Raw genomic sequence first — 46,030 nt, forward strand, 5'->3', positions numbered from 1 at the left:
CGCCAGCGCAGGCGCGGCCTGGCGGCCCATCGGGCCATGGTTTTTTCTTTCTGGCACAGCATTTGCTTCAGTGGAATCGGGCTGCCAATGAAGGTGGCCCGACGCAACGCGCCGCGATCAGCGGTCAGGGACAACGACGTTCCGCAGCGCCACCGGATAGGAATCCATGGCGCGCGGGACGTTTTTTTTTGCCAGGAGCCATGCATGACGCCATCGACCCGTAGCCCCTCCACCGACGCCGCCGCCGGCGGGGACCTCAGCGCCAACGCCGGACGCCGCAAATGGCTCTGCGGCACGGCGCGCGCGGTGGCCGGCGCCAGCCTGCTGTCGCTGGTCGACCCGCTGGTGCGCGCCGGCGCCTGGGCCGCCGGCACCGACGCGCCGGAGAAGACCGAGGTCAAGATCGGCTTCATTCCGCTGACCGATTGCGCTTCGGTCGTGATGGCTTCGGTGCTGGGCCTGGACAAGAAGCACGGCGTGACGATCACGCCTTCCAAGGAAGCCTCTTGGGCAGCCGTGCGCGACAAGCTCATGAACGGCGAACTGGACATGGCGCACGTGCTGTACGGCATGGTCTACGGCGTGCATATGGGCATAGGCGGGCCGAAGAAGGACATGGCCGTGCTGATGAGCCTGAACCAGAACGGCCAGGCCATCACGCTGTCGAACAAGCTGCTGGAAGCGGGCGTGCGCGACGGCGAATCGCTGGCCAAATTGATGGCGTCCGACAAGCGCGAATACACCTTTGCGCAGACCTTTCCCACCGGCACGCACGCGATGTGGCTGTATTACTGGCTGGCTTCCTATGGCATCCATCCCATGAAGGACGCCAAGGTCATCACCGTGCCGCCGCCGCAGATGGTGGCCAACATGCGGGTGGGCAACATGGATGGCTATTGCGTGGGCGAGCCCTGGGGCGCGCGCGCCATCCTCGACAAGATCGGCTACACGGCCGTTACCTCGCAGGGCATCTGGACCGATCACCCCGAGAAGGTGCTGGGCACGAGCGCGGACTTCGTGTCGCGCCATCCGAACACCGCGCGCGCGGTCACGGCCGCGATACTCGAGGCCGGTAAATGGATCGACGCCTCGCCCGCCAACCGCCAGAAAACCGCCGAGACCATCGCCGCCAAGTCCTACGTCAACACGGACGCCAGCGGCATCGTCGACCGCATGCTGGGCCGCTACGAGGACGGGCTGGGCAAGCGCTGGACCGACGAGCATGCCATGCGCTTTTACGCCGATGGTTCCGCCAACTTCCCGTACCTGAGCGATGGCATGTGGTTCCTCACCCAGCACAAGCGTTGGGGGCTGCTCAAAGATCATCCCGATTACCTGGCGGTGGCGAAACAGATCAACCGCATCGACCTCTACAAGCAGGCGGCGCAGGCCGCCGGCGCGCCGCTACCGGCCAGCGAGATGCGCAGCTCGAAACTCATAGACGGTGTGGTCTGGGACGGCAGCAACCCTGCGTCCTACGCCGACGGATTCAAGGTCAAGGTCTGAAAGGGAGCATGCAATGTCTAGCGTAACGACGATGAGCCGCGGCGATGAATTCATTGCCCTTTGGCGTGAACGCCTGGAGCTCGCGCTGCGGGCCGTGGTGGGGCCCGTGGCGGGCTTCGCATTGTTTGTGCTGGTGTGGCAGGTGGTGGCGCTGCGGATACCGGAAATTCCCACGCCCGGCGTCACTTGGCGTGCGGCCGTCGAACTCTTTTCCGATCCGTTCTACGACAACGGCCCGAATGACAAAGGCATAGGCTGGAACCTGCTGGCATCGCTGGAACGCGTGGCGATCGGCTTCGGCCTGGCCGCGCTGATCGGGATTCCGGCGGGTTTCGCCATCGGCCGCTATGCGGCGGTGCGGGCCATGTTCTCGCCCATCGTCAGCCTGCTGCGGCCGGTGTCGCCGCTGGCGTGGCTGCCGCTGGGGCTGTTGCTGTTCAAGGCGGCCAACCCGGCCGCCATCTGGGCCATTTTCATCTGTTCGATCTGGCCCATGATCATCAACACCGCGGTCGGCGTGTCGCGCGTGCCGCAGGACTACCTGAACGTGGCGCGGGTGCTGAACCTGTCCGAATGGAAAGTAACCACCAAGGTGCTGCTGCCCGCCGTGCTGCCCTACGTGCTGACCGGCGTGCGGCTGTCCATCGGCACCGCCTGGCTGGTGATCGTGGCGGCGGAAATGCTGACCGGCGGCACCGGCATTGGCTTCTGGCTCTGGGACGAATGGAACAACCTGAAAGTGGAGCACATCGTCATCGCGATTTTTGTGATCGGCATCGTGGGGCTGCTGCTGGAAACCCTGCTGGTCGCCCTGGCCCGCCGTTTCACCTATACCGAGGAATAGCGCCATGAAGAAATACGTACGCATCGAGCGCGTGGGTCAGACGTTCAGCACCCGCAAGGGCGCATTCGTGGCGCTGCGCGATATCGACCTGACCGTGGAACAGGGCGAGTTCATCACCTTGATCGGCCATTCCGGCTGCGGCAAGTCGACCTTGCTCAATCTCATCGCGGGCCTGACCCGCCCCACCAGCGGCGTGCTGCTGTGCGCCGAGCGCGAGATCACCGGCCCCGGCCCGGACCGCGCCGTGGTGTTCCAGAACCATTCGCTGCTGCCGTGGCTGAGCTGCTTCCAGAACGTGTACCTGGCGGTGGAACGGGTGTTCGGCGCGACGGAAAAGCGCGCGCAGCTGAACGAGCGCACACGCGCCGCGCTGGAACTGGTGGGCCTGTTGCCGGCGCAGAACAAGCTGCCGCGCGAAATATCCGGTGGCATGAAGCAGCGCGTGGGCATTGCGCGAGCGCTGGCGATCGAGCCGGGCGTGCTGCTGATGGACGAGCCCTTCGGCGCGCTCGATGCGCTGACTCGCGCGCATCTGCAGGACGAGTTGCTGAAGATCGTCGCCAAGACGCGCACCACCACTGTCATGGTCACGCACGACGTGGATGAAGCCGTGCTGCTGTCCGATCGCATCGTGATGCTGACCAATGGCCCGGCTGCGACCATCGGCGAGATCCTGCCGGTGCCTTTGTCCCGGCCGCGCGACCGCGTGCGGCTGGCCAATGACGCGGACTATCTGGCGTGCCGCGCCGCGGTGGTGGATTTTCTGCATCGCCGCCATGGCAACCCGGAGCGTTCGCAGGCGGCGCACCAGGCCAATGCGGCCCTGACGGTCGACCCGCAGCCGCTGGCCGAGGCCGGCGCATCGCGCGCAGCCGCCTAGAGGCAGCCATGGATGCGAAGCAGAAGCTGGTGGTGGTCGGCAACGGCATGGCGGGCATGCGCACGCTGGAAGAACTGCTGAAGCTGGCGCCCGATCTGTACGAGATCACGGTGTTCGGCGCCGAGCCGTATCCCAACTACAACCGCATCCTGCTGTCGCCGGTGCTGACGGGCGAGCAGAGCTTGCGGGACATCGTGCTTAATGACGAGGACTGGTACGCCCGCCACGGCATTCGTCTGCTGCTCGAGCGCAAGGTGGTCGCCGTGAATCGCGCACGCCGGGTGGTACAGGCGGATGATGGCACCGAGGCGCCCTATGACCGGCTGCTGCTGGCCACGGGCTCGAATCCGTTCATTCTGCCGGTGCCCGGTAGCGATCTGGACGGCGTCATCGCCTTTCGCGATATCGGCGACGTGAACCGGATGATAGAGGCGTCATCGCGCTACCGGCACGCGGTGGTGATAGGCGGCGGCCTGCTGGGCCTGGAGGCAGCCAACGGCCTGGCCGCGCGCGGCATGGACGTGTCCGTGGTGCATCTGGGGGAATCGCTGCTGGACCGGCAGCTGGACGAAGGCGCCGCAACCATGCTGCGCCGTGGCCTGGAGGCGCGTGGCCTGAAGTTCCTGCTGGGACGCCAGACCCGCGAGATCCTGGGCGGGACCGACGGACGAGTGCGCGCGCTGCGCTTCGCGGACGGCGAAGAGATTCCGGCGGACCTGGTGGTGATGGCTGTGGGCGTCAGGCCCAACACCGAACTGGCCGAGCGTTGCGGCCTGCACGTGAACCGCGGCGTGGTGGTCAGCGATACCTTGCAGACCTACGACCCGCGCATCTACGCCGTGGGCGAATGCGTGAGCCATCGCGGCACCGCCTACGGGCTGGTCGCGCCCCTGTACGAACAGGCAAAGGTGGCGGCCAATCACCTGGCGCTGCATGGCATCGGGCGCTACCAAGGCAGCGTGACTTCGACCCGTCTCAAGGTCACCGGCATCGACCTGTTTTCCGCCGGCGATTTCGCGGGAGGCGAGCAGACCGAAGCGATCACGCTGGCCGATACCCCGGGCGGCGTCTACAAGAAACTGGTGATCCGCGACGACAAGCTGGTGGGCGCCTGCCTGTACGGCGACACGGCGGACAGCGCCTGGTATGTGCGGCTGATCCGCGAGGGCCGACGCATCGGCGCCCTGCGCGAGCGGCTCATGCAGGGCGAAGGCGCGGCGGGGGAATAGGAAATGGATGCGCCCATGGCTCGCCGGATCGATATCGTGGACGCGGCGCCGCAAGGCGTGCGCGAAGTGGCGTCGGTATGCTGCTATTGCGGCACCGGCTGCGGCGTGCGGGTAGAGACGCGCGATGGCGCCATGCTGCGCGTGCGCGGCGACGAGCAGCATCCCGCCAACCGCGGCAGGCTGTGCAGCAAAGGCCTGGCGTTGGCGGACACGGTGCGGCGCGACGGCGCGCGGGTGCTGTCGGCGCAATGGCGCGAGACGCGCGGCCAGGCCATGCGCAGCATCGCGCTGGAGCAGGCGCTGGATATCGCGGCGGCCAAGCTGGGCGACACGATTGCGCGGCATGGGCCGGACGCCGTGGGCTTCTATCTGTCGGGGCAGTTGCTGACCGAGGACTACGCCGTTTTCAACAAGCTGGCGCGCGCGCTGGCCGGCACCAACAACATCGACACCAATTCGCGCCTGTGCATGTCCAGCGCGGTGTCGGGCTACAAGCGCACCCTGGGCGCGGATGCGCCGCCCGCCTGCTACGAAGACCTGGACCTGGCGGACACGGTGCTGATCGCCGGCTCCAATATGGCGTATGCGCATCCCGTGCTGTTCCGGCGGCTGGAGGCCGCGCGGGCGCTGCGCCCGGGCATGAAGGTGATCGTCGCGGACCCGCGGCGCACCGATACCGCGGCGTTCGCCGACCTCCACCTGCAGTTGGCGCCAGGCACCGACGTGGCTCTGTTCCACGCCATGCTCAATGTCATGGAGCAGGAGGGCTTGCTGGACCACGGCTACATCCAGCGCCATACCGAGGGCTTCGAGGCGCTGATGCAGCGTGCGCGGCAGTACACGCCGCAAGCGGCGCAGGCGATCTGCGGCGTGCCGGCAGCGGACATCGTCCAGGCGGCGCGTTGGTTCGGCGCGGCGGGCGCGGCGCTGTCGCTCTACACCATGGGCTTGAACCAGTCGACCAGCGGCACCGACAAGAACGCCGCGCTGATACACCTGCATCTGGCGACCGGGCAGATCGGCAAGCCGGGCGCGGGGCCATTCTCGCTGACGGGGCAACCCAATGCGATGGGCGGCCGGGAGGCCGGCGGCATGGCCACGCTGCTGCCGGGCCACCGCGATCCCGCATCGCCCTCGGATCGCGCGGAAACCGCCGCGTTGTGGGGCGTGGACGCCTTGCCGCAGGCGCCGGGCGCCACCGCGCTGGAGATGTTCGACGCGGTGCTGGAAGGGCGCATCAAGGTGCTGTGGATCGCGGCCACTAACCCGGCGCAGTCCTTGCCGGATCAGGCCCGGGTTCGCGCGGCGCTGGAGCGCGCCGAGTTCGTCATCGTGCAGGAGGCGTACGCAGGCACCGAAACGCTGGCTTACGCCGACCTGGTGCTGCCGGCTGCGACCTGGCCCGAGAAATCCGGCACGGTCACCAATTCGGAACGGCGCATCAGCCGCGTGCGCGCGGCGATCGATCCGCCAGGCGATGCGCAGCCGGACTGGCGCTTGGCGCAGGCGGTCGCGCTGCGCCTGGCTGCCCGCATGGCCCCGCACAAGGCGGCGCTGTTCGCCTACCGGGATGAAAGCGAAGTCTTTGCCGAGCATGCCCGTACGACGGCGGGCCGGGACCTGGACTACAGCGCGCTGGATTACGCGACACTGCACGCGCACGGGCCGCAGCAATGGCCCTACCGGCAAGGGCAAGGCACGGCGCGCCTGTATGCCAATGGGGTGTTTCCCACCGCCAGCGGACGCGCGCGGTTCTGCGACGTGGAGTACCGGCCGGCCGCTGAAGCCATTACGCCGCAGTATCCGCTGCGGCTCACTACCGGCCGCCTGCGCGACCACTGGCACACCATGGCGCGCACGTCCCTGGCCCGGGCGCTGACGCAGCATGTCGAGGAACCCTGGGTGTCCATGCATCCCGAGGATATGCGCCGGTTGGCGCTGGCGCCCGGCGCGCTGGCCAGGCTGGCCTCGCGCCGGGGTAGTGTGGTGCTACCCGTGCAGGCGGATGATGCGCTGGCGCCTGGGCAGGTGTTCCTGCCCATGCATTGGGGCAGCGCCTATATGGCCGGGCTGGGGGTGAATGCGCTGACCAATCCGGCCGCCGATCCCATTTCGCGCCAGCCCGAACTCAAGCACTGCGCCGTGTCCGCGGAACCGGCCGGCCTGGCGTGGCAGGCGGCCGGCTGGCTGCAGGGCGACGGCGCCACGCTGCGCGCGCGGCTGGCGCCGTGGCTGCGGCGCTTCGACTACGCGGTGGTCCTGCCGGTGGGCGCGGGCGGCGTGCGCATGCGCCTGGCGGCCTGCGCCGCGCCGCCGGCGCAGGAGCTGGCAGCGATGGCGGATGCGCTGGGCCTGCTCGAGCCCGATGTGGCTTTCGACGACCCCGCGCGCGGCCAGATGCGCAGGGTCAGGGTGGCGCATGGCGCCTTGCATGGCTTCCTGCTGGCCGGCGACCTGCGGGCGCAGGATGCGCTGCTGTCCTGGGCCGGCGGCGGCGATGCGCCGGCCAGCGTGGCGGCGCTGCTGACGGGGCGGATCGCGGGGGCCGTCCGCTCGCGCGCGGTCTGCGTCTGCAACGGCGTGAGCGAGGCCGCGATCCTGGCCGGCATCGCTCAAGGCTGCGATCTGGCGGCCTTGAAATCCACCCTGGGCTGCGGCACCGGCTGCGGTTCCTGCGTGCCGGAGATCCAGGCGCTGATCAGCCGCGCCGCACTTGCTGGCACCCCTGCGTAGCCGCCGCTGGCACGGCCGCGCCGACACGTTCCGACACGCGCCGGGCTTTGCAACCGGTGTAGTATCAAGCCAACCCTGCGCCAGGCGCGGGCGGTTTTTTCCGGATTCATGGAGTGGCTTGTGACGATGCGAAAAATGGCATCCCTGGTTTTTACGGTGGGCGCGCTGGGCGCGGCCGCTGCGGCGCAGGCCGGCGTGTGCGATGCGCAGTTCATGCATGACGGCGGCGCGGTGCAACTGACCGGCACCGGCAACCTGGCGCTGGGCGCCGACTTGACCTTCGCCGAAGTTACAAAAAGCAATGGCGACAACTGCCGCGCGCGCGTGCAAGGCGTGGCCACGTTCAGTTATGCCGGCCTGCCGCCAGGCAAGTCCAAGCTGGACTACCTGATGACGGTCAAGGGCGGCCAGGCCACCTTTCTGCGCTATGCCAGCGCGGGCGAAGCGCCCAAGCCTTCCGAAGGTCAGTTCGACCTGCGCATGCTGGGTCTCTTCGCCTATGACGGCCAGCTTAGCGCCGGCCAGAAGCTGCCCGGCTCGTCCTTCCGTCTGAAGATCGGCAAGGAAGCGCCGGTGGGCGGCCAGCCCAGCACCACCGTGCGCATCGGCGAGAAAACCGTGGGTCAGAAGACGTCGGTGAAGACGGCCCTGGGCTCGCAGTCCTGCCATCCGATCACCTACACCCGCAACTCCGATCCCACCATGGCCACGTTCCAGGGGTTGACCATTCCCATCCCGGGCATGAACACCACCGTGACGGACTGGTACTGTCCGGCGATCAATCTGGTGATGAAGCAGGACATCGATCAGGGCGGCGTCAAGTCCGCCGTTGAGATTACGCAAATCAAGTAGCACCCCGTAGCAAGCGCGCCGTGTGTCCCGCATGGCGGCTGGTATGATGGTTCCGTCATTGACACACAACAGGAGCTCAAATAATGGCCACGAGAAAATCCGAAGAAGTCGCAAAAGAAAAACTCATCGACAGTGTCAAGTCCAGCCTGAATGACGCCGAAAGCCTGCTGCGCGAAGCCGCCAGCAGCACGGGCGACAAGGCCAACGAATTGCGCGACCGCGCGCTGACGTCCCTGAAGCGCACGCGCGAAGCCCTGTACGAAGCACAGGACGCCGTGCTGGAACGCGGCCGCAAGGCTGCCCGCGCGACCGATGACTACGTGCACGACAATCCCTGGCAAGCCATTGGCATCGCAGGCGTGACCGGCCTGCTGCTTGGCTTGCTGATCAGCCGCCGCTGATAGGGCAGGACATCCGGGCGGGCGGCGCGGGCGCAAGGCCGCGCTTCCCGCCCGGCGTCCTTTTCAGCCATGGGTCTACGAAAATCTGTTTTCGGCGTTGCCTCCAGCGTGGTCGGGCTGTTGCGCACGCGCCTGGAATTGCTGGCGCTGGAAGCGGCGGACGAAAAAGCGCGCCTGCTCAAGCTTTTGGGCATGGCGTTTGCTGCGCTGCTGTTCCTGACGCTGGCGGTGCTGGTCTTCACCGTCACGGTCGCGGTGGCGTTCTGGCCCACTGAAGACCGCTATCTGGCCCTGGGCCTGCTGGCGGGTTTCTACGGTCTGGTCGGCGTGGCCTTGCTGGTGGCGGTGCGCCACGGGCTGGTCTATGGCGCGCCGCCGTTCTCCGCCACGCTCGAAGAGCTCGGGCGCGACGCCGAACTGCTGGAGCGGGTGCGCGACGCGCAGGACGACGACGAAGCGCAGGCGCGCCGGCGCGAGGAGGGCTGAAGCATGACGAAAAGGTCTCCCACCGTCGACCGCGCCGTGCGCATCGAATTGCTGCGCGCCCGCGCCGCCATCGAACGCGAATCGCTGGCGCAAAGCATCGCGTCAACCGGACGCAAGCTGGAACCTGCCGCGCTCCTCAAGGGACTGCTGCCGGGCCTGGCCTCGGGCGGCGCATCGCGCTGGGCCTTGCAGGCAATCAGCCTGGCGCGGCGCTATCCCATCGTCAGCTCATCGCTGTCCGCCATGATCATGCGCGGCGGCAAGCGCTCCAAGCTCTTGAAGATCGCCGGCGGCGCCTTTGTCGGCTGGCAATTGTTCAAGGCCTGGCAGAACTCGCGGCGCGATGATGATGCGGCGACTGGCCAACGCTGACGCTGCGGCTTTGCCCAATAAAAACCCGCCATGCAGGCGGGTTTTTTTATGGTGCGAGCCCGGAACTCAAAGGCCCAACTGCCCCCACATCTCATCCACCCGCTTCTTGACGTCCGCATCCATGGCGATAGGCGTGCCCCATTCGCGGTTGGTCTCGCCAGGCCATTTGTTGGTGGCGTCCATGCCCATCTTGCCGCCCAGGCCGGATACCGGCGAGGCGAAATCCAGATAGTCGATGGGGGTGTTCTCCACCAGCAAGGTGTCGCGCACCGGATCCATGCGGGTGGTCATCGCCCACACCACTTCCTTCCAGTCGCGCGGGTTGATGTCCTCGTCCACCACCACGATGAACTTGGTGTACATGAACTGGCGCAGGATGCTCCACAGGCCGAACATGACGCGCTTGGCGTGGCCGGCGTATTGCTTGCGGATCGAGACCACCGCCAGGCGGTAGCTGCAGCCTTCCGGCGGCAGGTAGAAGTCCACGATTTCCGGCAACTGGCGGCGCAGCAGCGGCACGAAGACCTCGTTGAGCGCCACGCCCAGCACCGCGGGCTCGTCTGGCGGCTTGCCGGTGTAGGTGGAGTGGTAGATGGGATTGCGCCGCATCGTTATCCGCTCCACCGTGAAGACGGGGAACCAGTCCTGCTCGTTGTAGTAGCCGGTATGGTCGCCATAGGGGCCTTCCAGCGCCATTTCGTAATCGGTATTCGGCGGCGGGTTGACGCCTTCGGGCACGACCGGCGCGATGGCGCGCGGGTCGGAGGACGGCAGCAGATGGCCTTCCAGCACGATTTCCGCCCAGGCCGGCACGGACAGGTCGCTGCCCAGGGCCTTGGCGACCTCGGTGCGGGAACCGCGCAGCAGGCCCGCGAACTGGTATTCGGACAGGCTGTCGGGCACGGGCGTGACCGCGCCCAGCGTGGTGGCCGGATCGGCGCCCAGGGCGACGGCGATGGGGAAGGGCGTGCCGGGATGTGCCAGGGCGTGGTCGCGGAAGTCCAGCGCGCCGCCGCGGTGCGACAGCCAGCGCATGATCAGTTTGTTGGGGCCCAGCAGTTGCTGGCGGTAGATGCCCAGGTTCTGGCGGCGCGCGTTGGGGCCGCGCGTGATTACCAGGCCCCAGGTCAGGAGCGGCGCGACGTCGCCGGGCCAGCAGGTCTGGATCGGCAGGCGGTTCAGGTCCACGTCCTTGCCTTCCCAGACGATTTCCTGGCAGGCGGGGCTTTTGACGTTCTTGGGGCTCATGTCCCACAGCGCGGACTTCAGCATCGAGACCTTGGCCAGCGCGTCGCGCAGGCCCTTGGGCGCTTCGGGTTCGCGCAGCGATGCCAGCAGTTCGCCGATGTCGCGCAGGGCGCTGACGTCGTCGGCGCCCATGCCGCGGGCCACGCGGGCCGGGGTGCCGAACAGGTTGGTCAGCACCGGCATCTGCGCGGGCTGCCCGTTGTGCTGCGCGTTTTCAAACAGCAGGGCGGGCCCTTCCGCGCGCAGGACACGGTCCGATATTTCAGTCATTTCCAGCCGGGTGGACACCGGCGCAGCGATGCGTCTGAGCTCGCCCATGCGTTCAAGTTGGGCGATGAAGTCTCTAAGGTCGCGGTATTTCACTACAGATCCCAGCTATTTGGTTACATGTTGGGTAGACAGAGAGGTTAACATTGACTCCCTCTTTTTTAACGCAGGAGGTTTTATGCCCGATGCGTCAGTGGCCAGCCTGTTCCGAAGCCTGGCCCAAGGAGTGCACCAATATCTTGCCGAGTCCCTGCGCATCTGCTCCGTTTATCTGGGCATTGCGGTCATTGTGACGGTAAGCATGGGATTCGCCCTGCCTGGTTTGCGCGACCAGGCATTGCAAGTGCACAAAGCCTTGTTGACCGCCCTAGCGCCTTCATCCATGCAAACCGGCGTCGAATCCGAAGCCGGTTCCGAACTGGGTTCCGACAGTGCGTCGGCAATTGCCATGGCCGTTCCCACTGCCCCCGCCAGCAATGCCACCGGCATGCTGGGGCCCGCCCGTGTCGCCCCTCCGGCGCCCAAGAAGCCTGCCGTGATGACCGCCACCGGTCCTCAGGCGGAAGCCTTGCGCAACTATATTTCGCGCAAGTACAAGGTCGCCTACGACGCCACCGGCCCGCTCTTGAACGTCGTGTACAAGGTCAGCCGCGAAAAGCAGCTGGACCCGCTGCTGGTGCTGGCCGTGATCGCCATCGAGTCCCGCTACAACCCTCTGGCCGAAAGCCATGTGGGCGCCCAGGGGCTGATGCAGGTGATGACCAGCGTGCACCAGGACAAATTCGACGCGGTCGGCAAGACCGCGCTGGATCCCGCCGCCAATATCGGCGTGGGCGCCACTATCCTGCGCGACTGCATCAACCGCCGCGGTTCGGTGGATGGCGGCCTGGCCTGTTACGTGGGTTCCACGGGACCGGACGACAACGGCTATGGCGCCAAGGTTCAGGCGGAACGCCGCCGCCTGGCGCTGGCCTCCGGCATCGCGCTGGCGCGCGACTGATAGACGGCCCGGCCTGATTGCAAAGCGCGTCCCCTGCGGACGCGCTTTGTTTTTGGGGTCAGCCTTGCAGCAGGCGGCCGATGCGGGCGACCGCCTCCTCCAGCCGGTCCAGGCCGGTGGCGTAGGAAAAGCGCATGGTGTGGCCGCCGTGGGCCGGCCCGAAGTCCAGGCCCGGCACGGCGGCCACGCCGGCTTCCAGCAGCAGGCGCTGCGAGAACGCGGCGCTGTCCATGCCCAGGTTGGCGATGTCGGCATAGATATAGAAAGCGCCGTCCGGCTTGACCGGCACCTGGATGCCCAGGCGCTCGAATTCCGGCAGCAGGTAGTCGCGGCGCTGCTTGAAGGCTTCGCGGCGGTGCTCGAAGGTCTTCATGGCGCCCGGCGAGAAGCAGGCCAGCGCAGCGTGCTGCGCCAGCGTGGGCGCGCAGATCGCCAGGCTGGCGGCGATTTTCTCCACCGGCGCCACCATGTCCTCGGGCACGATCATCCAGCCCAGGCGCCAGCCTGTCATGTGGAAGTACTTCGAGAAGCTGTTGATGACGATGACGTCGTCGTCCAGGGTCAGGGCCGAGCGCGGTTGGCCTTCGTAGGACAGGCCCAGATAGATTTCATCGACGATGGCGAAGCCGTCGCGGGCGCGGACCTGCGCCAGCAGTTCGGCCAGTTCGCCGTGGTCGATGGACGTGCCGGTGGGGTTGCTGGGCGAGGCGACCAGCACCCCCTGGGTGGCGGGCGTCCAGTGGCTGCCCACGTCATGCGCCGACAGTTGGAAGCGCTTGGCCGCCGTGCTGGGGATCAGGCGCGGCACGCCCCCCGCCGCCAGCACGAAATTACTGTTGGCGGGGTAGGACGGATCCGGCATCAGCACTTCGCCGCCCTGGTTGACCAGCGCTGCGCAGGCCAGCGTCAGGGCGCCGGAGGCGCCCGCGGTGACGATGACGCGGGCCGGATTGATCCGGGTGCCGAACTGCTCGTGGTAGAACTGGGCGATGGCCTCGCGCAGCGGCGTCAGGCCGGCCGAGGGGCTGTAGCCGCTGAGGCCGGCGCGCGCCGCGCGCTCCAGCGCTTCCACGACCTGGGGGGGCGCGGTAAAGTCCGGTTCGCCGATGCCCAGGCTGATAATGTCCTTGCCCGCCGCCTGCAGCGCTTGCGCCTGCTTGAATAGTTCCATTACCTGGAAGGTCAGGAAATCATTGGTGCGATGGGCAAGGCGGGGCATCGGATTCTCGAAGGCGTTTCGTAGCGAAAAAGGAATTGTAGTCATGCAGCCATCCCGGCGCGCTTTCCTCCTGGGCCGTCGTCCGGCCCGCAGTCCGTGGTCGGCCTTCATGGAGCGGCTGGCCCTGCTCTGCCAGGGATCCGTCCGAGATCTGGGCGAGGCGGAAGAGGGCGGCCCCCGCGGCGTGCTGGCAGCGGCTCGGGACGCGGACCTGGCGCATGCGCGCACGCTTTGCGCCGAATACCGCGTGACGCTGGCGCTGGCGGGAGCCGAAGGACCGTTCGAGGCGACCCGCGGCCCGCTCCTGCGGGTGGATCCGTCCGCCCTGACCGGGCTGGTGCGCCTGTCCGGCGATACCGGGCGCTGGCGCGCGCAGCCTGGGACGTTGGTGGCGGCGCTGGCCGAGGCCGGGTTGAGGCAGTTCGTCGGCCTGCCCGCGGACCTGACGCTGGCCGCGTGGCTGGCGGCCAAGGCCAACTGGCCCGCCGGGCGCTGCGCGGACTCGGGGGTGCTGGCCCTGGACGTGATGCTGGCGGACGGCATCGAGGAAACCCTGGGACCCTTCGGCGAGTCGGACGTCCAGCCCCTGCGTTCCGCCACGGTGCAGCGCCTGATCCCGGCGTTGTTCCAGCTGGCTTCGGGCGGCGATGCCTTCGCCACCCGGGACGGCGAGCGCTGGCTGGGCCGCTACCGGCTGGACGCCCTGAAGCCGGAAGCGCCCGCCACCGTCAACCTGGCGCATCTGCTGCTGGGACACGGCGGCACGCTGGCCTGGGTGCAGGCGGTGACGCTGGCTGAGGCCGCGCCCGCGCCGCAAGCGCCCGTGGGCGGGGACGAGCCGCCCGGCCTGGCTACCACCCGGCTGGATTCCCGGGTGAAGGCGCTATTCGATCCCGATGGCCGTTTTCCCCTATTCCACATCGCGGAATAGCGACAATTTGTAAGCCGGCGCTAACATGGGATGCGCATGCTTATCCAAGGGGCAGGCGGGGATTGCCGAGGTATCGCGGCGTCCGCCATCGGAATAGAATTCCCCCCTTTCGTGTCACACACTCTAGCCAGTAGACGCCCCTATGGATGCCAATCTCCGCAAAGCCGCCCTTGAATACCATGAGCTTGGTCGCCCCGGCAAAATCTCGGTTACGCCGACCAAGCAGCTCACCAATCAGCGCGACCTGGCCCTGGCGTACTCGCCCGGCGTGGCGGCAGCCTGTGAAGAAATCGTTGCCGATCCGGCCAATGTGTACCGCTACACGGCGCGCGGCAACTTGGTGGGCGTGATCACCAACGGCACCGCGGTGCTGGGCCTGGGCAACATCGGCGCGCTGGCCTCCAAGCCGGTGATGGAAGGCAAGGCGGTGCTGTTCAAGAAGTTCGCCGGCCTGGACGTCTTCGACATCGAAATCAACGAGACCGATCCGGACAAGCTGGTCGAGATCATCGCTGGCCTGGAAGCGACTTTCGGCGGCATCAACCTCGAAGACATCAAGGCCCCGGAGTGCTTCACCGTCGAGCGCAAGCTGCGCGAGCGCATGAAGATCCCGGTCTTCCATGACGACCAGCACGGCACCGCGATCTGCGTGTCGGCCGCCTTCATCAACGGCCTGAAAGTCGTGGGCAAGGACATCAAGCAGGTCAAGGTAGTGACCTCGGGCGCCGGCGCCGCCGCGCTGGCCTGCCTGGACCTGATGGTGGACCTGGGCCTGCCGCTGGAAAATGTCTGGGTCACCGACATCGAAGGCGTGGTCTACGAAGGCCGCACCGTGCTGATGGACCCGGACAAGGCGCGCTTCGCGCAGAAGACGGACGCGCGCAAGCTGGCCGAAGTGATCCAGGACGCCGACGTGTTCCTGGGCCTGTCGGCCGGCGGCGTGCTCAAGCCCGAGATGGTCGCGGCGATGGGCCCGCGCCCGCTGATCCTGGCGCTGGCCAATCCCACGCCCGAGATCCTGCCGGAACTGGCGCAATCGGTGCGCGACGACGTGGTCATGGCCACGGGCCGTTCGGACTATCCGAACCAGGTCAACAACGTGCTGTGCTTCCCCTACATCTTCCGCGGCGCGCTGGACGTGGGCGCCACCACCATCACGCGTGAAATGGAAAAGGCGGCGGTCTACGCCATCGCCGAGCTGGCCGAAGAGGAACAGAACGAAGTGGTGGCGGCGGCCTATGGCACCTACGATATTTCGTTCGGCCCTGAGTACCTGATTCCCAAGCCTTTCGATCCGCGCCTGATCGTGCGCATCGCCCCGGCGGTGGCCAAGGCTGCGATGGAAGGCGGCGTGGCCACGCGTCCGCTGGCCGACCTGGAAGCCTACGAAGAACAGCTGCAGCAGTTCGTGTACCACTCGGGCGCCTTCATGAAGCCGCTGTTCTCGGCGGCCAAGCGCATCGTGCGCGAAGGCGCTCCGGCCCGCATCGTGTTTGCCGAAGGCGAGGACGAGCGCGTGCTGCGCGCGGTGCAGGTGATCGTGGACGAAGGCCTGGCCCGTCCCATCCTGGTGGGCCGTCCGTCGGTGCTGCTGACCCGCATCGAAAAGCTGGGCCTGCGGCTGCGCCTGGGCGAGGACGTCGAAGTCACCAACCCGGAATACGACGAGCGCTTCCACCAGTACTGGACCACGTACTGGGAACTGATGTGCCGTCGTGGCATCACCAAGGAAATGGCGCGCGTGGAAATGCGCCGCCGCATGACCCTGATCGGCGCGATGATGGTGCGCCTGGGTGATGCCGACGGCATGGTCTGCGGATCGGTGGGCGCGTACCACGACCATCTGCGCTTCGTGGACGAAGTCATCGGCCGCCGCCCTGGCCACAATGTGTACGCCGCCATGAACATCCTGCTGCTCAACGAGCGGACGGTGGTGCTGGTGGACACGCATGTCAACGACGAACCCTCGGCCGAGCAGATCGCCGAATTCACCATCGCCGCCGCCAACGAGATGCGCCGCATGTATCTGGCGCCCAAGATCGCGCTGCTGTCGCGTTCGAACTTCGGTTCGGGCAGTTCGGCCTCGGGCGCGAAGATGCGCCGCGCGCTCGAACTGGTGCGCCAGGCCGCGCCGGACCTGGAGATCGACGGCGAGATGCATGGCGACTGCGCGCTGGATGAAGCGCTGCGCATGCGCATCCTGCCGTCGTCCACGCTCAAGGGCCAGGCCAACCTGCTGGTGTGCCCGAACGTGGACTCGGGCAACATCGCCTACAACCTGCTCAAGACGGCCGCGGGCGGCAACGTGGCGGTGGGTCCGTTCCTGCTGGGCGCGAATGCGCCGGTGCACATCCTGACCTCCAGTTCCACCGTGCGCCGCATCGTCAACATGACCGCGATGACGGTGGTCGATGTCAATACACCGCGTTGATGTGACGCCACCCGGTCCGGCGTGCCCGCGCACGCCGACCGGCCTGGTCCTGACCGGAGGCGGCGCCCGCGCTGCCTATCAGGTGGGCGTGCTCAGCGCCATCATGGAGTTGCTGGATCCGGACTGGCACTCGCGCTTTCAAAATCCTTTCCACATCATCTGCGGCACCTCCGCCGGCGCCATCAACGCCGCCGCGCTGGCCTGCCGCGCCGATCGGCCCCATCTGGGCGTGCGCCGCATCCGCCGGCTGTGGTCCTCCCTGAATACCGACATGATCTACCGGGCCGATGCGCCCGGCCTGATCCGTACCGGCGTGCGCTGGCTGGGCTTGCTGTCGCTGGGGTGGATGTACTCGGGCCTGACGCGCAAGCGGCCCCATTCGCTGCTGGACAACAGCCCCATGCAGGGCTTGCTGGAGCGGGTGCTGGACTTCCAGCACCTGCGCACCAATCTTGAAAGCGGCGCGCTGTCGGCGTTGGCGATCACGGCCTCGGGCTACACCAGCGGCGAGCACTTGACCTTCTACCAGGCGCACACGCCCATCGAACCCTGGCACCGCTATCTGCGGCTGGCGCTGCCCACGCCCATCGGCATCGACCACCTGATGGCCTCGTCCGCCATTCCCTTCGTCTTCCCGGCCCGCCAGGTGCAGGTGCATGGCAAGGGGGAGTGGTGCGGCGACGGCTCGATGCGCCAGCTTGCGCCCATCAGTCCGGCCATACACCTGGGGGCGCATCGGGTGCTGGTGATAGGCACGGGTTTCCGCGATGAAACCCACCCTGAAAACCGCGAGGATTCGCCACCTTATCCCTCGCTGGCCCAGGTCGGCGGACATGCGCTGGCCAGCATTTTCCTGGACGGCCTGTCGGCCGACGTCGAGCGCCTGGAGCGCATCAACTTCCTGATGGACCAGTCCGGTTCGGATGGCGGGCAGGGCCACGCGCGCCGCATCGAGGTCCTGACGATCACCCCCAGCCAGTCGCTGGATGTCATGGCGCTGGAACATTTGCAGGATATGCCGGCCCAGGCCCGTGCCCTTTTCCGCGTACTCGGTGTATCGTCCGACCCAGACCGTCCCGGCGGCGGGTCGCTGATGTCCTACCTCTTATTTGAATCCAGCTACACCAAGCGATTGATTGAACTGGGTTATGCCGATACGATGCAGCGTAACGACGAAGTGATCGCCTTTTTCAAGGGGGCTCAGGCATGACGCGCAATGGCCAATCTACTCTGCAGCGGCAGCTGATGCGCGGCGGTGCGCTGGCCCATGACGGGCTGGACAAGAAGGCCGTGGTGGATGCCGCCCATGAGCTTGGCCTGGCCCTGTTCGTCGCCAATTGCGATCCTGCCCGCAGCCGTTCCGCGGTGCTGCGCGCCATCGTCAAGGCAGTGGATTTCCCCGAGTACTTCGGCGGCAACCTGGACGCGCTCTACGACTGCCTGTGCGACACCGTGCTGGACCACAAGACCGGCGTGGTGCTGTGGCTGTACAAGCTGCATTCGGGCGATCCGGCGCTGGAAGAAGACGCTGGCCGCATCGAAACCGTTTGCTCCGACGCGGCGGATTTCGCGCGCGAAAACGGTCGTGTATTTGCGTATGTCGTCGAGCACGCCGGACGCCATCCGGACCCCGAGCCCGGCGTGGCGGCAGCGCCCTACGGCGAAGACAACTGATCTGACCGTCCTACCAGGCCAGCAGCGCGCTGGCCGCCGACAGCAGCGCCAGTCCCGCGGTCTCGGTGCGCAGCACCCGGGGGCCGAAGCGCACGGCCTGCACGCCCGCCTCGCGGGCCTGGGCCAATTCCTTGTCCGACCATCCGCCTTCGGGCCCCACCAGCAAGGTCAGGGCCTGCAGGTTCGGCACGGCACGCAGCGCGCCGGCAAGGTCGTCACTCGCTTCGGGATGACACATTAGCCGCAGGCCATCGGCGGGCTGTTGCAGCCAGTCGGCCAGCGTGAGCGGGGCGTCCACCGCCATCAGCCGGTTGCGGCCGCATTGTTCGCTGGCGGATTGCGCGATGCGCTGCCAGTGCGCCACGCGCTTGTCGAGCCGGGGGCCCGACAATTGCAGCACGCTGCGCTGGGCGGCGATGGGGCAGACGCGCGCGGCGCCCAGCTCCACGGCCTTCTCCACCACCCAGTCCATCTTGTCCCCGGAGGGCAGCCCCTGCACCAAAGTAATGCGTCCGGCCAGTTCAGCCTCGCGCGGCAGGAATTGGCCCAGTTGGGCAAAGCCGGCCTTGCCGTCCACTTCGAGGGTGGCGGGATATTCGCCGCCCTGGCCGTTGAACAGCGCCACGGCTTCGCCCGCGCGCAGCCGGAGCACGCGCAGCGCATGGTGCGCCAAGGCGTCCGGCAGCGCCACGCGGGCGCCGGCGGTCAGGGGGATGTCGCAGAAGAAACGGGGGGCTGACATGAATGTGCGCAAACTGATCTGATGTGGAGAAAGACTTTCTTGCCGCCGGGCCGTTCCAAGGCAAAAAACGCTTCTTGGGGAGCAGCTAGCCGGCGCAGCGGGCCCGGCGTGGGGGCGCTTGTTCTCGGGCCAGTAGCCTAGCACGGGGCCGCCTTCTGGCCGATGGCGTCGGGGAAACCCCTGGATGCTAAAATCCCATGCTTCGCAACCTACTCAACTGGCCCCTATTTCGATCGTAGGCCCGCCAGCTTCAAAGAGCCTTCCGAATGAGCAATCCGACCGCCCCTAAACTTGCCTTGGCGGATGCCATCCGCGCCCTCGCGATGGACGCCGTGCAACAAGCGAACTCCGGGCATCCGGGTGCTCCCATGGGCATGGCGGAAATCGCCCAGGCCTTGTGGGCCGGCAACCTGCGTCACAATCCCAAGGATCCCGCCTGGGCCAATCGCGACCGCTTCGTGCTGTCCAACGGCCACGGCTCGATGCTGATCTACGCCTTGCTGCACCTGACCGGCTACGACCTGCCGATCGAAGAACTGAAGAATTTCCGCCAGCTGCATTCCAAGACGCCGGGCCACCCCGAAGTGGGCATCACCCCGGGCGTGGAAACGACCACCGGCCCGCTGGGCCAGGGCCTGGGCAATGCCGTGGGCATGGCGCTGGCCGAAGCGCTGCTGGCCGCCGAGTTCAACAAGCCCGGCCACACGCTGGTCGACCATCACACCTACGCCTTCACCGGCGACGGCTGCCTGATGGAAGGCATCTCGCACGAAGTCTGCTCGCTGGCCGGCACGCTCAAGCTGGGCAAGCTGGTGGTGCTGTATGACGACAACGGCATTTCCATCGATGGCCACGTCGAGCACTGGTTCGCCGACGACACCGCCAAGCGCTTCGAAGGCTACGGCTGGAACGTGATCCGCGGCGTGGACGGCCATGACGTCGCTGCCGTGGACGCCGCCATCAAGGCCGCGCGCAAGCAATCGGACAAGCCCACGCTGATCGTCTGCCGCACCGTCATCGGCAAGGGTTCGCCCAACATGGCCGGCACGCACAATGTGCACGGCGCGCCGCTGGGCAAGGACGAAATCGCCGCCACGCGCGCCGCGCTGGGCTGGTCGTCGGAACCGTTCCAGATTCCGCAAGACATCTACGACGGCTGGGATGGCCGCAAGCAGGGCGCCGCCGCCCAGGCTGAATGGCAGTCGGCATTTGACGCCTATGCCGCCGAATTCCCCGCCGAAGCCGCCGAATTCACGCGCCGCATGAAGGGCGAAATGCCCGCCGGCTACGCCGAACAGTTCAAGGCGTTCCTGGACGCCACGCTGGAAAAGGCTGAAACCGTCGCCACCCGCAAGGCTTCGCAGTTCGCCATCACCGCGCTGGCGCCGCTGCTGCCGGAAATGCTGGGCGGTTCGGCCGACCTGACCGGTTCCAACTTCACCGACTGGAAGGGCGTTGCCGCCGTCCGCGCCGGCGACAAGGGTATCCAGTTCGGCCGCCACATCAACTACGGCGTGCGCGAATTCGGCATGGCCGCCATCATGAACGGCGTGGCCCTGCATGGTGGCTACCTGCCGTTCGGTGGCACCTTCCTGACGTTCTCCGACTACTCGCGCAACGCCATCCGCATGGCTGCGCTGATGAAGCAGCGTGTGGTCCACGTGTTCACCCACGACTCCATCGGCCTGGGCGAAGATGGTCCGACCCACCAGTCGATCGAACACGCCTCCAGCCTGCGCCTGATTCCCAACCTGTCGCTGTGGCGTCCTTGCGATACGGCCGAAACCGCCGTGGCCTGGAACGCGGCCGTGACGCGCCCGACCAGCATCGGCATGGACGTGCATGACGGCGGCCCGACGGCCCTGTTGCTGTCGCGCCAGAACCTGCCGTTCGTGCCGCGCGACGCCGCCACCGTCGAGGCCATCGCCCGCGGCGGCTATGTGCTGCGCGACGCCGAAGGCGCCCGCGCCGTCATCATCGCCACCGGCTCGGAAGTCGCCATCGCACTGGATGCGCAGGCGCAACTGGCCAAGGACGGCATCGCCGTGCGCGTGGTCTCCATGCCCAGCACCGACGTGTTCGACCGCCAGGACGCCGCCTGGAAGCAATCCGTGCTGCCCAAGGGCCTGCCGCGCGTGGCCGTCGAAGCCGGCATTACCGCCTTCTGGCACAAGTACGTGGGCCTGGAAGGCGCCGTCGTCGGCATCGACCGCTACGGTGAATCCGCGCCTGCCGGTGCACTGTTCAAGTTCTTCGGGCTGACCGCCGACAAGGTGGCCGAGACCGTCAAGCAAGTTTTGTAAAAAGGAGCTCAGTCATGACTATTCGCGTCGCCATCAACGGTTACGGTCGCATCGGCCGCAACATCCTGCGTGCCCACTACGAAGGTGGCAAGAAGCACGATATCGAAATCGTCGCCATCAATGACCTGGGCGATCCCAAGACCAACGCGCACCTGACGCGCTACGACACCGCCCACGGCAAGTTCCCGGGCACCGTCGAAGTCGACGGCGACTTCATGGTCGTCAACGGCGACAAGATCCGCGTGCTGGCCAACCGCAACCCGGCCGAACTGCCCTGGGGCGAGCTGAAGGTCGACGTGGTGCTGGAGTGCACGGGCTTCTTCACGACCAAGGAAAAGGCCGGCGCGCACATCAAGGGCGGCGCCAAGAAAGTCATCATCTCGGCCCCCGGCGGCAAGGATGTCGACGCCACCATCGTGTACGGCGTGAACCACGGCGTGCTGAAGGCCACCGACACCGTCATCTCCAACGCGTCGTGCACCACCAACTGCCTGGCCCCGCTGGTCAAGCCGCTGAACGACAAGCTGGGCCTGGAAAACGGCCTGATGACCACCGTCCACGCCTACACCAACGACCAGGTCCTGACCGACGTCTACCACGAAGACCTGCGCCGCGCGCGTTCGGCCACCATGAGCATGATCCCCACGAAGACCGGCGCCGCCGCCGCCGTGGGCCTGGTGTTGCCGGAACTGAACGGCAAGCTGGACGGCTACGCCATCCGCGTCCCGACCATCAACGTGTCGCTGGTCGACCTGTCGTTCGTGGCCAGCCGCGACACGACCGCCGAAGAAGTGAACGGCATCCTGAAGGCCGCCTCCGAAGGCGAGCTCAAGGGCATCCTGGACTACAACACCGAGCCCCTGGTTTCGGTGGACTACAACCACAACCCGGCCTCCAGCACCGTTGACGCGTCGCTGACCAAGGTTTCGGGCCGCCTGGTCAAGGTCTCGTCCTGGTACGACAACGAGTGGGGCTTCTCGAACCGCATGCTCGACACCACCGTCGCGCTGATGTCGGCCAAGTAAGCAACACGGCTAGTCCATAGAGGGGACGGATTTGTTTTCCGCGCTTGCGGAAAATGGGTTCGTCCCCTTTGTACGCCCATCGTAGGAATCCAAATATGTCCAAGGTCAACACTCTGTCCGCGCTGGCCAAGTCCGGCGCCCTGTCCGGCAAGCGCGTGTTCATCCGCGCCGATCTGAATGTGCCGTTCGACGACGCCGGCCGCATCAGCGAAGACACCCGCATCCGCGCCTCGGTGCCCGGCATCCGCATGGCGCTGGACGCCGGCGCCGCTGTCATGGTCACCTCCCACCTGGGCCGTCCCAAGGAAGGCGTGCTGACCGAAGCCGATTCGCTGGCCAAGGTCGGCCAGCGCCTGTCCGAACTACTGGGCATGCCCGTGCAACTGGTGCGCGACTGGGTCGATGGCGTCCAGGTCGATCACGGCCAGGTCGTGCTGCTGGAAAACTGCCGCGTCAACGTTGGCGAAAAGAAGGACGACGAGACGCTGTCCAAGAAGATGGCGGCGCTGTGCGACGTCTACGTCAATGACGCGTTCGGCACCGCTCACCGCGCCGAAGCCACCACCCACGGCATCGCGCGCTTTGCGCCCGTGGCCTGCGCCGGTCCGCTGCTGGCCGCCGAACTGGACGCCCTGGGCCGCGCGCTGCACGAACCCAAGCGTCCGCTGGTCGCCATCGTCGGCGGCTCCAAGGTGTCGACCAAGCTGTCGATCCTGCAGTCGTTGGCCGACAAGGTCGACCAGTTGGTGGTGGGCGGCGGCATCGCCAACACCTTCATGCTGGCCGCCGGCCTGTCCATCGGCAAGTCGCTGGCCGAGCCCGACCAGGTCGACCAGGCGCGCGCCGTGATCGACATCATGAAGCAGCGCGGCGCGGCCGTGCCGATTCCGGTAGATGTGGTGTGCGCCAAGGCATTCGGCGCCGACGCCGAAGCCACCGTCAAGGCGGCTGAAGACGTGGCCGACGACGACATGATCCTGGACATCGGCCCCAAGACCGCGGCGCAGTTGGCCGAGATCCTGAAGCAAGCCGGCACCATCGTCTGGAACGGCCCCGTGGGCGTGTTCGAGTTCGACCAGTTCGCCAACGGCACCGAAGTGGTGGCGCGTGCGATCGCCGAATCGGCAGGCTTCTCGATCGCCGGTGGCGGCGACACGCTGGCCGCCATCGCCAAGTACGGCATTGGCGAACAGGTCGGCTACATCTCGACCGGCGGCGGCGCTTTCCTGGAATTCCTGGAAGGCAAGACCCTGCCCGCCGTGGCCGTGCTGGAAGCCCGCTACGCCAAGTAAAGCGGTTTGCCCTGCAAAGCCGAAGCCGCCCCGATGGGGCGGCTTTTTCATGCAGGCTATTTGATGGCGGCTGCCCCGGTTTGGCCGGCTTGGTGTAGCCTTGGCGCAAACAGCCGCTCCGAGCGCGCTTCCTTCCCGATTTTCCCTCGCAGCATCATGAACTTACGTTTCATTCCCGGCCTCAACAACTTCCGCGGCATCACCCGGGAATCGGCGCGGCGCGACGTCACCGCCGGGCTGAGCGTGGCGGCGGTGGCGCTGCCGGTGGGTCTGGCCTACGCGGCCATGATGGGCGTGCCGCCCGTGGCCGGCCTGTGGGCGGCCATCGCCGGGATGCTGGGTTACGCCTTGTTCGGTTCGTCGCGCACCTTGATCGTCGGGCCGGACACGGCCACCTGCACCCTGATCGCCGCCACCCTGACCGGGATGGCGCTGACCTCGCCGGAAGACCGGCTGGTGGCCGCCACCGGCATCGCCTTGACGGTGGGCGTGGGCTGCCTGATCGCGCGCGCGCTGCGGCTGGGCGTGCTGGCCAACCTGCTGTCGCGACCGGTGCTGATCGGCTACATGGCGGGGGTGGCGATTACGCTGGCCCTGTCGCAGCTGAGCGGCCTGACGGGGGTGGGCCTGCGCAACAGCGGCCTGGTGCATCCCTTCCTGGAGTTGTCGCGGCGCCTGCCCGAAATCCAGATCCCGACGTTGATCCTGGGCCTGACCTCCTGCGCGCTGCTGGTGGCGGTGAAGCGATGGCGGCCCACCTGGCCAGGGCCCATCCTGCTGGTGGTGCTGGCCTGCCTGCTGTCGTGGCTGTTCAACTTTCCCGGGCTGGGCATCGCCGTGGTGGGCGAGGTGCCCGCCGGTTTGCCGGCGCTGAGCCTGCCGGTGCGGCTGGAGGGCCTGGACGGCATCCTGCTGGGCGCGGCGGGGGTCTTGGTGGTCAGCTTTTCCAGCGGCATCGTGACGGCGCGCAGCTTCGCCGCACGCACGGGCGAACACGTGGATCCCAACCGCGAGCTGGTGGGCTTTGGCGCGGCCAATATGGCGGCGGGCCTGTTCCAGGGATTCGTGGTGACCGGCGCGGATTCGCGCACGGCGGTGGGACTGGTGGCCGGCGGTTCCTCGCCGCTGGTCAGCGTCACCGCGGCCGCCGCGCTGGCGGTGGTGGTGGGCCTGCTGAGCGGACCGCTGTACTGGCTGCCGCAGGCCGTGCTGTCGGCCATTCTGCTGCTGGCCGCCATCAGCCTGTTCGACGGCCACGCCTTCATGCGTCTGGCCCGCATCTCGCGCATCGAGTTGGCGTTCGGCATTCTGGCCGCGGTGGGCGTGGTGGGCTTTGGCGTGCTGCAAGGCGTGGCGGTGTCGGTGGGCGCCACGCTGCTGTATGCGATGTACGTGTCCGGCAATCCGCGCGATGCCTTGCTGGGCCGGCTTCCGGGGGAAACGGTGCTGGGCAAGCTGCACCTGAATCCCGAGGCGCGGCCGGTGCCGGGCGCGGTGATCTGGCTGTTCGAATCCTCGGTGTGGTTCTTCAACGCCGATGCCTTCCGCCGGCGCGCGCGCGAGATCATCGAGCAGGCGGGCGACGTGCGCTGGTTCGTACTGGACGCCGAGGCCATGACCCAGGCCGACGCCGACGCGGTCGAGGCGCTGTACGAACTCAAGCGCACCCTGGATGAACGCGGCATCACGCTGCTGGTGGCGGGCGGACACGGCCAGTTCCGCACTGCGCTGGAACGTTCCGGCCTGGTCAAGAAGATCGGCCGCGAAAAGATTTTTGGCAGCCCCGAACAGGCGGTGGAAGCGATCGAACGCTGGCGCCAGGCGCCGCCCGCGGCGCTGGGCTAGGGAGCTCCGGCTCGGCGTCCCCGGCTAGGCGCCCCCTGCCAGGCGCCTCCAGCTAGGCGCCCCCCCGGCTAGTCGATGATGTGATAGCCGCCGTCGATGTATATCGTCTGCCCGGTCATGCGGCGGGCGGCGTCGGTGGCCAGCCAGGCGGTGGCTTCGCCCACGTCGTCGATGGATACCAGGCTGCGCGTGGGGGCCTTGGCCTGGGCCCGGTCCAGCAGCGCGTCGAACTCGGCGATGCCCGACGCGGCGCGCGTCTTCAACGGCCCTGGCGATATCGCGTGCACGCGTATGCCCTGCGGACCCAGTTCCGCCGCCAGATAGCGGGTGGCGGATTCCAGTGCGGCCTTCACCGGCCCCATCATGTTGTAGTGCTCGACCACCATCTGCGAACCGTAGTAGCTCATGCAGAACAGCGCGCCGCCCTTGCGCATCAGTGGCTCGGCCAGCTTGGCCATGCGGATGAAGGACCAGCAGGACAGGTCCATGGCCTGCAGGAAGCCCTCGCGCGAGCAGTCGGTCACGCGGCCGTGCAGATCGTCGCGCGGCGCGAAGGCGATGGAGTGCAGCACGAAATCCAGCTGGCCCCATTCGGCAGCGACGCTGTCGAAGACAGCCTCGAGTTGGCCTGCGCGCGTCAGGTCCAGCGGCAGCAGCAGCGGCGCGTCCACCTGGCGGGCCAGCGGCTCCACATGGCGCAGGGCCTTGTCGTTCAGGTAGGTCACGGCCAACTCCGCGCCCAGGGCGCGGAAGGCCTTGGCGCAGCCCCAGGCGATCGAGTCCGCGTTGGCGATGCCTGTCACCAGGCCGCGCTTGCCGGCCAGCGGCAGTGCCGCGCTCATCGCTGCTTCACCAGCGCCAGCGTGTGCTGGGCGATGATCAGTTCTTCGTTGGTGCGCACCACGTAGACGCCGATGCGGCTGTCGTCGCTGGAGATGCGCGGCCCGTGGCGGGCGTTGCGTTCCGGGTCCAGCTTGATGCCCAGCCAGCCCCAGTGCTCGCTGATGGCCTGGCGGATCTCGGCGGAGTTCTCGCCCACGCCCGCCGTGAAGACGATGCCGTCCACGCCGTTCATGGCGCAGGCCAGGCCTATCATGCCCTCGGCCACGCGCCAGGCGAAGTATTGCAGCGCCAGCTTGGCCGAGGGGGCGTCGCTGGCCAGCAGTTCGCGCATGTCGTTGCTGATGCCGGAGAGGCCCTTCATGCCGCAATCGTGATAGAGCAGGTGCTCGATCTCGTCGTGGTTCATGCCGCGTTCCATCATCCACAGCACCACGCCGGGATCCAGGCGGCCGGGGCGGGTGCCCATGGGCAGGCCTTCCAGCGCGGTGAAGCCCATGGTGCTGTCCACGCTCTTGCCGTGGTGCATGGCGCAGGCGGAAACGCCCGAGCCCAGATGGGCCACGATGATCTTGCCGCCGGCGATGTCCGGCAGCGCCTTCCGCAGGCGCTGCGCGATGTACTCGTAGGACAGGCCATGGAAGCCGTAGCGGCGCACGCCTTCCTGGTACAGCCGTTCCGGCAGGGCGTAGCGGTCGGCCACGTCGGAATGGCTGCGGTGGAACGCGGTGTCGAAGCAGGCGACTTGCGGGATCCAGGGGCGGCGCTCGCGGATCACGCGGATGGGCGCCAGGTTGTTCGGCTGGTGCAGCGGCGCCAGCGGCGTGAAGGTGTCGAGCTTGGCCAAGATGGCGTCGTCGATCAGTACCGGCTCGGACAGGTCGGGTCCGCCGTGCACCACACGGTGGCCAACGGCCAGCGGCGCGCCGCCGAGGTGGCCGCTGAGCCAGGTGCCGACCACTTCCTGGCCGTTGGGCACGTCGGGCGCGTGGCTGGGCGCGATCTCGCGTTCGACCAGGGTCTGGCCGGCGGCATCGCGCACTTTCAGCTTGGGGTGCGAGGTGCCTATGCCTTCGAGCTGGCCGCCCAGGCGCGGGGCCAGCTCCTGCGCGCCGTCGATGTCGTACAGGTAGAACTTGATGCTGGAACTGCCGGCGTTGATGACGAGGATGGTATCGGTCATGGCGCTGTGATTCCGGATGGTGAGCGGCGCGTCAAGCGAGCGGGCGGGCCTGTTGCTGGGCCAGGTGGTGTGCGTAGATCGCGGCCACCGCGCAGGACGCGAGGCGCGAGCGCGGGCTGTCGGCGCGGCTGGTCAGGATGATGGGCACGCGCGCGCCCAGCACGATGCCGGCCGCTTCGGCGTTGGCCAGGAAGGTCAGGTTCTTGGCCAGCATGTTGCCGGCTTCCAGATCAGGCACGACCAGCACCTGGGCCACGCCGGCCACCGGCGAGCGGATGCCCTTGATGCGGGCGGCGTCGGGGCTGATGGCGTTGTCCAGCGCCAACGGGCCGTCCAGCAGGCCGCCCGCGATCTGGCCGCGGTCGGCCATCTTGCACAGCGCGGCGGCTTCGATGGTGCTGGGGATGCTGGGGTTGACCTGCTCGACCGCCGACAGGATGGCCACGCGCGGCTCGCCCAGGCCCAAGCCGTGGTGCAGGTCGATCACGTTGCGGATGATGTCGGCCTTGGTTTCCAGGTCCGGGAAGATATTGATGGCGGCGTCGGTGATGAAGAGCGGTTCCGCGTAGGTCGGCACTTCCATGATGAAGACGTGGCTGATGCGCCGGCTGCTGCGCAGCCCGGTGCTGCGCGCCACCACTTCATGCATGAGTTCGTCCGTGTGCAGGCTGCCTTTCATCAGCAGTTCGGCTTCGCCGCTGCGCACCAGCGCGACCGCGCATTCAGCGGCCGCGTGGCTGTGCGGCGCGTCGACGATGCGGGCATCGCCCAGGTTCAGCTTGTGCTCGGCGGCGGTGGCGCGGATCTTCTGCTCGGGACCCACCAGGATGGGCTTGAGCAGGCCCAGGTCGCGCGCTTCCAGCGCAGCCGATAGCGAGGGTTCGTCGCAAGGATGGGCGATGGCGCAATGCGCCGGCGCCAGCGTCTGCGCGCGCGCGATGAGCCTGTCGTAATGGGACGTAGGGGGCAGCGTCATGCGGATTTGGCCTTGGCGGATTTGCGCGCGGGACGCGCGGCGGGTTTGGCGGTGGCGCCGCGCTTGGCGCGTACCGGGACGGCAGGCTGGGCCGCGGCCGAGGGGGCTTCGTGCCTGGCCGCCGCCGCGCGCACCGATTTGCGCGTCACGGCCGGCGTCTTTTTGGGCGCGGGTTGCAGCGCCTCGTCGCGCTTCTGCGCGCGACGCTCGGCGTACTCGAAGAGGCGTTCCATCTCGTCCAGGCTGATGCGGGCGGCCTCGCTCAGGGGCTCGGCGGCTTCCAGCACATGCTTCATGGTGTCCAGCGTCTCGCGGATCGCGGGGGCGGGCGCATTCTCCAGCAGCTGCGGTATGGCCTGGATCGAGCCGGCCGCGTCCAAGGTCATCAGCAAGGCCTGGTCGCGGATGATGTCCTTGAATTCCTGCAGCGACAGGGCGGTGTCGGATTCGGCGCGCATCTTGCGGATCAGCGCATAGCTGCGTTCGTCCAGGCCGCCTTCGGCGCCCGATACGTACAGCAGCATCCGGATCGCGGCGACGCGCAGGCCGCCTTCCAGCATCAGCGAGCGCAGCTCGGCGGCGCGCTCTTCCATGAAGCGGCGGTGCTCGGGCGATACGCCAGGGTGCTTGCGCGGCGGGCCGGAGCGCGCGCCCAGGCCGGCCAGGTCCTGCACCAGGGGCGAGCCGTACACGCCCATGAAAGTGCGCTCGTCGGCGGAATCGCGCAGTTCCTGCCAGATGTTCAGGCTGGTCTCGATCAGGTTCGAGAACATTTCCTGGGCCATCAGGAAGGGGTTGGCGGGCGAAGCCGGCTGGCGATGTTCACGCACATGCTCGGCGACCTGCGCGATGGGCGCGATGGCCGGATTGCGGTCGGAGATCAGCTCATAGGGCAGGCGCAGCGGATGCAGGCGCTGCGACCATTCCGCCGACTGCGGCGTGACCAGGGCGCGCAGCCAGGGCTGCACGAAGCTGCGGTACATGCCCAGGTTGATGTCGGAAATGCGGGCGACGGCGGCGAAGCGGCGGTCGTCCTCTTCGTTGCGCTCGACGATGGCGCGCACGTCGTCCAGGCTGCGCTGCTCGAACGACAGCACGTAGTTGCCGAAAGCCAGGTCGGCGTTGGGCGTGTCGGGCGTCTTGTCGGCGATTTCCGCCTGATAGATGCCCGGCGGCAGCACGTCGATCATGTCGATGTTGGACGTGAACTCCTGGTGCTCCTTGCGCGCCACGCTGCCGGACACGAAGATGCCCAGATGGCCGATGCTTTCATGCACGGCATAGACGATGGTCTGGCCATGCGCCAGCACTTCGGATTCGTCCTGGTACAGGTCGGGGATCCAGCCCAGCGCCTGCGGCGGGGGCGTGATGTTGTCGCCCTTGGAGCAGAACACCACGATGGGCGAGCGGATGTTGCGCAGGTCGATGCGGATGCCGTCCGAGGTCACCAGGCCGGCGGTGGCCAGGCGGTTGCCCACGAACAGGTTGTCGACGATGTACTGGATTTCCGGGCCGTTCAGGAAGACATGGCCGCCCCACCATTTCTCGAAGCTCAGGTAGCGCTTGGCCTCGGTGTCGACATTGGCGTACAGGTTGTACTGCTTGGACCACAGGGTGTTGGCCGGATTCAGGTTCTCGAAGTTCTGCACCAGCCAGGCGCCGTCGAATTTTCCGTCGCCCAGGTCGCTGGTCATGGCGGTGAGCCAGCTGCCGCCCAACAGGCCGCCGGCGTAGCGCATGGGGTTCATGCCGCGCCAGCCGGCCCAGTACGACAGGGGGGCGCCTGCCACGATGATGGGGCCGAACAGTTCGGGGCGGACTGCGGCAGTCATCATGATCTGCCAGCCCGCCTGGCAGTTGGCCACCACCACCGGCTTGCCTTCGGCGTTGGGGTGCAGCGCGATGATTTCCTCGAGGAAGCGGGCCTCGGCCATCATCACGTCCTCGACGGTCTGGGTCGGCATGGGCTGCGGCAGGAAGGTGGCGAAGTAGCAGGGGTGGCCGGCGCGCAGCGCCACGCCGATCTCGCTCTCGGGCTTGAAGCCGCCGATGCCGGGGCCGTGTCCAGCGCGCGGGTCGACCACCAGGAAGGGCCGCTTGATGGGATCGGTTTCCACGCCTTCCGGCGGCTTGATGCGCAGCAGGCCGTAGTTGACGGGCCGCGGCAGACAGCGGCCGTCCATCACCAATTCGGATTCCATGCTCAGCACATTCGGGGCGCGCTTGGCCATGTGCTCGTGGTACTGGTTGCCGCGCTGGCGCATCACATCGGCGTAAAGCACGCCGCGCTGCCAGGCGTCCACTGCGTATTCGTAGGCGGCCGTCCAGGGGTTGAAGGGCGGGGCGGGTACGCGATCGTTGCCGGATCCGGCCATAGCGATCTCCTGTAGGTTGCTTGCGGCGGCAAACCGCCGCGCCGATTCCGAGTGGAACCGGCCGAGTTGACCTCTCCATTACACCGCAACTGATGTTGCGGTGCAACATCAAGGGTCTTGACGCAGGTCAAATGGGACTGATCTCCCCGTCCCCTTTAGGGCCGGGCAGCCGGGCGACGGTTCAAACCGGGTCGTGGCAGACTGCTTCGATGCGGTTGCCCGAAGGGTCCAGCAGGAAAGCGGCGTAGTAGTGGGGGTGGTAACGCTCGCGCAGGCCCGGCGCGCCGTCGTCGCGCCCCTCATGGGCCAGGCCGGCGGCGTGGAATGCGTCGACCGCGGCGCGGCTGGGCGCCTTGAAGCACCAGTGGCGGCGCGCGGCCGGGGCAGCGGCGGCGTCGTCGGCGAATACGGACAGGTAGCTGTGCTGGCTGTGGCCGGCCTGGCAGCGTTCACCGTAGCCGAGCGCGTCGGGGCGGTCATAGACCTTGTCCGCGCCCAGCGCCTGCATGATGGCGTCGTAGAAGGGCCGGGCGGTGTCCAGGCGGGAAACGGCGATGGAGACGTGATCCAGCAGTTGCATCGCGGCTCCCGCTCGGGTCAGGCGCGCGCGGCGGCGTTGTGCTCCAGCCATTTCTGGACGGAGGGGCGCTGCCACTGGGCCTCGGCATAGGCGCGCAGGGCGTCGGGCAGGTCGTCCTGGAACAGACGCTTGAGCATGACCGCGAGATCCGTATCCGCGATGCTCCATTCATCGAACACCGAAGTCTGGCCCGTGCCCAGCAGATGGGTGCCCACGTGGATGAGCTTGGCCGCGGCGGCGTGCGCGGCATCCGATAGCGGCAGACCGGCGGCGCCGTAGAACACGGTTTCGGTCGGCCGTTCCTGGCGCAGCGCGCCCAGGTCGCTGCGCAGCCAGGCCTGCAACTGGCGGGCGCGGGCGCGCTGGCGCAGGTCGCGCGGATAGAGCGCGGCGTGCGCTGGTGCGGGGAAGGCGTCTTCCAGGTATTCGGTGATGGCGCTGGACTCGGTCAGGCAGAAGTCCGCGTGGGTCAATGCCGGCACCCGGGAGGTCAGCGCGCGGCTTTGATAAGGCTGCATGCGTTGTTCACCCGCTTCCAGGTCGATGGGGCGCACCTCGAACGGCAGCTGTTTTTCAGTCAGCGCCACATAGGCCGACATGGCGTAGGGGCTGAGGAACAGGGAATCGACGAATAGCGTAAGCGGGGCGCCCAAAATCTAGTCTCCAGTCGGACGGCAAATGGCATGCGCCGCGGCGGCAGACCGCGGCTACTTCACTTTAAAGCGTAACGCATCTGCGGCGGGCCTGTCGCGCCGGGGCCTCAGTCGACGATGAAGAGCTTGGCGCCCACGGCGGTGGACGAGCGGTGCGGTTCGGCCTGGTCCGCGACCTGGTAGCTCATGCCTGGCGTCAGCACGAACTGCCGTCCGTCTTCCAGTTCGGTGTGCAGTTCGCCTTCCAGGCAGAACAGGATGTGGCCCTTGCTGCACCAGTGGTCGGCCAGGTAGCCCGGCGTGTATTCGACCATGCGCACGCGCAGGTCGCCGAACTGCCGGGTGCGCCAATAGGCCATGCCGGTGTCGCCAGCGTGTTCGGTGCGTTCCACCTCGGACCAGTCGGTGGTGCCAAAGGGGATGTTGCTCATCTTCATTGTGAATCCTGCGTTGTGGTCCGGGCGGAATCGCCCCGTTGAAAGAACAGATACTACGCCAGGCCGGGAACAGGCCTGACCTGGCGCATTGAAAAATCGCTCCATAACCCCTATCTTCTTGATATCCCAGGCCGGATCCGGCGCAACCGGAGGCGGCCGCAACGCTTTGCCAAGGGCTGCACATGGAGTTCAAGGACTACTACAGCATTCTAGGGGTGGAGCGGGAGGCCTCCGAAGACGACATCCGGCGCGCCTACCGCAAGCTCGCCCGCAAATACCATCCCGATGTCAGCAAGGAAAGCGACGCCGAGACGCGCATGCGCGACGTCAACGAAGCCTACGACGTGCTGCGCGACAAGGAAAAGCGCCTGGCCTACGACAATCTGGCCGCCGGCGTATCGCCCGAGGGCAGCTTCCAGCCGCCGCCCGGCTGGGACGAAGGCTTCGAATTCCACCGCGGCGCGGCACCCGGCGACGAGGCGCAGTTCAGCGAGTTCTTCTCCTCGCTGTTCGGCGGCCGCAGCCGGCGCGGCGGGACGCAGCAGCAACAGGAGTTCCGCGCGCGCGGCGAGGACCACCACGCCGCGATCGAGGTGGACCTCGAAGATGCGCTCAAGGGCGCCACGCGCGACATCAGCCTGCGTTCCATGCAGATGGACGAGCAGGGCCGCCCCCATATGCAGACCCGCACGCTCAGCGTGCGCATCCCCCCCGGCGTGCGCGAAGGCCAGTACATCCGGCTGGCCGGGCAGGGCATGCCGGGCTACGGCGGCGGCGAGAACGGCGACCTTTATCTGGAAGTCCGCTTCAAGCCGCATCCGCGCTACCGCGCCGACGGCCGCGATCTCTACATGACGCTGCCGGTGGCGCCCTGGGAAGCCGCATTGGGCGCCAGCGTGCATGCGCCCACGCCGGGCGGCACGGTCGAAGTCTCGATCCCCGCGGGGTCCGCCAACGGCCGCAAGCTGCGCCTGCGCGGCCGCGGCATTCCAGGCGATCCTCCGGGAGATCTCTACCTGGTGCTGGACCTGGTCTTGCCGCCCGCTGACAGCGAGGCGGCCAAGGAGGCCTACCGCAAGCTGCAGCAGGACCTGCCCTTCAATCCGCGGCGCCACCTGGGGGTATGACCATGAAAAAAATAGTCGTCACCAGCGCCACGGTCGTGGGCAAGTCCCGGCCGCTGTCCGCCGACGATCTGGCCCGCGCCTGCGGCGAGGAAGTCGACTGGGTCGTGCGCCTGGTCGAGGTCGGCATCGTCACCGCCAGCGGCCAGGGGCCTGCGGAATGGCGCTTCTACAGCGCAGACTTGCAGCGCGCGCTGGACGCCCGCCGCCTGCTGCGGGACTATGGCGCGGGCCTGGACGCGGCGGCGCTGATCCTGGACCTGAGCCAGGAAGTCCGCCGCCTGAAGGCGCAACTGCGCGCGCTGGGCCTGGAAGACAAGTAACGGCGGTGCGCGGATGGGTAAACTAGCTGGTTGTGGAACGACACCAGCGAAAACCCTTGCAGACACCTCCTGCCCCCGCGCCCGCTCTTGCGGGCAGCGCCCGCATCGATGGCCTGAAATCTTGCCTGCCCGTCATGATCGGCTACTTCCCGGTGGCCGTGACCTTCGGCATCGCCGGCGTGGCGGCGGGCTTGTCGCCGCTGCAAGTGGTGCTGATTTCCGTGCTGGTCTACGCTGGCGCCAGCCAATTCCTGCTGCTCGCTTCCATCAAGGCCGGCACCCCGTGGCTGTGGGTGGTGGCGCTGTGCTCGCTGCTCAACGCCCGCCATCTGCTGTACGGTCCGCTGCTGTCGCGTTTCCTGCCCGCGGCGCTGAATCAGCGCCTGAAGGTTGCGTTCCTGCTCACCGATGAGGTCTTCGCCACGGCCTTCAACCGCCTGCAGGCCGTGGAGCCCGCGGGCCGCCAGCGCTGGATGATCGCGCTGGGTCTGGGCGCCTGGCTGACCTGGATCGCCGGGACCGCCGTCGGCGTGTACGCGGGAGACGGATTGGAGCGCCACTACCCCATGCTGTCCCAGGTGATGCGCTTTGCGCTGCCCGCGCTGTTCATGGCCCTGGTGTGCCAGAGCGCAAAGCGGGGCATGGGCCTGCCCATCATCGCGGCGGTGGCCGGCGCCGGCGCCGTGGCCGCGCTGGGCCATACCAGCCTCGCCATCCTGGCCGGCGCGGTCATCGGCTGCGCCGCCTATCGCCTGCGGAGGTCCGCATGAACACCGACGGACTGGGTTTCTGGGGCGCGGTGATCGCCATGGCGGCCATCACCTACCTGACGCGCGCCTTGCCTTTCATGCTGTCCGAGCGGAGCCGGCTGCTGCGCCACCTGTCGCGCGAAGGTTCGGCGCTGGCCGCCTTGGGGCCGTCGCTGCTGGCCGGGATCGCGGCGGCGGTGATCGTGCCCGACCTGCTGGCCGCTGGCGACCAGGCGGCGAATATCGGCCCCTACGTCGGCGGCCTGGTCGTGACCGCCGTGGCTGCGCGCCTGGTCAGCAATGCCGGCGTCGCGGTGCTGCTGGGCATGGCGGGATACGGGGTGTTGCTGGCCTTGGCGGCGTAACGCCCGCGGAGCAAAATGGTTGGACTTCCACGGAGGCCGACCATGCTTACGCTTTATCATGCGCCGCGCTCGCGGTCGTTCCGGATACTTTGGCTGCTCGAAGAACTGGGCGTGCCCTACGACACCGAAATGGTGTCCATCCGCGGCAGCGATGGCGCGGGCCATATGCCCTCGGACTACATCGACATCCATCCGCATCGCAAGGTGCCGGCCTTGGTGCATGACGGCGTGCCAGTCTTCGAAACGCCGGCCATCGCCCTTTATCTGACCGATCTGTTCCCCCAAGCGGGCCTGGGGCCGGTCGTGGGCGACGCGCTGCGCGGTCCCTACCTGACCTGGCTGGCGTATTCCACCGGCGTGTTCGAGCCTGCCATGGCCGAACGCGCCTTCAAGACGCCGCACCCGGGCAGCGCGCTGGGCTGGGGGTCGGCCGACGAGGTCGAGCAGGTTTTGACCCGGGTCTTGCAGGCGCGTCCATTTTTCCTGGGAGACAGGTTTTCGGCGGTGGATATCGTGCTGGGCGGCACCCTGCAATACATGATGCAGGTGAGGGTGATGCCCGAGACACCCGTGTTCACCGCCTATGCGGAACGGCTGGGCGGGCGCCCGGCCATGCACCGCGCGCTGCAGCGCGACGGGGACATCGAGGAAGCCTGAGGCGCCGCCGCAGGCTTTAACCGCGCCCGATGCGCGCGCGCAAGTCTGCCTGCCATTCCTCGGGACGGCCCAGGTAGCGGCTGGGCTCCAGCATTTCGTAGACGCCAGCGCGTTCCAGCGCCAGGGTGGGAAAGCCGCTGCCGCCGACCTGCGCCAGCAGCCTGCGGCTGGCGGCGATGTGCGCGGCGGTTTCGGCCCCCTGGGCGGCGGCATAGGCGGCGCGGAAGGCTTCCGGGTCCAGGCCGATGTCGGCCGCCAGGGACTCCAGCACCGCCGGATCGGCGATGCGCAGGCCCTGCACGTAGTGGGCGCGCTGGATGCGCTTGAGCAGGTCCAGTCCGCGCCCGGCCAGCGTCTGCGCGGCCAGGATGGCGGTGGTGGGCGGCTCCGAATCGAACACCGCGCCCTCATCGCGCAACAGGCCGTCGTAGTAGTCGTCGCCGAAGGGCTGGCCGGTCAGGCCGGCGATGCGTTCGTCATGCGGCATGACATAGCGGCGCAGCCTGTCCGTGACCGGCTGGCGGTTGCCGCCCGTCATCATGCCGCCCCCGTGCAGCGCGATGTCCAGGCCGGGCACGGCGCAAGCCGCTTCCACCAGCGGCGCGGCGCCGTAGCACCAGCCGCAGAGCGGGTCGAAAATGTAATGCAGGATGGGATTTGAGGTAGCCATGGCGTCATGGTAGACGCGGGCCATGCCGGGCGGAAGCCTGGCGGGGTAGCCAGAGTGTTGCATCGGCCGTGCAGATTGCCTGCACGGCCGTAAGACCATCAGCCGGCGATCTGCACGCCAATCCAGAACAGGCCGGCGGCCAGCAGCATCGAGGCGGGCAGGGTCAGCACCCAGGCCATCAGGATGTTGCGCACGGTGCTGCCTTGCAGGCCGCTCTTGTTGGCGATCATCGTTCCGGCCACGCCCGAGGACAGCACGTGGGTGGTGGACACCGGCAGGCTGAAGACGTTGGCGATGCCGATGGCGCCCATGGCGGTCACCTGTGCGGACATGCCCTGTGCATAGGTCATGCCCTGCTTGCCGATCTTTTCGCCCACCGTCAGCACCACGCGGCGCCAGCCGACCATGGTGCCCGCGCCCAGCGCCAGTGCGACCGCCACGATCACCCAGAAGGGGGCGTATTCGGTGGTGGCCGTCAGATCGGCGCGCAGGCGTTGCAGGTCGGCGCGTTCGCGCGCGGGCAGGCCTTCGATGCGCGCGACCTTCTTGGCCGTGTCGTCCAGGCAGAGCAGGTAGCGGCGCACGGAGATGCGTTTTTCGGCCGACAGGTCGGCGTAATTCGACACGCCGTGCAGATCGGTCTGCAGCGCGGCGATGGTCGGCATGGTCAGCTCGGGATCGCAGCGGAAGTTGCGCGGCAGCTCGGTGGTCGCGTCCACGCGCTTGAGCGCCAGGTAGTCGCCCAGCATGGCTTCGTTGCGCTGGTAGAACACGTTCAGGTGGTTGGCGGCGTCGCGGGTGCGTTCGATCTGGTAGGTGGTGCTGTTGGTGTCCAGCACGAAATTGGCGGGGACGATGCCGATCAGCACCAGCATGATCAGGCCGATCCCTTTCTGGCCGTCGTTGGAGCCGTGCACGAAGCTCACGCCCATGGCGGACAGCACCAGCACCAGGCGGTTCCAGAACGGCGGATGCTTTTTGTTGTCGAGGGCGCGGCGCTGTTCCGGCGTCTTGTGCATCTTCGACAGCGGCAGCCAGCGCTTGAGCGCCAGCAGCAGGCCGCCCGCCACCAGGAAGCCGGCCACCGGCGACACCACCAGGGACAGGCCGATGTCGATGGCCTTGCCCCAGTTGACGCCGTCCGCCAGCGGCAGGTCGGTGATCAGCGCATTGGCCAGGCCCACGCCCAGGATCGAGCCGATCAGCGTGTGCGAGCTGGACGCCGGGATGCCGAAGTACCAGGTGCCCAGGTTCCAGGCGATGGCCGCGGCCAGCATGGCGAACACCATGGCCAGCCCGCGGCCCGTGTCCACATTGATCAGCAGTTCCACCGGCAGCAGGTGCACGATGGCATAGGCCACGCCCACGCCGCCCAGCAGCACGCCGAGGAAGTTGAATATGCCGGAAAGCACCACCGCCAGATGCGGCGGCATGGCCTTGGTGTAGATGACCGTGGCCACGGCGTTCGCCGTGTCATGGAATCCGTTGATGAATTCGAAGGCCAGGACGAATGTCAGGGCCAGCGCAAGGCTGAGGCCAACCCAGAGGTCTAGGCCGTGGAAGAGGTCGAACATGGAGGCGGGGGAGGTTCCGGCGAGAGGAGCCGATTATTGCAGATTTGTGACCTGTCACTGGTTGCTTGCGGCTACCAAGTACGGGCAGCGGACCCCGCCCGGGGTCAGAATTTCGAATACTGGAACTCGATTTCCATCGGTTTTCCCAGGTTCGCCGCGGTATCCGCCTGGATCAGCATCACCGCCAGGACGCCCAGATAGAGCAGGCACAGCCACAGGGTTCGTTTCATTGCCGGCCTTCCTTCATGGGTAGAAAACTTCCGCGATCTTCTGGTTCACGCGCAGCCAGCCCAGCTCTCCCAGGTGCTGCACGTCGCGCAGCGTCCCCACTTCGAAGGGGGCGCTGTACATATCCATGCAGCGCATGGCGTAGCGCTGGCACAGTGCCGCGACTTCCCGCTGCACCGGGCCGAAGCGGTCCAGATCCTTGAAAACCAGGGGATGCAGCGGCTGCATGACAAAGAGGGCATTGACGCCGCGCTGGCGCAGCAAAGCCATCAGGGCGTCCAGTTCGCGCAGCTCGTCGCGGCCGGTCAGCGGCTGCGGCTGATAGGCGGTCTTGCCGCCTGCGGGAATGCTGCGCAGGTATTTATTGAAGAACTCGTCTCGCACCGCGTAGCGGTTGCCGCCCATCAGGGCTTGTTCCGCGCCTTGCGCCTGGGCCGCCAGCGCTTCCCAATCGACCACCCGGGCGGCCGTGGGCGGCCCCTCGCGTTCGCGCTCGGGGACGGGCGCCGCATGGGCGGGCGCCCACAGATCGACCAGGCGCTGGCGGAAGACGTAAGCCTGCTCGGCCGCCATCGACCAGGCGACGCCCGCATCGCCCTTGGCCTGCAGCCAGCGGACCAGCTCCGCCCGTCCCTCGGGCTGCCGCAGCAGGCGGGGCAGCAGCGGATTGGCGTGCTCCTTGAATTCGTCCGGCCCCAGCCCGCCCTCGCCGTCGAACCACCCCGGCGACAGCATCACGACCACGCGCGACGCCGGAGACAGGTCCTCGGCCATCGCCGCCAGCACCAGCTGCATGCCCAGAGACTGGAAGCCGGAATGGCCGTAAGCCAGCACCGGCATCTGCAATTCGTCGGCCAGGTAGCGGTAGGGCACGAAACGCAGGTCGTTGCTGGTCAACTCGGACGAACCCAGGATCACCAGCCGGTCGCCCGTGCGCAAGGCCTGGCTCATGCGGGACAGGTTGCGCGTCTGTTCCTGCAGCGTATTGCCCAGGTTGGGGATGTGGATGCCCGGCGCGGCCGCCGGCACCGGCTCCGTCTTCAGCGCCAGGGCGTGCAGGGCGCCCCACCCGGCGGCAGCCGCCGCCGCCAGAGCCAGCGCCGCCGCCAGCGCATGCTGCCGTAGTGTGCGTTTGAACATGGGGAACCAATGCCGCGCGGGGCTCTCTCTATAGGGGTAAGTTTGTTAGCGGATGTTATCGAGCGGGCATGACCGGAACAAGCGCGGGAAAGCGGGGCCAAAGCCGATTCGCCTTTTTGCCACAGGGTCCGGCGCCGGTGCGCGGCCTGCCGCCGCGATTCCCGCAGGGAAAGAATGCGATAGCATCGCTGTGACGGGGTTCTTCTGGATTTCCATGATTGACCTCGCCCGCCGCCGCATCCGCGCCGCCCGTATGCTCCTTACCCTGATCGCGCAGCCCATGACCGCTTCTACCCGTATCGCCCGCAAGCACCCCGACGAACTGATCGTGGGCCTGGTGTCCGTTTCCGACCGCGCCTCCAGCGGCACGTACCAGGACCTGGGACTGCCCGCGCTGCGCGAATGGCTGGGCGGTGCCCTGGCCTCGCCCTGGCAGGCGGTGGACCGGCTGATCCCCGACGAGCCCGCGCGCATCTCGGAGACGCTGATCGAGCTGGTGGACGGCTGCGGCTGCGACCTGGTCCTGACCACCGGCGGCACCGGTCCGGCGCGCCGCGACGTCACGCCGGAGGCGACGCTTGCCGTCGCCACCAAGGAAATGCCCGGCTTCGGCGAGCAGATGCGCCAGATCAGCCTGCGCTTCGTGCCCACGGCCATCCTGTCGCGCCAGGTGGCGGTCATCCGGGAAACGCCCGCCCATGCCGCCTTGATCGTGAACCTGCCCGGCCAGCCGAAATCCATCCGTGAAACGCTGGAAGGGCTGAAGGGCGAGGACGGCGCCGTGCTGGTGCCGGGCATCTTCGCCGCCATCCCCTATTGCATCGATCTCATCGGCGGCCCGTACGCCGAGACCCGGCCGGAAGTCATTACAGCCTTTCGTCCCAAATCGGCCCGCCGCGCGCCGCAGGCTTGATCCGGCGCTGCGTTATATTGGCCGCCCCTTTCACCTCCCTCCGCTCGAGAGTCCCATCGCCATGAAGGTCCGCACTGTTTTGTCCCTTACTGTCCTGGCAGCCTTGTCGGCCTGCGCCAACGTCAAAGACGTGCGCGACCGCGATCCGGTCTTTTATGGCTCCACCCAGCGCACGCCCGAGGACTACACGGCCTGCGTGGCGGAATCGTGGAAGAACCTGGGCATCAATTTCCAGCAGAAGGCGGTGCGCAACGGCTTTGAACTGATCCAGGAAGACAGCCTGGGGGTCGAGGCCGTGCTGACGACCATACACTGGAAGGGCAAGACCGACGTGCGCCTGTCCACGCGCATCGCGCGCCGCGACCAGAGCATCATCGAGCCCGCCAACCTGTGCCTGTGAACGCCATGCATCATCGTCGCGACGTCCTGCGGCTGGGCTTGGCCGCGGCCGCTCTCTGCCTGGGCCTGCCGGCCCGCGCACAGCAGGCCGGCTTCATCAGCCGCAAGCTCAACGTTCCGGTGCCGGGCGGCGTCGCTGTCCTCGGCCTGGGCAACGCCGAGCGTGCGCCCGAAGTCACTTTCCTGGGGCGGCGCGTGCTGGTGGTGCGCGAAGAGGGCAAGCAGTGGATCGCCGTGGTCGGCATCCCGCTCAGCGTGAAGCCGGGCGAACAGCAGGCGGAGGTCAAGGACGCGCAAGGCAAGCGCGCGCTGCCATTCAAGGTCGGCGCCAAGGAATACAAGGCCCAGCACATCACGCTGAAGAATCCGCGCCAGGTCAATCCGGATCCGGACGACATGAAGCGCATCGAACGCGAACAGGCCGAGCAGGCCGCAGCCAACCGCGCCTATCGCGCCGGCGTCACGCCCAGCAACCTGCTGCTGGACCGTCCGGTGAACGGCGGCCGCCTGTCCAGCCCGTTCGGCCTGCGGCGCTTCTTCAATGGCGAGGAACGCAATCCGCACTCGGGTCTGGATTTCGCCGTGCCCTCGGGCACGCCGATCAAGGCGCCGGCCGCAGGCGTGGTGGTGCTGGTGGGGGATTACTTCTTCAATGGCAAGACGGTGTTCCTGGACCATGGCCAGGGCTTCGTCAGCATGTTCTGCCACATGTCGGCCATCGACGTGAAAGTCGGCGACGAGGTGCCGCGCGGCGGACTGGTGGGGAAGGTGGGGGCGACCGGCCGCGCGACCGGTCCGCATCTGCACTGGAACGTCAGCCTGAACGACGCGCGCGTCGATCCGGCCATCTTCATCGGGGCATTCAAACCCTGATCCCGCTGGGGGCGGGGGGCGCCGCAGGGGCCGCTCCGCGCGCCTTCAGGCCGTGGCGGCCTGCTGCGCGATCAGGTGCAGCACGTGCTGGTGCACGCGTTCCGCATAGTCCATCTGCTGCCGCACGTGGAGCTGCTCGGCTTCCTGGTCGTCCAGACAGTTGTCGTACTTGGTCTTGGCGTCGGCGTAAGTCAGGCCGGTATTGCGCAGGCTGTTGATGAAGGCCTCGCGCGACTGGTGCAGCAGGCGCAGGCCTTCCTCGCCCTTGACGAATTTTCTTCGCGCAAGGGTAAGCTGGTCAGCGGCGGCTTGCAGATCTTGTGTCAGGTCCATCTTGCTTCATGCTCTTCCTGCCGGCGTTGCGCCTGGCAGAGGGCGCCATTCTTTCATGAACGGGCGCTCCACGCATTACGGCATTTCGCGGTCCAGGTTTAGGGCTGGCGCGAAAGGAAGGGAGCCGGCGCGGGGCCGGCCCTGTGGTCCTGGCTTAGCGGCGGAACTGCTGGGGACGCTGCGGGGCGGGACCGCGCTCGTCCTTGTGGCGGAAGTTGATGCGGCCCTTGGTCAGGTCATACGGCGACATTTCCAGGGTGACGCGGTCGCCCGCCAGGATGCGGATGCGGTGCTTGCGGATGCGGCCGGAGGCGTAGGCGCCGACTTCGATGCCGTTGTCCAGCTTCACGCGGTAGCGGCTATCGGGCAGCACTTCGTCAACGATGCCGTCCAGTTCGATGAGTTCTTCTTTAGCCATTCTTTTCTCCTATCAAAACGCGCAGCCATGCCGGCGGCAAGGCACGCCGCGCAAGGCGGCAAGCGCGTCGGACCCGGACTAGCGGATCCAGCGGTTTGAACGTAAAACGTCCGGGCAAGCGCGGGTAGGGGCCACGGCATCCGAAGCGGATGTCTGAAATGACGGATACTCGCGCCGCGAGGGTAATGTGTGCGCGGTGCGCGGCTTGGTCGCGGCGGCGCGTTTTGCGCAAATCGCCGGAAGAAGCGGGATGGATCTGTTGCTGCCGGGCCCCGCGACCGTTGGGTTGGCGGTGCGCCCGGCGGGGGCGGGGTTGTTCCGGCAAAGCCGGGCACGTCCTGGGTTGGCCCGGAGCAATGCCCGCAGGGGGTACAGGTTGGCACGCAGAGTGACCGAAGCCCGGTTTTTGCGGAAAAATCACGGACTTATGTTACTGCAAAGCGCAGTGATTAGCCAGTATTTATCTGTCACTGCGCCGTGATAGTTGTTGCTCAACGACTCTGGCCGGACGGGATCCGCTCCCGATATTCTTCTTCCACCCGGCCGAGAACGGACCAGAACGGGCCTGGAGCGCGGCCGGCCAGCCGGGCTTCGAGCACGCCCAGATGCACATGCCAGCCGCCGGCCACGTCCACCATGCCATCGCGCGAGGACAGCTTGCGGTGCGTCAGCACCAGGCGTGTCTCCTGGCCTTGGGGCGACAGCTCGAACGTGACTTCGGACGGATGGCCGGGGGAGCCGCCCCACGTGAACGCCAACAACCGCGGCGGTTCGCAGCGCGTGATGATGCCTTGCGTGGTGACGCCGCCTTCATACGGTTTGTAGGCCTCGGGCACGGGCTCGGCCACCGAGGACAGGTCGGCATGCATGAAGCGCAGCGTGACGCCGCCGCCCTCGCGCAGTTCCATGTCCCCGGACGCCAGCCAGAGGCCCCGCTTTTCCGATTCAGTGAGAAAGGCCCAGACCTCGTCGACGCTGGCGGGCAGGAGCCGCGTGAAGCGGATGGAGGTGGGGTCCAGGACGACGCCGTGATCACTCATGTTGTTCTCCAGAAGATGCGGCCGGGGGGCGGCTGGCGATGAGCGCGGCTTCCAGCGCGCCCAGCTTGCCCGACCAGAATTGTTCATAGAAGCGCAGCCACTGCATGGCCTCGGCCATGGGTTCCGGATTGAGGCTGCATACATGCGTGCGGCCGCGGATGGAGCGCCGGACCAGGCCGGCGCGTTCCAGGGCCTGCACATGCTTGGAGGCGCCCGCGAAACTCATGCTGTGGGGCGCCGCCAGCTCGCCTATGGTCTGCTCGCCCTGGGCCAGGCTGCGCAGCATGTCGCGGCGCGTGGGATCGGCCAGCGCGCGAAAGACGGCATCGAGGACGGGGGAGGGATTTGATTCAACCATAAGGTTGAATATAGCCCACCCTCCCGAAGAAATTCAACTTCTTGGTTGAATTTTTATGTAACCGCTTGCGGATGGTCTTCTTCCATCGCGCCATACGCGTCGGGGTATTGCGGCAGATCGTCGCTGATGTCGAACCAGGGCGCCTTGCTGGCCACATGACAATGGGCGGCCGGCTTGATGCCCGGGTCATCGTCCAGCGGACCCAGCGGCAAGCCGTAGACGTCCGGGGTCTGATCGAAACGGGTCAGCAAGGGCGTGCCGCAGGCTTCGCAGAAGCCGCGGTAGCTGCCAGGGGACGAGCAATACCACGTGACGTGGTTTTCGCCCCGCGTCCAGGCGAAGTCCTTGGCCTGGACCGTGGCCCGGCTGCGGAACGCGGCGCCATGCGCTTTGCGGCAGATCGTGCAATGGCAGTTGAGGGCGTCGGTAAGCGGGCCGCTGATCTCGTAGGCGACTCGGCTGCACAGGCAGGAACCTTTGATCATGATGAACGCCAGGCTGGTGAGGGAATATTTCCAATATACCTGGGCGCGCCGGGCTGGAACCGGCCATTTATGACGAACGTCTTTCAGATCATTGCGGTGTCCCTATTTTCCGCCAAATGAATCGATTCCCAGGTCATCGTGCTGTCATGCCGAGAAAACAGAATGCGGCCATGAACACATTCCATGGGGATTCAACGATGACTTACGCCATCGAAGTACTAGGGCTCAGCAAGAGCTTCCACGCCGGCGCCAAGGCGCTGGAGGGCGTGAACCTGCAAGTGGCCGACGGCGAGATGGTTGCCCTGCTGGGCGCCTCGGGTTCGGGCAAGTCGACCTTGCTGCGTCACCTGTCGGGCTTCGTGGCGGGCGATGCGGGAAGCGTGGCCGTCAACGGCCGCATGATCCAGCGCGACGGCCGCCTGAGCCGCGACGTGCGCTCCGCGCGCGCCGGCATCGGTTTCGTGTTCCAGCAATTCAATCTGGTGGGCCGCCTGCCGGTCATCACCAATGTGCTGACCGGCCTGCTGCCGCGCGTGCCGCTGTGGCGCAGCCTGACGCGCTGGTTCCTGCGCGGCGAAGTGCGCCAAGGCCTCGAAGCGCTTGCCCAGGTTGGTATAGACGACTACGCATTTCAACGCGCTTCGACGCTGTCCGGCGGCCAGCAGCAGCGCGCGGCCATCGCCCGCACCCTGGTACAGAACGCCCGCGTGATCCTGGCCGACGAGCCCATCGCCTCGCTCGACCCGGAATCCTCGCGCCGCGTGATGGACACGCTGGCCCAGATCAACCGCAGCCGCAAGGTGGCGGTGGTGGTGTCGCTGCACCAGGTGGATGTGGCCTTGCGCTACTGCCCGCGGGTGGTCGCGCTGCGCCACGGCAAGGTGGTCTATGACGGTCCTTCCGCGGACCTGACGCCGTCCATGCTCAGCGACCTGTACGGCTCCGAACTGAGCGAGCTGCTTCCCGAATACGCGCCGCAAGCGCCGGCCATGCCCGGCATGGCGCCGCTGCCCCGATTGGCGCAAGCCGCCTGATTCTTCCCGACCCGTTTATCCCCGGAGCCTTCCATGCTACGCAGAACCTTTGTCACCCTGATCGCCGCCGCGGCCCTGTCCACCCAGGTCCACGCCGAAGACGCCAAGACCCTGAACTTCGGCATCATCTCGACGGAATCTTCCACCAACCTGAAGTCGGTCTGGCAGCCGGTCATCGATGACCTGAGCCGCTCGATCGGCGTGCCGGTCAAGCCCTTCTTCGCGTCCGACTACGCCGGCATCATCGAAGGCATGCGCTTCAACAAGGTGCAGATGGGCTGGTTCGGCAACAAGTCCGCGATCGAAGCGGTGGACCGCGCCAAGGGCGAAGTGTTCGCCTCCGTCATCGACAAGGATGGCAACCCCGGCTACTGGTCGCTGCTGATCGTCAACAAGGACAGCAACCTGAAGACGCTGGACGACGTGCTCAAGCGCGGCGGCACGCTGAGCTACGGCGCGGGCGATCCCAACTCGACTTCGGGCACGGCCGTGCCGGGCTATTACCTGTGGGCCGCCAACAAGATCGAGCCCAAGACCTTCTTCAAGACGGTGCGCGCCAGCAACCACGAAACCAATCTGCTGTCGGTCATCAACAAGCAGGTGGACGTGGCCGTCAACAACACCGAGGCGCTGGAGCGTTATCGCCTGAACACGGGTAAGGACGCCAACGACAGCGTGCGCGTGCTGTGGAAGTCGCCGCTGATCCCGGCGGATCCGTTGGTCATGCGCAGCGACCTGCCCGCCGACCTGAAGGCCCGCATCCGCGACTTCTTCGTCAACTACGGCAAGGGCAAGGACGCCGAGCGCGAACTGGCCAACCTGAAGGCGCTGACCTACCAGGGCTTCCGTCCCTCCGACAACCAGCAATTGGTGCCGATCCGCCAGATCGAACTGGCGCGCGAGAAGGCCAAGGTCGAAGCCGACGCCACGCTGGGCCAGGCCGAAAAGCAGAAGCAGCTGGCCGAACTGGACAGCAAGCTGGCCAGCCTGGGCCAGCCCGCCGCCAAGCAATAAGTCTCTTAC

The 46,030-nt window shown here is 67.2% G+C and carries 46 protein-coding genes and 1 pseudogene; 28 read left to right on the forward strand and 19 right to left on the reverse strand.

All coding sequences use genetic code 11. The features are described from left to right. The first annotated feature begins 204 nt into the window (after positions 1–204). The 9 genes and pseudogenes from AC6LKD_RS22050 to AC6LKD_RS22090 all read left to right on the forward strand — a co-directional run bounded on the left by AC6LKD_RS22050 (position 205) and on the right by AC6LKD_RS22090 (position 9,303). Entirely contained in the window at positions 205–1,506 is a 1,302-nt protein-coding gene (locus AC6LKD_RS22050; RefSeq protein ID WP_498117453.1) for a CmpA/NrtA family ABC transporter substrate-binding protein, read from the forward strand. 13 nt (positions 1,507–1,519) lie between these two features. After that, positions 1,520–2,350: a nitrate ABC transporter permease gene (gene ntrB / locus AC6LKD_RS22055; RefSeq protein WP_013395744.1), complete on the forward strand. Its 831-nt coding sequence runs from the start codon at positions 1,520–1,522 to the stop codon at positions 2,348–2,350. Positions 2,351–2,354: 4 nt separating this feature from the next. Beyond that, positions 2,355–3,230: an ABC transporter ATP-binding protein gene (locus tag AC6LKD_RS22060; protein WP_013395743.1), complete on the forward strand. Its 876-nt coding sequence runs from the start codon at positions 2,355–2,357 to the stop codon at positions 3,228–3,230. Between the two features lie 8 nt (positions 3,231–3,238). Beyond that, positions 3,239–4,456, forward strand: a pseudogene (locus AC6LKD_RS22065) (NAD(P)/FAD-dependent oxidoreductase); the annotation flags it as partial. A gap of 18 nt (positions 4,457–4,474) precedes the next feature. Then, the gene (locus tag AC6LKD_RS22070; protein ID WP_498117455.1) at positions 4,475–7,192 is read left to right on the forward strand and encodes a nitrate reductase; all 2,718 of its coding nucleotides are present in this window, start codon (positions 4,475–4,477) and stop codon (positions 7,190–7,192) included. A gap of 126 nt (positions 7,193–7,318) precedes the next feature. Beyond that, a complete protein-coding gene (locus AC6LKD_RS22075) occupies positions 7,319–8,044 on the forward strand; it encodes a hypothetical protein (RefSeq protein WP_013395740.1) in 726 nt (241 codons plus the stop codon). An 83-nt stretch (positions 8,045–8,127) separates the two neighbouring features. After that, positions 8,128–8,445 (forward strand): ElaB/YgaM/YqjD family protein, encoded by a 318-nt coding sequence (locus tag AC6LKD_RS22080; protein WP_013395739.1) that lies wholly within the window; start codon positions 8,128–8,130, stop codon positions 8,443–8,445. A gap of 69 nt (positions 8,446–8,514) precedes the next feature. Continuing rightward, on the forward strand, positions 8,515–8,931 hold the full coding sequence (locus AC6LKD_RS22085; protein ID WP_013395738.1) for a phage holin family protein: 417 nt from the start codon (positions 8,515–8,517) through the stop codon (positions 8,929–8,931). A gap of 3 nt (positions 8,932–8,934) precedes the next feature. Next, on the forward strand, positions 8,935–9,303 hold the full coding sequence (locus AC6LKD_RS22090) for a hypothetical protein (RefSeq protein WP_013395737.1): 369 nt from the start codon (positions 8,935–8,937) through the stop codon (positions 9,301–9,303). A gap of 66 nt (positions 9,304–9,369) precedes the next feature. On the opposite strand, the gene ubiD is transcribed toward AC6LKD_RS22090, so the two are convergent. Next, positions 9,370–10,914, reverse strand: coding sequence for a 4-hydroxy-3-polyprenylbenzoate decarboxylase (ubiD, locus tag AC6LKD_RS22095; RefSeq protein WP_013395735.1), 1,545 nt, complete (start codon positions 10,912–10,914; stop codon positions 9,370–9,372). An 82-nt stretch (positions 10,915–10,996) separates the two neighbouring features. On the opposite strand from ubiD, the gene AC6LKD_RS22100 reads away from it, so the two are divergent. Next, a complete protein-coding gene (locus tag AC6LKD_RS22100; protein WP_013395734.1) occupies positions 10,997–11,818 on the forward strand; it encodes a lytic transglycosylase domain-containing protein in 822 nt (273 codons plus the stop codon). 58 nt (positions 11,819–11,876) lie between these two features. Here AC6LKD_RS22100 and AC6LKD_RS22105 read toward each other — a convergent pair whose 3' ends face one another. Next, positions 11,877–13,037: a pyridoxal phosphate-dependent aminotransferase gene (locus AC6LKD_RS22105; protein ID WP_498117456.1), complete on the reverse strand. Its 1,161-nt coding sequence runs from the start codon at positions 13,035–13,037 to the stop codon at positions 11,877–11,879. Positions 13,038–13,080: 43 nt separating this feature from the next. On the opposite strand from AC6LKD_RS22105, the gene AC6LKD_RS22110 reads away from it, so the two are divergent. The 4 genes from AC6LKD_RS22110 to AC6LKD_RS22125 all read left to right on the forward strand — a co-directional run bounded on the left by AC6LKD_RS22110 (position 13,081) and on the right by AC6LKD_RS22125 (position 18,073). Then, complete coding sequence (locus tag AC6LKD_RS22110; protein WP_498117457.1) at positions 13,081–13,968, forward strand: FAD-binding protein; 888 nt, start codon at positions 13,081–13,083, stop codon at positions 13,966–13,968. Positions 13,969–14,110: 142 nt separating this feature from the next. Next, complete coding sequence (locus AC6LKD_RS22115) at positions 14,111–16,399, forward strand: NADP-dependent malic enzyme (RefSeq protein WP_498117459.1); 2,289 nt, start codon at positions 14,111–14,113, stop codon at positions 16,397–16,399. Beyond that, positions 16,380–17,609, forward strand: a complete 1,230-nt coding sequence (locus AC6LKD_RS22120; protein ID WP_492274571.1) for a patatin-like phospholipase family protein — start codon at positions 16,380–16,382, stop codon at positions 17,607–17,609. Before AC6LKD_RS22115 ends, AC6LKD_RS22120 begins: the two co-directional genes overlap by 20 nt. Further along, positions 17,606–18,073, forward strand: coding sequence for a barstar family protein (locus AC6LKD_RS22125; protein WP_492274572.1), 468 nt, complete (start codon positions 17,606–17,608; stop codon positions 18,071–18,073). Before AC6LKD_RS22120 ends, AC6LKD_RS22125 begins: the two co-directional genes overlap by 4 nt. A gap of 10 nt (positions 18,074–18,083) precedes the next feature. Here the strand turns inward: AC6LKD_RS22125 and AC6LKD_RS22130 are convergent, their stop codons facing one another. Beyond that, entirely contained in the window at positions 18,084–18,815 is a 732-nt protein-coding gene (locus AC6LKD_RS22130; RefSeq protein ID WP_498117460.1) for a 16S rRNA (uracil(1498)-N(3))-methyltransferase, read from the reverse strand. Between the two features lie 266 nt (positions 18,816–19,081). Here AC6LKD_RS22130 and tkt point away from each other — a divergent pair, with 266 nt between their 5' ends. The 4 genes from tkt (at position 19,082) to AC6LKD_RS22150 (ending at position 25,280) form a co-directional block, all read left to right on the forward strand. Continuing rightward, positions 19,082–21,118 carry a transketolase gene (tkt, locus tag AC6LKD_RS22135; RefSeq protein WP_498117461.1) on the forward strand — a complete coding sequence of 679 codons (2,037 nt, stop codon included), beginning with the start codon at positions 19,082–19,084 and terminating at the stop codon, positions 21,116–21,118. A 14-nt stretch (positions 21,119–21,132) separates the two neighbouring features. Continuing rightward, positions 21,133–22,143, forward strand: coding sequence for a type I glyceraldehyde-3-phosphate dehydrogenase (gene gap / locus AC6LKD_RS22140; RefSeq protein WP_013395726.1), 1,011 nt, complete (start codon positions 21,133–21,135; stop codon positions 22,141–22,143). Between the two features lie 95 nt (positions 22,144–22,238). Then, positions 22,239–23,435: a phosphoglycerate kinase gene (locus tag AC6LKD_RS22145; protein ID WP_332011356.1), complete on the forward strand. Its 1,197-nt coding sequence runs from the start codon at positions 22,239–22,241 to the stop codon at positions 23,433–23,435. A 156-nt stretch (positions 23,436–23,591) separates the two neighbouring features. Further along, positions 23,592–25,280 carry a SulP family inorganic anion transporter gene (locus tag AC6LKD_RS22150; RefSeq protein ID WP_492274576.1) on the forward strand — a complete coding sequence of 563 codons (1,689 nt, stop codon included), beginning with the start codon at positions 23,592–23,594 and terminating at the stop codon, positions 25,278–25,280. Positions 25,281–25,348: 68 nt separating this feature from the next. Here the strand turns inward: AC6LKD_RS22150 and fabI are convergent, their stop codons facing one another. The 7 genes from fabI to AC6LKD_RS22185 all read right to left on the reverse strand — a co-directional run bounded on the left by fabI (position 25,349) and on the right by AC6LKD_RS22185 (position 32,324). Continuing rightward, positions 25,349–26,122 (reverse strand): enoyl-ACP reductase FabI, encoded by a 774-nt coding sequence (fabI, locus tag AC6LKD_RS22155; RefSeq protein ID WP_498117462.1) that lies wholly within the window; start codon positions 26,120–26,122, stop codon positions 25,349–25,351. Then, on the reverse strand, positions 26,119–27,303 hold the full coding sequence (locus AC6LKD_RS22160) for an acetate/propionate family kinase (protein WP_207465556.1): 1,185 nt from the start codon (positions 27,301–27,303) through the stop codon (positions 26,119–26,121). Before AC6LKD_RS22160 ends, fabI begins: the two co-directional genes overlap by 4 nt. Positions 27,304–27,334: 31 nt before the next feature. Continuing rightward, on the reverse strand, positions 27,335–28,279 hold the full coding sequence (locus AC6LKD_RS22165) for a phosphate acetyltransferase (protein ID WP_013395721.1): 945 nt from the start codon (positions 28,277–28,279) through the stop codon (positions 27,335–27,337). Continuing rightward, positions 28,276–30,654 carry a DUF3141 domain-containing protein gene (locus AC6LKD_RS22170; protein ID WP_498117463.1) on the reverse strand — a complete coding sequence of 793 codons (2,379 nt, stop codon included), beginning with the start codon at positions 30,652–30,654 and terminating at the stop codon, positions 28,276–28,278. The genes AC6LKD_RS22165 and AC6LKD_RS22170 overlap by 4 nt, the downstream gene beginning before the upstream one ends. A 181-nt stretch (positions 30,655–30,835) precedes the next feature. Then, positions 30,836–31,234 (reverse strand): VOC family protein, encoded by a 399-nt coding sequence (locus AC6LKD_RS22175; RefSeq protein ID WP_498117464.1) that lies wholly within the window; start codon positions 31,232–31,234, stop codon positions 30,836–30,838. 17 nt (positions 31,235–31,251) lie between these two features. Further along, a complete protein-coding gene (gene yfcF / locus AC6LKD_RS22180) occupies positions 31,252–31,887 on the reverse strand; it encodes a glutathione transferase (RefSeq protein ID WP_492274580.1) in 636 nt (211 codons plus the stop codon). A 107-nt stretch (positions 31,888–31,994) separates the two neighbouring features. Continuing rightward, a complete protein-coding gene (locus AC6LKD_RS22185; protein WP_013395717.1) occupies positions 31,995–32,324 on the reverse strand; it encodes a DHCW motif cupin fold protein in 330 nt (109 codons plus the stop codon). Between the two features lie 182 nt (positions 32,325–32,506). On the opposite strand from AC6LKD_RS22185, the gene AC6LKD_RS22190 reads away from it, so the two are divergent. Genes AC6LKD_RS22190 through AC6LKD_RS22210 form a run of 5 tightly spaced genes read left to right on the forward strand, consistent with a single transcriptional unit; the run spans position 32,507 to position 35,542 of the window. After that, a complete protein-coding gene (locus tag AC6LKD_RS22190; protein WP_492274581.1) occupies positions 32,507–33,451 on the forward strand; it encodes a DnaJ C-terminal domain-containing protein in 945 nt (314 codons plus the stop codon). A 2-nt stretch (positions 33,452–33,453) separates the two neighbouring features. After that, positions 33,454–33,771 (forward strand): chaperone modulator CbpM, encoded by a 318-nt coding sequence (locus tag AC6LKD_RS22195; RefSeq protein ID WP_498117465.1) that lies wholly within the window; start codon positions 33,454–33,456, stop codon positions 33,769–33,771. A gap of 56 nt (positions 33,772–33,827) precedes the next feature. After that, a complete protein-coding gene (locus tag AC6LKD_RS22200) occupies positions 33,828–34,541 on the forward strand; it encodes an AzlC family ABC transporter permease (protein WP_041654252.1) in 714 nt (237 codons plus the stop codon). After that, entirely contained in the window at positions 34,538–34,885 is a 348-nt protein-coding gene (locus tag AC6LKD_RS22205) for an AzlD domain-containing protein (RefSeq protein WP_013395713.1), read from the forward strand. The genes AC6LKD_RS22200 and AC6LKD_RS22205 overlap by 4 nt, the downstream gene beginning before the upstream one ends. 42 nt (positions 34,886–34,927) lie before the next feature. After that, complete coding sequence (locus AC6LKD_RS22210; RefSeq protein ID WP_498117466.1) at positions 34,928–35,542, forward strand: glutathione S-transferase family protein; 615 nt, start codon at positions 34,928–34,930, stop codon at positions 35,540–35,542. A 16-nt stretch (positions 35,543–35,558) separates the two neighbouring features. Here AC6LKD_RS22210 and AC6LKD_RS22215 read toward each other — a convergent pair whose 3' ends face one another. From AC6LKD_RS22215 to AC6LKD_RS22230, 4 genes are all read right to left on the reverse strand, one after another. Further along, positions 35,559–36,236 carry a DsbA family protein gene (locus tag AC6LKD_RS22215; protein ID WP_498117467.1) on the reverse strand — a complete coding sequence of 226 codons (678 nt, stop codon included), beginning with the start codon at positions 36,234–36,236 and terminating at the stop codon, positions 35,559–35,561. A 74-nt stretch (positions 36,237–36,310) separates the two neighbouring features. Next, positions 36,311–37,786: an inorganic phosphate transporter gene (locus AC6LKD_RS22220; RefSeq protein ID WP_013395710.1), complete on the reverse strand. Its 1,476-nt coding sequence runs from the start codon at positions 37,784–37,786 to the stop codon at positions 36,311–36,313. A gap of 104 nt (positions 37,787–37,890) precedes the next feature. Next, positions 37,891–38,016, reverse strand: coding sequence for a hypothetical protein (locus AC6LKD_RS22225; RefSeq protein WP_013395709.1), 126 nt, complete (start codon positions 38,014–38,016; stop codon positions 37,891–37,893). A gap of 13 nt (positions 38,017–38,029) precedes the next feature. Next, positions 38,030–39,154, reverse strand: a complete 1,125-nt coding sequence (locus AC6LKD_RS22230) for a D-alanyl-lipoteichoic acid biosynthesis protein DltD (protein ID WP_498117468.1) — start codon at positions 39,152–39,154, stop codon at positions 38,030–38,032. Positions 39,155–39,434: 280 nt separating this feature from the next. Between AC6LKD_RS22230 and mog the strand changes: the two genes are divergently transcribed. The 3 genes from mog to AC6LKD_RS22245 all read left to right on the forward strand — a co-directional run bounded on the left by mog (position 39,435) and on the right by AC6LKD_RS22245 (position 41,339). Beyond that, positions 39,435–40,067, forward strand: a complete 633-nt coding sequence (gene mog, locus AC6LKD_RS22235) for a molybdopterin adenylyltransferase (protein ID WP_498117471.1) — start codon at positions 39,435–39,437, stop codon at positions 40,065–40,067. Positions 40,068–40,128: 61 nt separating this feature from the next. Then, positions 40,129–40,467, forward strand: coding sequence for a hypothetical protein (locus tag AC6LKD_RS22240; RefSeq protein ID WP_013395706.1), 339 nt, complete (start codon positions 40,129–40,131; stop codon positions 40,465–40,467). A gap of 5 nt (positions 40,468–40,472) precedes the next feature. Further along, positions 40,473–41,339, forward strand: a complete 867-nt coding sequence (locus AC6LKD_RS22245; protein ID WP_013395705.1) for a peptidoglycan DD-metalloendopeptidase family protein — start codon at positions 40,473–40,475, stop codon at positions 41,337–41,339. A gap of 45 nt (positions 41,340–41,384) precedes the next feature. Here AC6LKD_RS22245 and AC6LKD_RS22250 read toward each other — a convergent pair whose 3' ends face one another. The 5 genes from AC6LKD_RS22250 to AC6LKD_RS22270 all read right to left on the reverse strand — a co-directional run bounded on the left by AC6LKD_RS22250 (position 41,385) and on the right by AC6LKD_RS22270 (position 43,973). Further along, positions 41,385–41,672 (reverse strand): hypothetical protein, encoded by a 288-nt coding sequence (locus tag AC6LKD_RS22250; RefSeq protein ID WP_013395704.1) that lies wholly within the window; start codon positions 41,670–41,672, stop codon positions 41,385–41,387. Between the two features lie 154 nt (positions 41,673–41,826). After that, a complete protein-coding gene (gene infA, locus AC6LKD_RS22255) occupies positions 41,827–42,090 on the reverse strand; it encodes a translation initiation factor IF-1 (RefSeq protein ID WP_013395703.1) in 264 nt (87 codons plus the stop codon). Positions 42,091–42,581: 491 nt separating this feature from the next. Next, entirely contained in the window at positions 42,582–43,130 is a 549-nt protein-coding gene (locus tag AC6LKD_RS22260) for an SRPBCC family protein (protein ID WP_013395702.1), read from the reverse strand. After that, positions 43,123–43,488, reverse strand: a complete 366-nt coding sequence (locus AC6LKD_RS22265) for an ArsR/SmtB family transcription factor (protein WP_013395701.1) — start codon at positions 43,486–43,488, stop codon at positions 43,123–43,125. Before AC6LKD_RS22265 ends, AC6LKD_RS22260 begins: the two co-directional genes overlap by 8 nt. Before the next feature lie 53 nt (positions 43,489–43,541). Next, complete coding sequence (locus tag AC6LKD_RS22270; RefSeq protein ID WP_013395700.1) at positions 43,542–43,973, reverse strand: GFA family protein; 432 nt, start codon at positions 43,971–43,973, stop codon at positions 43,542–43,544. Between the two features lie 197 nt (positions 43,974–44,170). On the opposite strand from AC6LKD_RS22270, the gene phnC reads away from it, so the two are divergent. Together phnC and phnD are read left to right on the forward strand one after the other, a co-directional pair. After that, positions 44,171–45,007, forward strand: coding sequence for a phosphonate ABC transporter ATP-binding protein (gene phnC, locus AC6LKD_RS22275; protein ID WP_498117469.1), 837 nt, complete (start codon positions 44,171–44,173; stop codon positions 45,005–45,007). Positions 45,008–45,040: 33 nt separating this feature from the next. Further along, positions 45,041–46,021, forward strand: a complete 981-nt coding sequence (phnD, locus tag AC6LKD_RS22280) for a phosphonate ABC transporter substrate-binding protein (RefSeq protein WP_498117470.1) — start codon at positions 45,041–45,043, stop codon at positions 46,019–46,021. Positions 46,022–46,030: the final 9 nt, after the last annotated feature.

The sequence above is a fragment of the Achromobacter sp. D7-1 genome (genome assembly GCF_059760445.1).

Bases quoted from the DNA above. Each gene is read 5' to 3' on its own strand.
- AC6LKD_RS22050 (WP_498117453.1), top strand. From the start codon at position 205: ATGACGCCATCGACCCGTAGCCCCTCCACCGACGCCGCCGCCGGCGGG.
- ntrB (WP_013395744.1), top strand. From the start codon at position 1,520: ATGTCTAGCGTAACGACGATGAGCCGCGGCGATGAATTCATTGCCCTT.
- AC6LKD_RS22060 (WP_013395743.1), top strand. From the start codon at position 2,355: ATGAAGAAATACGTACGCATCGAGCGCGTGGGTCAGACGTTCAGCACC.
- AC6LKD_RS22070 (WP_498117455.1), top strand. From the start codon at position 4,475: ATGGCTCGCCGGATCGATATCGTGGACGCGGCGCCGCAAGGCGTGCGC.
- AC6LKD_RS22075 (WP_013395740.1), top strand. From the start codon at position 7,319: ATGCGAAAAATGGCATCCCTGGTTTTTACGGTGGGCGCGCTGGGCGCG.
- AC6LKD_RS22080 (WP_013395739.1), top strand. From the start codon at position 8,128: ATGGCCACGAGAAAATCCGAAGAAGTCGCAAAAGAAAAACTCATCGAC.
- AC6LKD_RS22085 (WP_013395738.1), top strand. From the start codon at position 8,515: ATGGGTCTACGAAAATCTGTTTTCGGCGTTGCCTCCAGCGTGGTCGGG.
- AC6LKD_RS22090 (WP_013395737.1), top strand. From the start codon at position 8,935: ATGACGAAAAGGTCTCCCACCGTCGACCGCGCCGTGCGCATCGAATTG.
- AC6LKD_RS22100 (WP_013395734.1), top strand. From the start codon at position 10,997: ATGCCCGATGCGTCAGTGGCCAGCCTGTTCCGAAGCCTGGCCCAAGGA.
- AC6LKD_RS22105 (WP_498117456.1), bottom strand. From the start codon at position 13,037: ATGCCCCGCCTTGCCCATCGCACCAATGATTTCCTGACCTTCCAGGTA.
- AC6LKD_RS22110 (WP_498117457.1), top strand. From the start codon at position 13,081: ATGCAGCCATCCCGGCGCGCTTTCCTCCTGGGCCGTCGTCCGGCCCGC.
- AC6LKD_RS22115 (WP_498117459.1), top strand. From the start codon at position 14,111: ATGGATGCCAATCTCCGCAAAGCCGCCCTTGAATACCATGAGCTTGGT.
- AC6LKD_RS22120 (WP_492274571.1), top strand. From the start codon at position 16,380: ATGTCAATACACCGCGTTGATGTGACGCCACCCGGTCCGGCGTGCCCG.
- AC6LKD_RS22125 (WP_492274572.1), top strand. From the start codon at position 17,606: ATGACGCGCAATGGCCAATCTACTCTGCAGCGGCAGCTGATGCGCGGC.
- AC6LKD_RS22130 (WP_498117460.1), bottom strand. From the start codon at position 18,815: ATGTCAGCCCCCCGTTTCTTCTGCGACATCCCCCTGACCGCCGGCGCC.
- tkt (WP_498117461.1), top strand. From the start codon at position 19,082: ATGAGCAATCCGACCGCCCCTAAACTTGCCTTGGCGGATGCCATCCGC.
- gap (WP_013395726.1), top strand. From the start codon at position 21,133: ATGACTATTCGCGTCGCCATCAACGGTTACGGTCGCATCGGCCGCAAC.
- AC6LKD_RS22145 (WP_332011356.1), top strand. From the start codon at position 22,239: ATGTCCAAGGTCAACACTCTGTCCGCGCTGGCCAAGTCCGGCGCCCTG.
- AC6LKD_RS22150 (WP_492274576.1), top strand. From the start codon at position 23,592: ATGAACTTACGTTTCATTCCCGGCCTCAACAACTTCCGCGGCATCACC.
- fabI (WP_498117462.1), bottom strand. From the start codon at position 26,122: ATGAGCGCGGCACTGCCGCTGGCCGGCAAGCGCGGCCTGGTGACAGGC.
- AC6LKD_RS22160 (WP_207465556.1), bottom strand. From the start codon at position 27,303: ATGACCGATACCATCCTCGTCATCAACGCCGGCAGTTCCAGCATCAAG.
- AC6LKD_RS22165 (WP_013395721.1), bottom strand. From the start codon at position 28,279: ATGACGCTGCCCCCTACGTCCCATTACGACAGGCTCATCGCGCGCGCG.
- AC6LKD_RS22170 (WP_498117463.1), bottom strand. From the start codon at position 30,654: ATGGCCGGATCCGGCAACGATCGCGTACCCGCCCCGCCCTTCAACCCC.
- AC6LKD_RS22175 (WP_498117464.1), bottom strand. From the start codon at position 31,234: ATGCAACTGCTGGATCACGTCTCCATCGCCGTTTCCCGCCTGGACACC.
- AC6LKD_RS22185 (WP_013395717.1), bottom strand. From the start codon at position 32,324: ATGAAGATGAGCAACATCCCCTTTGGCACCACCGACTGGTCCGAGGTG.
- AC6LKD_RS22190 (WP_492274581.1), top strand. From the start codon at position 32,507: ATGGAGTTCAAGGACTACTACAGCATTCTAGGGGTGGAGCGGGAGGCC.
- AC6LKD_RS22195 (WP_498117465.1), top strand. From the start codon at position 33,454: ATGAAAAAAATAGTCGTCACCAGCGCCACGGTCGTGGGCAAGTCCCGG.
- AC6LKD_RS22205 (WP_013395713.1), top strand. From the start codon at position 34,538: ATGAACACCGACGGACTGGGTTTCTGGGGCGCGGTGATCGCCATGGCG.
- AC6LKD_RS22210 (WP_498117466.1), top strand. From the start codon at position 34,928: ATGCTTACGCTTTATCATGCGCCGCGCTCGCGGTCGTTCCGGATACTT.
- AC6LKD_RS22215 (WP_498117467.1), bottom strand. From the start codon at position 36,236: ATGGCCCGCGTCTACCATGACGCCATGGCTACCTCAAATCCCATCCTG.
- AC6LKD_RS22220 (WP_013395710.1), bottom strand. From the start codon at position 37,786: ATGTTCGACCTCTTCCACGGCCTAGACCTCTGGGTTGGCCTCAGCCTT.
- AC6LKD_RS22225 (WP_013395709.1), bottom strand. From the start codon at position 38,016: ATGAAACGAACCCTGTGGCTGTGCCTGCTCTATCTGGGCGTCCTGGCG.
- AC6LKD_RS22230 (WP_498117468.1), bottom strand. From the start codon at position 39,154: ATGTTCAAACGCACACTACGGCAGCATGCGCTGGCGGCGGCGCTGGCT.
- mog (WP_498117471.1), top strand. From the start codon at position 39,435: ATGACCGCTTCTACCCGTATCGCCCGCAAGCACCCCGACGAACTGATC.
- AC6LKD_RS22240 (WP_013395706.1), top strand. From the start codon at position 40,129: ATGAAGGTCCGCACTGTTTTGTCCCTTACTGTCCTGGCAGCCTTGTCG.
- AC6LKD_RS22245 (WP_013395705.1), top strand. From the start codon at position 40,473: ATGCATCATCGTCGCGACGTCCTGCGGCTGGGCTTGGCCGCGGCCGCT.
- AC6LKD_RS22250 (WP_013395704.1), bottom strand. From the start codon at position 41,672: ATGGACCTGACACAAGATCTGCAAGCCGCCGCTGACCAGCTTACCCTT.
- infA (WP_013395703.1), bottom strand. From the start codon at position 42,090: ATGGCTAAAGAAGAACTCATCGAACTGGACGGCATCGTTGACGAAGTG.
- AC6LKD_RS22260 (WP_013395702.1), bottom strand. From the start codon at position 43,130: ATGAGTGATCACGGCGTCGTCCTGGACCCCACCTCCATCCGCTTCACG.
- AC6LKD_RS22265 (WP_013395701.1), bottom strand. From the start codon at position 43,488: ATGGTTGAATCAAATCCCTCCCCCGTCCTCGATGCCGTCTTTCGCGCG.
- AC6LKD_RS22270 (WP_013395700.1), bottom strand. From the start codon at position 43,973: ATGATCAAAGGTTCCTGCCTGTGCAGCCGAGTCGCCTACGAGATCAGC.
- phnC (WP_498117469.1), top strand. From the start codon at position 44,171: ATGACTTACGCCATCGAAGTACTAGGGCTCAGCAAGAGCTTCCACGCC.
- phnD (WP_498117470.1), top strand. From the start codon at position 45,041: ATGCTACGCAGAACCTTTGTCACCCTGATCGCCGCCGCGGCCCTGTCC.